Annotated in this window: 52 protein-coding genes (1 of these 52 running past the window's edge); 25 read left to right on the top strand and 27 right to left on the bottom strand. The window is 70.6% G+C overall.

All coding sequences use genetic code 11. The annotated features are described in order from the left end of the window. Positions 1 to 30 precede the first annotated feature (30 nt). Genes B9O00_RS17925 through B9O00_RS17915 form a run of 3 tightly spaced genes read right to left on the bottom strand, consistent with a single transcriptional unit; the run spans position 31 to position 4,071 of the window. The gene (locus B9O00_RS17925) at positions 31 to 1,467 is read right to left on the bottom strand and encodes a tetratricopeptide repeat protein (RefSeq protein ID WP_085124074.1); all 1,437 of its coding nucleotides are present in this window, start codon (positions 1,465 to 1,467) and stop codon (positions 31 to 33) included. Between the two features lie 7 nt (positions 1,468 to 1,474). Further along, a complete protein-coding gene (locus B9O00_RS17920) occupies positions 1,475 to 2,932 on the bottom strand; it encodes a tetratricopeptide repeat protein (protein WP_085124073.1) in 1,458 nt (485 codons plus the stop codon). Next, on the bottom strand, positions 2,929 to 4,071 hold the full coding sequence (locus B9O00_RS17915) for an acyl-CoA dehydrogenase family protein (protein WP_085124072.1): 1,143 nt from the start codon (positions 4,069 to 4,071) through the stop codon (positions 2,929 to 2,931). Before B9O00_RS17915 ends, B9O00_RS17920 begins: the two co-directional genes overlap by 4 nt. A gap of 300 nt (positions 4,072 to 4,371) precedes the next feature. Here B9O00_RS17915 and B9O00_RS17910 point away from each other — a divergent pair, with 300 nt between their 5' ends. Together B9O00_RS17910 and B9O00_RS17905 are read left to right on the top strand one after the other, a co-directional pair. Beyond that, a complete protein-coding gene (locus B9O00_RS17910; RefSeq protein ID WP_085124071.1) occupies positions 4,372 to 5,298 on the top strand; it encodes a hypothetical protein in 927 nt (308 codons plus the stop codon). A gap of 309 nt (positions 5,299 to 5,607) precedes the next feature. Continuing rightward, positions 5,608 to 6,930, top strand: a complete 1,323-nt coding sequence (locus tag B9O00_RS17905; protein WP_085124070.1) for an O-acetylhomoserine aminocarboxypropyltransferase/cysteine synthase family protein — start codon at positions 5,608 to 5,610, stop codon at positions 6,928 to 6,930. A gap of 110 nt (positions 6,931 to 7,040) precedes the next feature. On the opposite strand, the gene B9O00_RS17900 is transcribed toward B9O00_RS17905, so the two are convergent. Then, complete coding sequence (locus tag B9O00_RS17900; protein WP_085124069.1) at positions 7,041 to 8,129, bottom strand: TRAP transporter substrate-binding protein; 1,089 nt, start codon at positions 8,127 to 8,129, stop codon at positions 7,041 to 7,043. A 122-nt stretch (positions 8,130 to 8,251) separates the two neighbouring features. Next, on the bottom strand, positions 8,252 to 9,994 hold the full coding sequence (locus tag B9O00_RS17895; RefSeq protein ID WP_085124068.1) for a sensor histidine kinase: 1,743 nt from the start codon (positions 9,992 to 9,994) through the stop codon (positions 8,252 to 8,254). A 189-nt stretch (positions 9,995 to 10,183) separates the two neighbouring features. Between B9O00_RS17895 and hemB the strand changes: the two genes are divergently transcribed. Both hemB and B9O00_RS17885 read left to right on the top strand, forming a co-directional pair. Then, the gene (gene hemB / locus B9O00_RS17890; RefSeq protein WP_085124067.1) at positions 10,184 to 11,185 is read left to right on the top strand and encodes a porphobilinogen synthase; all 1,002 of its coding nucleotides are present in this window, start codon (positions 10,184 to 10,186) and stop codon (positions 11,183 to 11,185) included. An 89-nt stretch (positions 11,186 to 11,274) separates the two neighbouring features. Then, positions 11,275 to 11,910: a peroxiredoxin gene (locus B9O00_RS17885; RefSeq protein WP_085124066.1), complete on the top strand. Its 636-nt coding sequence runs from the start codon at positions 11,275 to 11,277 to the stop codon at positions 11,908 to 11,910. Here the strand turns inward: B9O00_RS17885 and B9O00_RS17880 are convergent. Then, positions 11,891 to 12,910, bottom strand: a complete 1,020-nt coding sequence (locus tag B9O00_RS17880; protein WP_085124065.1) for a YheT family hydrolase — start codon at positions 12,908 to 12,910, stop codon at positions 11,891 to 11,893. The genes B9O00_RS17885 and B9O00_RS17880 overlap by 20 nt on opposite strands. 109 nt (positions 12,911 to 13,019) lie before the next feature. On the opposite strand from B9O00_RS17880, the gene B9O00_RS17875 reads away from it, so the two are divergent. Continuing rightward, complete coding sequence (locus tag B9O00_RS17875) at positions 13,020 to 13,409, top strand: DUF302 domain-containing protein (RefSeq protein ID WP_085124064.1); 390 nt, start codon at positions 13,020 to 13,022, stop codon at positions 13,407 to 13,409. Here B9O00_RS17875 and B9O00_RS17870 read toward each other — a convergent pair. The 6 genes from B9O00_RS17870 to dctP form a co-directional block, all read right to left on the bottom strand. Continuing rightward, positions 13,393 to 14,265, bottom strand: a complete 873-nt coding sequence (locus tag B9O00_RS17870) for an alpha/beta fold hydrolase (RefSeq protein WP_218822808.1) — start codon at positions 14,263 to 14,265, stop codon at positions 13,393 to 13,395. The genes B9O00_RS17875 and B9O00_RS17870 overlap by 17 nt on opposite strands. Continuing rightward, positions 14,262 to 15,440, bottom strand: a complete 1,179-nt coding sequence (locus B9O00_RS17865; RefSeq protein ID WP_218822807.1) for a type III PLP-dependent enzyme — start codon at positions 15,438 to 15,440, stop codon at positions 14,262 to 14,264. The genes B9O00_RS17870 and B9O00_RS17865 overlap by 4 nt, the downstream gene beginning before the upstream one ends. 27 nt (positions 15,441 to 15,467) lie before the next feature. Continuing rightward, positions 15,468 to 16,931: a malonyl-CoA decarboxylase gene (locus B9O00_RS17860; protein ID WP_085124063.1), complete on the bottom strand. Its 1,464-nt coding sequence runs from the start codon at positions 16,929 to 16,931 to the stop codon at positions 15,468 to 15,470. Between the two features lie 47 nt (positions 16,932 to 16,978). Further along, the gene (locus B9O00_RS17855) at positions 16,979 to 18,310 is read right to left on the bottom strand and encodes a TRAP transporter large permease (RefSeq protein ID WP_085124062.1); all 1,332 of its coding nucleotides are present in this window, start codon (positions 18,308 to 18,310) and stop codon (positions 16,979 to 16,981) included. Between the two features lie 19 nt (positions 18,311 to 18,329). After that, complete coding sequence (locus tag B9O00_RS17850) at positions 18,330 to 18,878, bottom strand: TRAP transporter small permease (protein WP_200808553.1); 549 nt, start codon at positions 18,876 to 18,878, stop codon at positions 18,330 to 18,332. Between the two features lie 70 nt (positions 18,879 to 18,948). Continuing rightward, positions 18,949 to 19,944, bottom strand: a complete 996-nt coding sequence (gene dctP, locus B9O00_RS17845; RefSeq protein ID WP_085124060.1) for a TRAP transporter substrate-binding protein DctP — start codon at positions 19,942 to 19,944, stop codon at positions 18,949 to 18,951. 148 nt (positions 19,945 to 20,092) lie between these two features. On the opposite strand from dctP, the gene B9O00_RS17840 reads away from it, so the two are divergent. From B9O00_RS17840 to B9O00_RS34260, 4 genes are all read left to right on the top strand, one after another. Next, positions 20,093 to 20,860, top strand: coding sequence for a GntR family transcriptional regulator (locus tag B9O00_RS17840; RefSeq protein WP_085124059.1), 768 nt, complete (start codon positions 20,093 to 20,095; stop codon positions 20,858 to 20,860). A 61-nt stretch (positions 20,861 to 20,921) separates the two neighbouring features. Beyond that, positions 20,922 to 22,454 carry a malonate--CoA ligase gene (locus tag B9O00_RS17835; protein WP_085124058.1) on the top strand — a complete coding sequence of 511 codons (1,533 nt, stop codon included), beginning with the start codon at positions 20,922 to 20,924 and terminating at the stop codon, positions 22,452 to 22,454. Between the two features lie 68 nt (positions 22,455 to 22,522). Continuing rightward, complete coding sequence (locus B9O00_RS17830; protein WP_085124057.1) at positions 22,523 to 23,542, top strand: ParA family protein; 1,020 nt, start codon at positions 22,523 to 22,525, stop codon at positions 23,540 to 23,542. Positions 23,543 to 23,554: 12 nt separating this feature from the next. Beyond that, positions 23,555 to 24,406, top strand: a complete 852-nt coding sequence (locus B9O00_RS34260) for an SIR2 family protein (RefSeq protein ID WP_085124056.1) — start codon at positions 23,555 to 23,557, stop codon at positions 24,404 to 24,406. Positions 24,407 to 24,474: 68 nt separating this feature from the next. Here the strand turns inward: B9O00_RS34260 and B9O00_RS17820 are convergent, their stop codons facing one another. From B9O00_RS17820 to B9O00_RS17800, 5 genes are all read right to left on the bottom strand, one after another. Further along, positions 24,475 to 25,059, bottom strand: a complete 585-nt coding sequence (locus B9O00_RS17820) for a Tll0287-like domain-containing protein (protein WP_085124055.1) — start codon at positions 25,057 to 25,059, stop codon at positions 24,475 to 24,477. A gap of 94 nt (positions 25,060 to 25,153) precedes the next feature. Continuing rightward, positions 25,154 to 25,264, bottom strand: coding sequence for a cytochrome bd-I oxidase subunit CydX (gene cydX, locus B9O00_RS17815; RefSeq protein ID WP_085124054.1), 111 nt, complete (start codon positions 25,262 to 25,264; stop codon positions 25,154 to 25,156). Positions 25,265 to 25,297: 33 nt separating this feature from the next. Beyond that, positions 25,298 to 26,446 (bottom strand): cytochrome d ubiquinol oxidase subunit II, encoded by a 1,149-nt coding sequence (gene cydB / locus B9O00_RS17810; protein WP_085124053.1) that lies wholly within the window; start codon positions 26,444 to 26,446, stop codon positions 25,298 to 25,300. Positions 26,447 to 26,458: 12 nt separating this feature from the next. Beyond that, positions 26,459 to 28,024 (bottom strand): cytochrome ubiquinol oxidase subunit I, encoded by a 1,566-nt coding sequence (locus tag B9O00_RS17805; protein WP_085124052.1) that lies wholly within the window; start codon positions 28,022 to 28,024, stop codon positions 26,459 to 26,461. After that, positions 28,017 to 28,241, bottom strand: a complete 225-nt coding sequence (locus B9O00_RS17800; protein WP_085124051.1) for a hypothetical protein — start codon at positions 28,239 to 28,241, stop codon at positions 28,017 to 28,019. The genes B9O00_RS17805 and B9O00_RS17800 overlap by 8 nt, the downstream gene beginning before the upstream one ends. A gap of 265 nt (positions 28,242 to 28,506) precedes the next feature. On the opposite strand from B9O00_RS17800, the gene B9O00_RS17795 reads away from it, so the two are divergent. The 3 genes from B9O00_RS17795 to B9O00_RS17785 all read left to right on the top strand — a co-directional run bounded on the left by B9O00_RS17795 (position 28,507) and on the right by B9O00_RS17785 (position 32,026). Next, a complete protein-coding gene (locus B9O00_RS17795) occupies positions 28,507 to 30,009 on the top strand; it encodes an aldehyde dehydrogenase family protein (protein ID WP_085124050.1) in 1,503 nt (500 codons plus the stop codon). Between the two features lie 168 nt (positions 30,010 to 30,177). Continuing rightward, the gene (locus tag B9O00_RS17790) at positions 30,178 to 30,966 is read left to right on the top strand and encodes an SDR family NAD(P)-dependent oxidoreductase (protein WP_085124049.1); all 789 of its coding nucleotides are present in this window, start codon (positions 30,178 to 30,180) and stop codon (positions 30,964 to 30,966) included. 13 nt (positions 30,967 to 30,979) lie between these two features. Next, positions 30,980 to 32,026, top strand: a complete 1,047-nt coding sequence (locus tag B9O00_RS17785; RefSeq protein ID WP_085124048.1) for a proline racemase family protein — start codon at positions 30,980 to 30,982, stop codon at positions 32,024 to 32,026. Positions 32,027 to 32,087: 61 nt separating this feature from the next. Here the strand turns inward: B9O00_RS17785 and B9O00_RS17780 are convergent, their stop codons facing one another. Then, on the bottom strand, positions 32,088 to 32,396 hold the full coding sequence (locus B9O00_RS17780; RefSeq protein WP_322111175.1) for a GIY-YIG nuclease family protein: 309 nt from the start codon (positions 32,394 to 32,396) through the stop codon (positions 32,088 to 32,090). A 147-nt stretch (positions 32,397 to 32,543) separates the two neighbouring features. Here B9O00_RS17780 and B9O00_RS17775 point away from each other — a divergent pair, with 147 nt between their 5' ends. The 7 genes from B9O00_RS17775 to B9O00_RS17745 all read left to right on the top strand — a co-directional run bounded on the left by B9O00_RS17775 (position 32,544) and on the right by B9O00_RS17745 (position 41,406). Continuing rightward, positions 32,544 to 33,836, top strand: coding sequence for an MFS transporter (locus tag B9O00_RS17775; RefSeq protein WP_085124046.1), 1,293 nt, complete (start codon positions 32,544 to 32,546; stop codon positions 33,834 to 33,836). Between the two features lie 102 nt (positions 33,837 to 33,938). Continuing rightward, positions 33,939 to 36,299: a penicillin acylase family protein gene (locus tag B9O00_RS17770; protein ID WP_159460245.1), complete on the top strand. Its 2,361-nt coding sequence runs from the start codon at positions 33,939 to 33,941 to the stop codon at positions 36,297 to 36,299. Positions 36,300 to 36,344: 45 nt separating this feature from the next. After that, positions 36,345 to 37,580: a threonine ammonia-lyase gene (locus B9O00_RS17765; RefSeq protein ID WP_085124044.1), complete on the top strand. Its 1,236-nt coding sequence runs from the start codon at positions 36,345 to 36,347 to the stop codon at positions 37,578 to 37,580. Positions 37,581 to 37,786: 206 nt separating this feature from the next. Next, the gene (locus tag B9O00_RS17760) at positions 37,787 to 38,287 is read left to right on the top strand and encodes a CoA-binding protein (RefSeq protein WP_085124043.1); all 501 of its coding nucleotides are present in this window, start codon (positions 37,787 to 37,789) and stop codon (positions 38,285 to 38,287) included. 366 nt (positions 38,288 to 38,653) lie between these two features. Next, a complete protein-coding gene (locus B9O00_RS17755) occupies positions 38,654 to 39,172 on the top strand; it encodes a GNAT family N-acetyltransferase (protein WP_085124042.1) in 519 nt (172 codons plus the stop codon). Continuing rightward, positions 39,169 to 39,723 (top strand): GNAT family N-acetyltransferase, encoded by a 555-nt coding sequence (locus B9O00_RS17750; protein WP_200808552.1) that lies wholly within the window; start codon positions 39,169 to 39,171, stop codon positions 39,721 to 39,723. The genes B9O00_RS17755 and B9O00_RS17750 overlap by 4 nt, the downstream gene beginning before the upstream one ends. A 366-nt stretch (positions 39,724 to 40,089) precedes the next feature. Beyond that, positions 40,090 to 41,406: an O-acetylhomoserine aminocarboxypropyltransferase gene (locus B9O00_RS17745; protein WP_085124041.1), complete on the top strand. Its 1,317-nt coding sequence runs from the start codon at positions 40,090 to 40,092 to the stop codon at positions 41,404 to 41,406. A gap of 35 nt (positions 41,407 to 41,441) precedes the next feature. On the opposite strand, the gene B9O00_RS17740 is transcribed toward B9O00_RS17745, so the two are convergent. From B9O00_RS17740 to B9O00_RS17715, 6 genes are all read right to left on the bottom strand, one after another. Further along, positions 41,442 to 42,281, bottom strand: coding sequence for a dienelactone hydrolase family protein (locus B9O00_RS17740; protein WP_085124040.1), 840 nt, complete (start codon positions 42,279 to 42,281; stop codon positions 41,442 to 41,444). Beyond that, a complete protein-coding gene (locus B9O00_RS17735) occupies positions 42,278 to 43,060 on the bottom strand; it encodes an ABC transporter ATP-binding protein (protein ID WP_085124039.1) in 783 nt (260 codons plus the stop codon). Before B9O00_RS17735 ends, B9O00_RS17740 begins: the two co-directional genes overlap by 4 nt. 9 nt (positions 43,061 to 43,069) lie before the next feature. Beyond that, positions 43,070 to 43,903, bottom strand: coding sequence for an ABC transporter ATP-binding protein (locus tag B9O00_RS17730; protein WP_085124038.1), 834 nt, complete (start codon positions 43,901 to 43,903; stop codon positions 43,070 to 43,072). A gap of 10 nt (positions 43,904 to 43,913) precedes the next feature. Next, positions 43,914 to 44,831, bottom strand: a complete 918-nt coding sequence (locus tag B9O00_RS17725; protein ID WP_085124037.1) for an ABC transporter permease — start codon at positions 44,829 to 44,831, stop codon at positions 43,914 to 43,916. Positions 44,832 to 44,853: 22 nt separating this feature from the next. After that, positions 44,854 to 45,882: an ABC transporter permease gene (locus tag B9O00_RS17720; RefSeq protein ID WP_200808555.1), complete on the bottom strand. Its 1,029-nt coding sequence runs from the start codon at positions 45,880 to 45,882 to the stop codon at positions 44,854 to 44,856. Between the two features lie 157 nt (positions 45,883 to 46,039). Continuing rightward, positions 46,040 to 47,656, bottom strand: a complete 1,617-nt coding sequence (locus B9O00_RS17715) for an ABC transporter substrate-binding protein (protein ID WP_085124036.1) — start codon at positions 47,654 to 47,656, stop codon at positions 46,040 to 46,042. Between the two features lie 200 nt (positions 47,657 to 47,856). Between B9O00_RS17715 and B9O00_RS17710 the strand changes: the two genes are divergently transcribed. The 3 genes from B9O00_RS17710 to B9O00_RS17700 all read left to right on the top strand — a co-directional run bounded on the left by B9O00_RS17710 (position 47,857) and on the right by B9O00_RS17700 (position 51,986). Beyond that, positions 47,857 to 48,375: an RNA polymerase sigma factor gene (locus B9O00_RS17710; RefSeq protein ID WP_085124035.1), complete on the top strand. Its 519-nt coding sequence runs from the start codon at positions 47,857 to 47,859 to the stop codon at positions 48,373 to 48,375. A gap of 85 nt (positions 48,376 to 48,460) precedes the next feature. After that, the gene (locus tag B9O00_RS17705) at positions 48,461 to 49,426 is read left to right on the top strand and encodes a FecR family protein (RefSeq protein ID WP_085124034.1); all 966 of its coding nucleotides are present in this window, start codon (positions 48,461 to 48,463) and stop codon (positions 49,424 to 49,426) included. 136 nt (positions 49,427 to 49,562) lie between these two features. Further along, the gene (locus tag B9O00_RS17700) at positions 49,563 to 51,986 is read left to right on the top strand and encodes a TonB-dependent siderophore receptor (RefSeq protein ID WP_085124033.1); all 2,424 of its coding nucleotides are present in this window, start codon (positions 49,563 to 49,565) and stop codon (positions 51,984 to 51,986) included. 37 nt (positions 51,987 to 52,023) lie between these two features. Here B9O00_RS17700 and B9O00_RS17695 read toward each other — a convergent pair whose 3' ends face one another. Next, positions 52,024 to 52,416, bottom strand: a complete 393-nt coding sequence (locus B9O00_RS17695) for a VOC family protein (RefSeq protein WP_085124032.1) — start codon at positions 52,414 to 52,416, stop codon at positions 52,024 to 52,026. Between the two features lie 17 nt (positions 52,417 to 52,433). Continuing rightward, entirely contained in the window at positions 52,434 to 53,666 is a 1,233-nt protein-coding gene (locus B9O00_RS17690; protein WP_085124031.1) for an MFS transporter, read from the bottom strand. A 196-nt stretch (positions 53,667 to 53,862) separates the two neighbouring features. Here B9O00_RS17690 and B9O00_RS17685 point away from each other — a divergent pair, with 196 nt between their 5' ends. From B9O00_RS17685 to B9O00_RS17675, 3 genes are all read left to right on the top strand, one after another. Then, complete coding sequence (locus B9O00_RS17685; protein WP_085124030.1) at positions 53,863 to 54,054, top strand: hypothetical protein; 192 nt, start codon at positions 53,863 to 53,865, stop codon at positions 54,052 to 54,054. A 226-nt stretch (positions 54,055 to 54,280) separates the two neighbouring features. Next, entirely contained in the window at positions 54,281 to 54,529 is a 249-nt protein-coding gene (locus tag B9O00_RS17680; RefSeq protein ID WP_085124104.1) for a hypothetical protein, read from the top strand. A gap of 46 nt (positions 54,530 to 54,575) precedes the next feature. After that, entirely contained in the window at positions 54,576 to 55,496 is a 921-nt protein-coding gene (locus tag B9O00_RS17675; RefSeq protein WP_085124029.1) for a formylglycine-generating enzyme family protein, read from the top strand. Between the two features lie 11 nt (positions 55,497 to 55,507). On the opposite strand, the gene tolA is transcribed toward B9O00_RS17675, so the two are convergent. Continuing rightward, positions 55,508 to 55,680: the 3' portion of a cell envelope integrity protein TolA gene (gene tolA / locus B9O00_RS17670; protein WP_085124028.1), read on the bottom strand. It continues 646 nt past the right edge of the window; 173 of the gene's 819 nt are visible here — the last part of the coding sequence; its start codon lies off the right edge, out of view — the gene reads right to left on this strand; it ends in the stop codon at positions 55,508 to 55,510.

The raw sequence follows: 55,680 nt of genomic DNA, 5'->3' as shown, positions 1-55,680 counted from the left end.
TTTAGAAGAGCCGGCCTGCCGAATCCAGCGTCAGCCGGCCGGCGGCTCGTCGAGCGGGTCGAGGAAGACGAAGCGGCGCAGCCATTCGACCTGGAGGGCCGCCGGGCGCCCCGCCTCGACGTACGGCGGTCGCGGCAGCAGCTGCAGGCCCTGGGCCCAGCTGCGGCTGTCGGACTCCGGTCCGTTCGACACCACCAGCCCCTCGCCGAGATCGAGCTCGAACCAGAGCAGGAAGCCGTCGAGCCGGCCGCTCGCCGTCGGCGTCCAGTCGATCCGTTCGCTGCCGGTCAGCGACAGGAAGCGCGACAGCTCGAAATCGAGCAGCGGCAGCGGCGCCCCGAGCGCGCGCCAGGGCGCCTCGCGCGCGTCGGCCGCCAGGAAGCGGGCGTTGGCCAGCGCGTCGAACGGCGAGAGGTCGAAGCCTTCGACCGTGCCGACCCGGCCGTAGCCGGCGAGTTCCTCGCTCTCGATCGGCCGGCCCCGGAGCAGGATCCGCCCGGGCAGGATCGGCGCGCCGGGCTTGAGCAGCCGGGCCTTGGCGTCGGCGAGGGACAGCAGGGCGTCCTCGGCCAGCAGGTGCGAATCGTAGATCTCGGCGATCAGCAGGTCGGCCGGAGCGGCCAGCGCCTGGCCGAGCTGCAGCGCCGTCGAGGCCGCCTCGACGACGGTCACCCGGTCGGCCAGGCCGTTCGCCTCGACGATCCGGCGGGCGACCGCCGCGATCTCCGGCCGCCGCTCGCAGGTCACGACCCGCGCCGCGCCGGCACGCGCCGCCATCATCGCCAGCAGGCCCGAGCCGGTGCCGATCTCCAGCACGGTCATGCCCGGCCGCACGCTGCGCTCGATCGCCGCCCGGAAGGCGGCGTTGCGCGCGGCGTCGTTCATCATCTGGAAGTGCCAGGAATAGCGGCGCCGCTCGGCGAACTCGTCGGCGATGGCCTCGAAGCCGGGCACCAGCGGCTGCAGGCTGATCGCCCGGGCGGCGGCGCGGAAGCCCTCGTCGCCCCGGCCGAGCGCGGCGCAGGCCCTGGCCAGACCGGCATGGCCGGCGGCCAGCGAGGGATTGCGCCGCAGCCCCTCGCGCAGGCTGCCCTGCGCAGCGGCCGGATCGCCGGTGGCGAGCTGGGCCTCGCCCAGGTTGACCCAGGCCTCGGCGTAGTCCGGATTGAGCTCCAGCACCCGGCGGAACTGCGCCAGCGCCTCGGCGGCGCGGCCCTGGCCGAGCAGGATGGCACCCAGGTTGTTGCGGTAGAGCGCCTGGCCGGGCGCCGCCTCGACCGCCTTGCCGATCAGGTCGATGGCCTGGCCGACCTGGCCCTTGGCCTGGGCGACCAGGCCGAGCAGGTGCAGCGCGTCGGGCTGGCCGGGCTGCAGCGCCAGGATCGCCCGGTAGTCGGCCGCCGCCTCGTCGAGCCGGCCCGCCTGGTGCTTGGCGGCCGCCTGCTGCACGCGCTGGCTGAAGTCCATCGGCCGGTCAGCCCTCTACGGTCGTCCCGAGGAAGACGAAGCGCCGCTGCCATTCGACCTCGATGCGCAGGCGCTGCCCGGCCTCGACCCGCGGCCGGCCCTCGACCGGCTGGACCGCCTGGTGCCAGCTGGTCCAGGGCCCGCTCGGATCGGCCGAGTAGACGATGCCCTCGGCGACCTCGATCTCGATCCACAGCACCAGCGCGTCGAGCCGTCCCGGGGCCTCGACCCGCGCCTCGAGGCTCGCGCGGCCGTCGAGCGGAAGCGGCCGGGTCAGGTCGATCTCCAGGACCTCGAAGGCCGGGCCCAGCGGGCGGTTGCCGAGCCCCGTCGTGTCGAAGCGCATCAGCGGCGCCATGGCCATGCGCCCGAAGGGCGAGAGGTCGAAGCCCTCGATCTCGCCGACCGAGAGGAAGCGCTCCATCCGCTCGCTCTCGACCGGACGTCCGAGCAGCCGCGCCCGCGCCGGCAGCACGCGCGCGCCCGGCGCCAGCAGGCGCTGCTGCGCGTCGGCGACCGTGCCGAGCACGTCCTCGCCGAGCAGGTTGGCATCCAGCACCTCGGAGATCAGCACGTCGGCCGGGCGCGGCAGCTGCTCGCCCACCGTGGCGGCCCGGGAGGAGACCGGCAGCACCTCGACGCGGTCGGCCAGGCCGTTGCGCGCAATGACCTCGCGGGCCAGGGCCGCGAGCTGCGGCACCAGCTCCAGGGTGACGACGCGCTCCGCGCCGGCGCGCGCCGCCATCATCGCCAGCAGGCCCGAGCCGGTGCCGATCTCGAGCACCAGGTCGCCCGGCCGGACCGTGCGCTCGATCGCCTCCCGGAACGCCCGGTTGCGGCGCGCGTCGTTCATCATCGGGAAGTGCCAGGCCATGCGGTGCAGCCCGGCCACCTCGGCGACGGCCCGCTCGATCTGCGGATCGTCGGGGGCCGCGGCGCTGGCCCGCGCCAGGGCCCGCAGCGCCGCCGCGTAGTCGCCGCGCTGCGCCTCGACGCGGCCGAGCGCCTTCAGCAGCGGGACATGGCCCGGACGCAGGTCCAGGGCGCGGTGGAACAGCTCCCTCGCCTCCGCCAGCCGGCCCTGCATCAGGCGCACCGAGCCGAGGTTGCCGATGGCGTCGGCGAAGCCGGGCTCCGCCTCGATGGCGCGTTCGAAGCTGGCCGCGGCGGCATCGTAGCGCTGCTGGCCGAAGTCGACCGAGCCGAGGTCGTTCATGATCCGCGCGCCGCCGCCGGCCGCCGCCGCCTCGTCGAGCAGCAGCCGCGCCGAGGCCGCGTCGCCCTCATGCGCCGCGAGCAGGCCGAGCAGATGCTTGGCGCCGGCGTTGTCGGGCTCGGCGGCGAGCACCTTGAGGCCGACGAGCCGCGCCTCGCCGAGCCGGCCCTCGGCCAGCCGGGCCCAGCCGTCGCTCAGGCTCGCCGCCGCTTCGCTGGCGCCAGTCTCGCTCCCCCCGGTCTCGCTCATGCCTCGCTCAGCAGCTTCCGGGCGACGATCACGCGCATGATCTCGTTGGTGCCCTCCAGGATCTGGTGGACCCTGAGGTCGCGCAGGTAGCGCTCGATCGGATAGTCGCGCACGTAGCCGTAGCCGCCGTGCAGCTGCAGCGCCTCGTTGACGATGCGGAAGCCGGCGTCGGTCGCGAAGCGCTTGGCCATCGCGCAGTGCTGCGTCGCGTCGGGCGCCCTGGCGTCGAGCCTGGCGGCCGCCCGCTGGATCATCAGGCGCGCGGCCTCCAGCTCGGTCGCCATGTCGGCCAGCTTGAACTGGGTCGCCTGGAAGTCGGCGAGCGCCTGGCCGAACTGCTTGCGCTCCTTGACGTAGCCGAGCGCCAGCTCGAGGCAGGCGCGGGCGCCGCCGAGCGAGCAGGCGCCGATGTTCAGCCGGCCGCCGTCGAGGCCCATCATGGCGATCCTGAAGCCCTCGCCCTCGGCGCCCAGGCGGTTCCCGACCGGCACCTCGGCGTCCTCGAAGATCACCATGGCGGTCGGCTGGCTGTTCCAGCCGAGCTTGACCTCCTTCTTGCCGAACGACAGGCCGGGCGTGTCCTTCGGCACGACCAGGGTCGAGATGCCCTTCGGTCCGGCCGCCCCGGTCCGGCACATCACGACGTAGACGTCGCTGGCGCCGCCGCCCGAGATGAAGGCCTTCTGGCCGTTCAGGACATAGTGCTCGCCACGCCGCTCGGCGGTGGTCCGCAGGTTCGCCGCGTCGGAGCCGTGGCCCGGCTCGGTCAGGCAGTAGGAGGCGAAGTGCTCCATGGTCATCAGCTTCGGCAGGAAGCGCCGGCGCAGCGCATCGTCGCCGAAGCGGTCGATCATCCAGGCCGCCATGTTGTGGATCGACAGATAGGCGGCGGTCGAGGGACAGGCGGCGGCCAGCTCCTCGAAGATCAGCGTGGCGTCGAGCCGCGACAGGCCCGAGCCGCCGACGTCGTCGCCGACGTAGATGCCGGCGAAGCCGAGCGCGGCGGCCCTGCGCAGCGTCTCGACCGGGAAGACGCAGCCGGCGTCCCATTCGGCCGCGTGCGGCGCCATCTCGTCGCGCGCAAAGGCCCGCGCGACGTCACGGAACGCCTCCTGTTCCTCGGTCGGCTCGAAATCCATGCGCGCCCTCCTCCCTGTGGCCTGCCGGCCTGTTCTTGATCGGCGCAAAGATATCCGGCCGGGGTCCCGGTGATCCAGAGCATCGCGCAGGTATTGCTTGCTTCGATGAACCGTCCCGTCTCCCGGGACCGCGGTCAAGTCCGCCGGCGAAGAACCACCTATGCGCGAAACTTGTCATTCTTTGCATTTAGGATAGATAACTAGAGGGGATCCGGGTTCGCGATCTCTCCGCCGCGGCGGAAAGCGACGAACGGGGGCGTCGTGGGGCATACATCGCTTGCGCCGGGCCGGGCCTCTTGGGTGGCCCGCTGCCGGCAGGACGAACAGGTCTGGTGGGTCGACGACCTGGGCACCTTCCGGGCGGTCGACCGCAACAGCGACGATCTCTGGCGCAGCCAGCCGATCGGCGACGACGAGCGCTCGCACCGCCTCGCCTTCCGCCTGATGCGGCTGGTCAAGGTCATGGAGGGCGGCCGGCACCTGACCGTGCAGTGGGACGCCTGCTGGGTCGACGAGACCGCCCTGCAGGCCGCTGTCGCCTATGTCCACCGGCGCCACCGCGAGGTCCGCGCCGTGCACCTGCGCTACTGCGTCGGCGCCTGGATCGACGAGTGCTTCTTCAGCGGCTCGATGGCGGCGACGCGCATGGAGCAGATCCTCGGCCTGCGCGGCGCCACCCCCTTCCTCGGCACGACCGTCCTGGAGCGCCCGCTGGAGCGCCTCGCCTGCGCCAGCCGGCCGCTGCGCCACGGCTTCGACGCCTGGCGGCGGCTCTGCTGGCGCGGCCGCCTGCCGGCGGCCGAGCAGCTGATCGACGCCCTGGGTCCCGACCTGCGCTTCGCCGAGAGCCCGGAGCTGGCGCCGCTGGTCTTCTGGTACACCGACCAGGGCCTGCCGAGCTGGCAGGTCACCACCGAGGACCTGTGGGACGCCTTCCTGGCCGACCTGCCGAGCCATCTCGGCCGCACGCTCTCGGCGCCGCTGCGGCGCCAGCTGCTGCAGCAGCTGACGCCGCGCTTCGACCACCTGAGGCTGCCCTTCACCTGGCCGGAGGAGGAGGCCTACTGGTTCCGCTTCGAGCGGCTGATCCTGCCGGTGCGCCGGGCCGACGGCCGCGCCGACCTGATGACGCTCTGCGTGCCGAGCGACGAGATCGACATCCCGATGATGCAGGGCCTGCCGGCCAAGCCGCGCAGCCGGCGGCGAAATCCGCTTGACAGCTGGTAGCCTCGGCAGCAGTCTTTTGGCCCAGCGCCGATTTGAGCTACAGCTTGCGGGCGCTTAACAAATGCGGCTAAAGCGTTGGGCAGACAGACCGCCCGGCGCCCGCCGCGGCGGTCGTTTTCGTTTCCGGGGTCTGCGCTCCGGCGGCGCGGGACGGCGAGACGAGGCCTGGCCGGCCCAACCGGCTCCCGGTGATTTGAGGGGCAGCTTGCTCCGGGTCAACAAAAGCTAAAGAGCCAGGTCACCTGGGCCCCTCGCCACCGCCGCCGGCTCCGCCGGCATCGTTGATGCGATCCAAGGGAGGGCCCGATCATGGCCAACGTTTCCTCGAAGAACCCCGAGACCCAGGTGCTGCACGCCGGCTATCGCGCCGATCCGGCGACCGGCGCCGTCGCGGTGCCGATCTACCAGACCACCTCGTACCAGTTCCGCGACACCCAGCACGCCGGCGATCTCTTCGCCCTCAAGGAGCTGGGCAACATCTACACCCGCATCATGAACCCGACCTGCGACGTGCTGGAGCAGCGCCTCGCGGCGCTGGAGGGCGGCGTCGCCGGCCTCGCCGTCGCCTCGGGCCAGGCCGCCTCGGCCCTCGCGATTCAGAACATCGCCCGGGCCGGCGACAACGTGGTCAGCTCGACCGACCTCTACGGCGGCACCTGGAACCTCTTCGCCAACACCCTGTCGAACCAGGGCATCGAGGTGCGCTTCGTCGACCCGGCCGATCCGGAGAACTTCCGCCGGGCGACCGACGACAAGACCCGCGCCTACTACGGCGAGACCCTGCCGAACCCGAAGCTGACCGTCTTCCCGATCGCCGAGGTCGCGGCCATCGGCAAGGCGCTCGGCGTGCCGCTGATCCTCGACAACACCGCGGCGCCGGTGCTCTGCCGGCCGCTCGAGCACGGCGCCAACATCGTCGTCTACTCGACGACCAAGTACATCGGCGGCCACGGCACCTCGATCGGCGGCCTGATCGTCGACGGCGGCAACTTCGACTGGGAGGCCCACGCCGAGCGCTTCCCGCTGCTCAACCAGCCGGACCCGAGCTACCACGGCGCGGTCTGGACCCAGGCGGTCAAGCCGCTGGGGCCGATCGCCTACACGGTCAAGGCGCGCACCACCCTGCTGCGCGACCTCGGCGCGGCGCTCAGCCCCTTCAACGCCTTCCAGATCATCCAGGGCCTGGAGACCCTGCCGCTGCGCATCCGGGCGCACTCGGCCAATGCGCTGGCGGTCGCCGAGTACCTGCGCGACCGGCCGGAGGTCGCGACGGTCATCTACCCGAGCTTCCATGCCGGGGCCGAGCAGCGTCGGCGCGCCGAGACCTACCTGCGCGGCGGCCTGGGCGGCCTGGTCGGCTTCGAGCTGAAGGACGGCGCCGACGCCGGCCGGCGCTTCATCGACGGGCTCGAGCTGTTCTATCACGTCGCCAACATCGGCGACACGCGCAGCCTGGCGATCCACCCGGCGACCACCACGCACTCCCAGCTGCAGCCCGAGGAGCAGATCGCCTCGGGCGTCTCGCCCGGCTACGTGCGCCTGTCGGTCGGCATCGAGCACATCGACGACATCCTGGCCGACCTCGACCGCGGCCTCGCCGCGTCGGCGCGGCTGCCGCGCGCGGCGGAGTAGGAGGCGCTGGAGCGTTCGGCCCCCTCACCCCGCCCCTCTCCCCTCAGGGGAGAGGGAGGGACCCGCGCGACAGCGCGGGAGGGTGAGGGGGACGCCTGCTCCGACCTTCCCTACATCTGCCGCCAGGTCAGGATGCCCTGCTCGGCGAGCGGGGCGTAGGCGGTCGCCTGGGTCAGGAAATCGCCGTAGGATTCGGCGACCTTCAGGGTCAGGCGGTCGTGGGTCGCCAGCTCCTTCAGGACCTGGTCGCTGACCTCCTTCAGGCGCTTGACCACCGGGTCCGGGAAGGTCAGCACCTGGACGCCGTGCTCGTCGGTCAGCACCTTGAGGCTGACGACGTTGTGGTAGGTGAAGTCGCCCAGGGTCTCGATCGCCGTGGCGTCGGCGGCGACCGCGATCATCGCCTTGAGGTCGTCGGGCAGCCCGGCCAGCACCTTCTTGTTGACGATCACCTCGAGCCCCGGCCCCGGCTCGTGGAAGCCGGGCATGTAGTAGTACTTGGCGAAGCGGTAGAGGCCGAACGCCAGGTCGTTCCAGGGCCCGACCCAGTCGGCGCCGTCGACCGTGCCGGCGGCCAGCGCCTGGGTGATCTCGCCCGGCGGCATCATCACTGTCGCCGCGCCGAGCCGGCGCATGACCTCGCCGCCCAGGCCGGCGATGCGGAACTTCAGGCCCTTGAAGTCCTCGACCGTCTCGATCTTGCGGTTGAACCAGCCGCCGGCCTGGGTGCCGCTGGAGCCGGCGTAGTAGGGCTTGATGCCGAAGCCGTCGTAGACCTCGTCCCACAGCGCCTGGCCGCCGCCGAAGCGCAGCCAGGCGTAGGCCTCGACGGCGGTCATGCCGAAGGGCACGCCGGTGAACCAGTTCAGCGCCGGCGACTTGCCGACCCAGTAGTAGGGCGTCGCGTGCGCCATGTCGGCGGTGCCCGAGGCGACCGCGTCGAAGGCCTCGAAGGGCGGCACCAGCTCGCCGGCAGCGAAGACCTTGACGTCGAGGCGGCCGCCGGACAGCACGCGCAGCTTCTCGGCGAAGCGCTCGGCGTTGACGCCGACGCCCGGCGCGTTCTTCGGCCAGGCCGTCACCATCTTGAGCTCGAAGCGCTGCTGGGCGAGCGCCGGCCTGGCGAGGCCGGCGGCGGCTCCGCCGGCCAGCCCCACCCCCGCGGCCCTCAGGAATCGGCGACGGTCGGAACGCGGCATCCAAGTCTCTCCCTCACGGAAATTCACAGCCTCGCAGTGTCCTCCAGCGCGTCGCGCGACGCCAGCCTGCCGAGCCGGTCCGATCACGGCCTCAGCCATGCGCGGACGGCGGCCGGACGCCGTCAGGCGTGCAGCTCGGGATGCGCCTCGCCGGCGTCCTGCCCGCCGCCGTCGAGGTTCTCGCGCGGGATCTCGAAGCGCCACTCGATGCCGTCGCCGTGCAGCCGCCGCTCGACCTCGGCGCCGAGCGACTGCCCGACCATGCGCTCGATGACCATCGTGCCGAAGCCGCTGCGCCCGCTCTCGGCGACCGCCTGCACGGTGCGCTCGCGCCACTGCAGGCTGAGCCGCTGCCCGGTGTCGTGCCAGCTCACGTCGAGGCTGCCGGCGGTGCCGGCGAAGGCCCCGTACTTGGCCGCGTTGGTCGCCAGCTCGTGGATCGCCATGCCCAGCATCTGGGCGCTGTGGATCGACAGGCGGCAGTGCGGGCCGCGCAGCGAGACGCGGCTCTGCTCGGTCGGCCGGAACGGCTCCAGCTGGGTCTCGACCAGGGCGAGCAGCTCGACGCCCGACGCGTTCTCCTTGACCATCAGGTCGGTCGAGCGCGCCAGGCCCTGCAGCCGGCGCTGGAAGGCGACCTCGAAGTCCCGTAGCGAGTCGGCGCCCTTGGCGGTCTGCTTGGCGATCGCGGCGATCACCGCCAGCTGGTTCTTCGAGCGGTGCGCGACCTCGCGCATCAGGAAGCGGATCTCGTTCTCGGCCGCCTTGCGGCTGCGCGAGGCCTCCGACAAGGCCGCGGAGACCGTCGCGACCTCGCTGATCGGCGGGTCGAAGGGCTCGACGTCCTCGCCGCGGCCGAGCCGCTCCGCGTCGCGCGCCAGGCGCCCGACCGGGCGGCCGATCCGGCGCGACAGCCAGACCACCGCGAGCAGCGCCGCAGCGGCGATCAGCAGGCCGCCGACGACCAGCAGCTCGAAGGCGCGGCGGAACGGCTCGCGCAGCACCGCCTTCGGCGCCCAGGCGACGACGCGCCAGTCGGAGTTCAGCGACGGCTGCACGACCGCCAGGTAGTCGACGCCGCCCTCGGTCTCGCGGACCAGGCCCTGGGCGCCGTTCGCCCCGGTCTGCAGGAAGAAGCGCCGGCCGGTCTCGGTCTCGGGATCCGAGGAGGCGATCACCGCGCCCTGGGTGTCGAGCAGCACGACCTTCCAGCCCGGCGGGAACTGCTGGCTGCGCAGCGTGTCCGACAGCTTCTCGGCGTTGCGCGTCAGGATCAGCACGCGCTTCGAGCCATCGCCCTCGACGACCGGCAGGACGACGTTGAAGACCCACTTGCCCGAGGTCTTTCCCAAGAAGGCGTCGGAGACGACCGGCGCGTCGCGCTCGACGGCGAGGCGCGCGGACGCCGGATCGGAGGTCGGGCCGAGGTCCGTGCCGAAGGCGACGCGGGTGTTGAGGATCTGGCGCAGCCGATCGTCGAGCAGGATCATGAAGGTGCCGGTGCCCTCCAGCGCGGCCTGGGCCCGGCTGTGGAAGGTCTCGTAGTCGCCCTGCTGCAGCGACGGCAGGGTCGCCAGGATGCGCAGCGTCGTCAGCATCGACGAGAGCTCGCGATCGACCGACTGGGCGAGCGAGCCGGCGGTGCCGTAGACCAGGGTCTGGACGACCTCCCGCTGGGCCTCGTTGTTGCGCTGCAGGACCAGCGCCGAGTAGAGGAAGGCCGGCGCCAGGGTCACCAGGGCGAGCAGCGCGAGATAGAGCCCGATCGGCCGGGGCCGGTGCCAGAAGGAGCGCTCGCGCCGGGGCGCCGGGGCTGCCGCCGCAGCCGCGCCGATAGCGGTCGCCGATGTCCGACCTTCAACCATGACCAGCAGGCCCTGTCATCGCCACGGCGCGATGCCTAGACCATCGAGCCTAGCCGAGCCATTACATGGATCAAAGCCGCAAGGCCATGGCAGCCCCGCGTCGTCTTGAAGCTTCGCCAACTTGTCCCCTTCCCGGCCGCGCTCTAGGATCGCGGCCCATCACCCCGTCACCAGCAGCACGAGCCCGAGATGGTCGAGACCCGGGGGCCCTTCCCCCAGACCCGCATGCGGCGCAATCGCAGCGACGACTGGACCCGGCGCCTGGTCGCCGAGCACAGGTTGAGCGCCGACGACCTGATCTGGCCGGTCTTCCTGCGCGAGGATGACGACAGCGAGGCAGAGATCGCCTCGATGCCGGGCCAGCGCCGCCTGACCGTCTCGGAAGCGGTCGACGCGGTCGGCCGGGCCGCCGAGCTGGGCATCCCGGCGATCGGCCTGTTCCCCAAGGTGCGCGAGCGGCTGAAGACGCCGGCCTGCGAGGAGGCGGTCAATCCCGACAACCTGATCTGCCGCGGCCTGCGGGCGCTCAAGACGGCGGTGCCGCAGGTCGGGCTGGTCGGCGACGTCGCGCTCGATCCCTTCAATCCGCTCGGCCACGACGGCCTGCTCGACGGCGAGCGGGTGCTCAACGACGAGACGGTCGAGATCCTGTGCCGCCAGGCCCTGGTCCAGGCCCAGGCCGGCTGCGACGTCATCGCGCCCTCGGACATGATGGACGGGCGCATCGCCGCAATCCGCCGGGCGCTCGATCAGGCCGGCCTGCAGGACACGCGGATCTGCTCCTACGCCGCCAAGTACGCCAGCGCCTTCTACGGCCCGTTCCGCGACGCCATCGGCTCGTCGGGCGCGCTCAAGGGCGACAAGAAGACCTACCAGATGGACCCGGCGAACAGCGACGAGGCGCTGCACGAGGTGGCGCTCGACCTCGCCGAGGGCGCCGACATGGTGATGGTCAAGCCGGGCCTGCCCTACCTCGACATCATCCGCCGGGTGAAGGAGCGCTTCGCCGTGCCGACCTTCGCCTACCAGGTCTCCGGCGAGTACGCGATGATCAAGGCGGCGGCCCTCAACGGCTGGCTCGACGGCGAGCGCGCGATGATGGAATCGCTGGTCGCCTTCAAGCGCGCCGGCGCCGATGCGGTGCTGACCTACTTCGCGGTCGAGGCGGCGAAGCGGCTGCGCGCCGGCTGACCGCCGCCCGGAACCGGTGGTATCCTGCGCCGCCGGAAGCGGCCGGACGAGCCGACGGAGCGACAACCAGCAGGCGGAGGAACCAAGCCATGACCTTGCGACTGAGCGACACGGCCCCCGACTTCACCCAGGACTCGACCGACGGCCCGATCAGCCTGCACCAGTACCTGGGTGACAGCTGGGGCGTCCTGTTCAGCCACCCGAAGGACTTCACCCCGGTCTGCACCACCGAGCTGGGCGCCGTGGCGCGGCTGAAGCCGGAGTTCGACAAGCGCAACGTCAAGGTGCTCGGCCTCTCGGTCGACCCTCTGGCCGACCACAAGGCCTGGGTCGGCGACATCGCCGAGACCCAGGGCACGGCCCTGAACTTCCCGCTGCTCGCCGATCCCGACCGCAAGGTCTCGGGTCTCTACGACATGATCCACCCGAACGCCAACGACACCCTGACGGTGCGCTCGGTCTTCATCATCGACCCGAACAAGAAGATCCGCCTGATCATCACCTACCCGGCCTCGACCGGACGCTCCTTCGAGGAGATCCTGCGCGTCATCGACTCGCTGCAGCTGACCGACAAGCACAAGGTCGCGACACCGGTCGAATGGAAGCTGGGTGCCGACTGCATCATCGTGCCGTCGCTGTCGACCGAGGAGGCCAGGAAGCTGTTCCCCGGCGGCTGGGACGAGAAGAAGCCCTACCTGCGCATGGTCAAGCAGCCGGGCGCCTGAGCCGCCCCTCGAGGCCGGCGCGCTCCAGGAAGAAGGCCTCGATCATCCGGTCGTGCCAGGGCTCCGGGCGGTCGGCGGCGTGGAAGCCGACGTGGCCGCCCGAGGCCGGCAGCAGCGGCGTCAGGGCCGGGTTGCCGGCCCAGTCGACGGCGCGGTAGGCCTCGATCGGGATCCAGGGGTCGTCCGCGGCGTGGATCGCCAGGGTCGGCACCCGGATCTCCGGCAGCAGCGGTCCGGCACTGCAGGCCCGGTAGTAGGCCTCGGCGTCGGCGAAGCCGCTGCGCGGCGCGGTCCAGAGCTCGTCGAAGGCCCGCACCGTGCCGGCCGCCAGCGCCCGACGGCGCACGGCGGCCGGGGCCTCCTGGGCCGAGGCCTGCAGCTCGCGGCGCATGTGGTGCAGGATGTAGCGCTGGTAGGCCGCGTTGCGCGGCAGCATCAGACAGGCCTGGGCAGCGGCCAGGTCGAGTGGCGCCGAGACCGCGGCGGCGGCCAGGACGGCGACCGGAAAGTCGTTCTCGGCCAGGAACTTCAGCAGCATGTTGCCGCCCAGGGAGAAGCCGACCGGCAGCACGCCCCGGGCGACCAGCTCGGGCCGCTGCCAGCGCAGCACGGCGAAGAGCGCCCTCAGGTCCTCGCTGCGCCCGGCGTGGTAGGCGCCGAGCCGGCACAGCGGCCCGGCCGGCCCGGCGCCGCGCAGGTTGACCCGCAGCACCGGCCAGCCGCGCACCAGGAACCAGCGCGCCGTAGCCTTGACGTAGGTCGAGTCCTCGCAGCCGGTCAGGCCGTGGATCACGACCACCGTCGGCCGCCCCGCGCCCTCGCCCTGGTGCAGCAGGACCGGCAGGCGGTCGCCGTCGGGCAGACGCACGAAGATCCGCTCGGCCGGCCAGGGCGAGAGGTCCGGCCGGATACCGGCCAGCAGGTTGCGCAGGGTCTGCAGGTCGCCGCCCCACCAGGGCGCGCGCGGCACGAAGGCGGCTGCGTCGTCGGCTCCGGTCATCCCTTGCAAATAGGCCGGCGGCGCCGAAGTACCAGTCCACGGCCCCTTGCAGCCGGAGGGCCACGCCCATCATATTCGGATAATCGAATATTTATCGGGAGACCGGAGCATGAGCTACTACCTGGCCAAGACGCTGGACGACGCGAGCTTCGACGAGGTCGTCGAGCGCGTCACCGGGGCCCTCAAGGAGGAGGGCTTCGGCGTGCTCACCGACATCGACGTCCAGCGGACGCTGAAGGACAAGCTCGGCCTCGAATTCCGCAAGTACCGCATTCTCGGCGCCTGCAACCCGCCGCTCGCGCACCAGGCGCTCGAGGCCGAGGACAAGATCGGCACGATGCTGCCGTGCAACGTGGTCGTTCAGGAGATGCTGGGCGGCCACGTCGAGGTCGCGGCGGTCGACCCGGCCGCCTCGATGCAGGCCGTCAAGAACCCGGCGCTGGAGGCGCTCGCCGAGACGGTGCGCGGCAAGCTGGAGAAGGTCATGCACCGCCTCTGAGCCACTCGACGACCGGGGCGGTCTGCGAGGGCTCCAGCAGCGGCGGCGCGTGGCCGCAGCCCGGCAGCTCCAGGACCTCCGCGCGCGGGCCGCGGCGCGCCATCTCGGCGGCCGTCTCGGGCAGCAGCACGTCCGATTCGGCGCCGCGCAGCACCAGCACCGGCAGGTCCAGCAGGTCCCACTGCGCCCAGAGGTCGATGTCCTTCAGGGCCCCTGCCTCGAAGGCAGCGGCGATCCTGGGGTCGTAGTTGCGGCCCCAGCCGCCCTCCGGCCTGGCGCGGACCGAGATCTCCGTGAAGTGCCGCCACTGCGCGTCGCCGCGGATGCCGAAAGGCGCGTAGGCCTGGCGCAGGAAGGTCTCCGCGGCCTCGAGGTCGGGCCAGGTCGGGTCCTGGCCGACCGAGGCCGCGATGCGCTCGAGCGCGGCCTTCGGCACGAAGGGCCCGATGTCGTTGAGCACCAGCCGCCGGATCGGATGGCCCGGCAGGCAGGCCGTCACCATGGCGATCAGGCCGCCCATCGAGGTGCCGATCCAGTCGAGCTGCTCGACGCCGAGCCGGGCGACCAGGGCGACGAGGTCGCTGCGGTACTGCAGCGGGTTGTAGTCGAGCGGATCGCGCAGCCGGCCGCTCTCGCCGCGGCCCACGACGTCCGGGCAGACGACCCGCCAGCCGGCCTCGACCAGGGCCGCCGCCAGGTCGTCGAAGTCGCGTCCGTTGCGCGACAGGCCGTGGACGCAGAGCGCCGTGCGCGGCGCGTCCGGCGCGCCCCACTCCCAGTAGGCCATGTCGTGGAAGCCGTCCTTGGCGAGGCACGACAGGCGGCGCAGCACCGGCGTCAGCGCGGGCGCGGTCACGCCGCGCTCTCCCTGGTCGTCTCGGCGAAGGCGGGCGAAGGATCCTGGACGGTCACGAAGGTCTCCGGGAAGAAGCCGTTGAAGTGGGTGGCGAGCGCGTTCGAGTAGGCGCCGACCTGGTCGATCTCGATCCAGTCGCCCTCGCGGACGTCGGCCGGCAGCTCGAAGGTGCCGGGCACGACGTCCAGGGAATCGCAGGTCGGTCCGTTCAGCACGAAATCCTGGGTCGCCTCGGCCGGCGCCGGATCGCCCAGGCGGATCAGCCGCGCCGGCAGGCGGATGCCGGCGTCGACCGTCTCCGACAGCGAGCCGTAGATGCCGTCGTTGATATAGAGCTGGCGGTCCTTGCGCAGCTGGACCTGGACCAGCAGCGAGCAGCCGGCGGCGACCAGCGCCCGCCCCGGCTCGCACAGCACCTCGACGGTCGGGCCGACGCGGTTGGCCTTGAGGCCGTCGCGGATCGCCTGGAAGAAGTCGGCGAGCGGCGGCGAGTCCATCTCGACGTAGCGGGCCGGAAAGCCGCCGCCGACGTCGATCGCGACCGGCTCGACGCCGGCCTCGGAGAGGATCCGGCCGCAGAGGTCGAGGGCGACGCGGTAGGCCTCGGGCTTCAGGCACTGCGAGCCGACGTGGAAGGCGATGCCGGTCGGGCAGCCGGCCGCGACCGCGCGCCGCAGCAGCGCGACCGCCTGCGCCGGCGCGGCGCCGAACTTCTTGGAGAGGTGATAGAGCGTGCCCTCGGAGGGCGGCGTGTTGATCCGCACCATGATCGTGACGTCGCGGCCGCCGGTCTCCTCCAGCACCTTCTCCAGCTCGGCCTCGTGGTCGACGACGAAATGGCGCACGCCGTAGACCCGGTAGGCGTTCTTGATCACCGCCCGGCTCTTGACCGGATGCATGAAGTAGCTGAGCGCGTCGGGATAGGTCTCGGCGATCTGCGCGATCTCGGGCAGCGAGGCGGTGTCGAAATGGCGGATGCCGGCCTTGTAGAGCGCGTCGACGACCAGCGGGTGCGGGTTGCACTTGACGGCGTAGAGCACCGCGCCGGGGAACTGGGTCAGGAAGCGCTTGGCCTGGCGCGCCAGGACGTGCGGCCTGAGGCAGTAGACCGGATAGCTCGGGCGCAGCGCCGCCGCGACGGCCCGGGCGTCGGCGAACTGGCGCGGCGCCGCCACGGGGTCAGGCTTGGCCGGGCCGGCGTCTCACCGGCCGGTCCCGAGACCGAGGCGGCGCAGCGTCGAGCCGCCGTCGCGCGACTTGCGCACCAGCGAGCGCAGCTCGGCGCTCATCGCCACCGAGCCCTTCGAGATGTAGGCCTCGTGGTTGCGCTCCAGCTCGTCCGGTACGTAGCGGTAGTTCACCATCATGCCCGCCGCCTGCTTGAGGCCCTTCGGCGAGACGTCGGCCAGCCAGTTGATCCGCTCCAGCCGCGCGCCGTTGCGCAGGTGGAAGCGGGCGACCGGGTCGATCGGCTGGCCGTCGTCGCGCTTCACGGTGAAGTACTTCGCCATGATGCGCAACAGCGGTTCCTCGAGCGCCCTGGCAATCACCGGGTCGCGCATCCAGTCGGCGCGGCCGAGCAGCGCCGAGAGCGACTCGGGCGTCGAATCGCTGCCGCCGAGCGCCCGGATGCCGCCGCGCTCCTCGACGCTCAGCAGGCCGTCCAGCGCCTCGGTCGACAGGCCGGCCAGCCAGCGCCGGAAGCCCGGCACCGGCGACAGCGTCGCGAAGCTCTTGATGTGCGGCATCGCGGCCTCGAGCTGCGCCACGACCATCTTGATCAGGTACTCGCCGAAGGAGATGCCCTTCAGGCCCTTCTGGGTGTTCGAGATCGAGTAGAAGATCGCCGTGTCGGCGCTGCCCGGGTCGTCCTGCGGCGCCTCCTCGTCGAGCAGCGCCTGGATGCTGCCGGCCAACCCCCGGACCAGCGCCACCTCGACGAAGGCCAGCGGCTCGTTGGGCATGCGCGGATGGAACAGGGCGTAGCAGCGGCGGTCCGAATCGAGCCGGTTGCGCAGGTCGTCGAAGTCGCGGATCTCGTGCACCGCCTCGTAGGCGATCAGCTTCTCCAGCAGCGCCGCGCTGGAGTTCCAGTCGATCGGCTCGAGGTCCAGGAAGCCGGTGTCGAACCAGCTCGACAGCAGCTCGTAGAGGTCGTCGTCGAGCGCCTTCAGGGCCGGGTCGTCGCCCAGCGTCGCCAGCAGGTCGGCGCGCAGGTCGGCCAGGAACTTGACGCCCTCGGGCAGGCCGTTGAACTGGGTCAGCAGCTTGACCCGCGGCGGCACCAGAGCGCGGCGCAGGCCCTGCTCGGCGCGGCGGCGCGCCGGCTCGTCGCCGGCCTCGGCCAGGCCCGCGACGGCGCGGTCGATGGCCCTGCGGTCGGCCGCGAAGTCCTCGGCCAGCAGGCGCAGGAAGAGATTGCGGCCGGCCGGATCGAGCCGCAGGTAGGTCTGGCCCAGCTCGGCCGCCCGGGCGCGCGCCGAGACCTCGCCGCCGCGCGCCTCCAGGCAGTCGCGCATCATGGTGCGCAGCGCCTCGGGGTCGGCGCCGGGCTCCTCCAGGGTCAGTCCGACCGACCGCGCCGCCGAGACGGCGACGTCGCGCCACGCGCCCGACAGATTGGTCAGCGCACGATCGAAGAAGGACTGCTGGACGGCTTCGGCCATGACCTCTCCTGCTTGGGCTTCGGGCACGCTCTGCTCCTGCTTCACGGCTATTGGATGACCGGCCCCATGACCGCCTCTGGCAACCACGTGGCGATCTCGGGGAAGACGCACAAGATGATGATCGCCAGCACCATGCAGGCGACGAATGGCAGGGATCCGCGCAGGATGGTCTGCAGGCGGATGTCCGGCGCGATGCCGTTGATGACGTAGAGGTTCAGGCCGACCGGCGGGGTGATCAGGCCGATCTCCATGTTGATCGTCAGCACGGCGGCGAACCAGTAGGGATCGAAGCCGGCGGCCAGCACGATCGGCAGCAGCACCGGCGCCGCCATCAGGATCACCGCGACCGGCGGCAGGAAGAAGCCGGCGACCAGAAGGAACAGGTTGATCGCGCCCATCAGGACCCAGCGGTTGACCTGCAGCTCGCCGATCCAGGCCGCCACCGTCTGGGTGATGAACAGGCTGGACAGCATGTGGCTGAACAGGCCGGCGGCGCCGATGATCAGCAGGATCATCACCGACTCCTTGGTCGAGTCGCGCAGCACCACCCAGAGGTCGCGCACCCGCCACAGCCGGTAGATCGCCACGGCGAAGAGCAGCACCAGCAGGGCCCCGACCGCGGCGGTCTCGGACGGCGTCGCGACGCCGCCGTAGAGCGCGAAGAGCACGCCCAGGATGACCAGCAGGAAGGGGATGACCCGGATCAGCGAGGCGAACTTCTGGCCCCAGCTGTAGACCGTCGGGGTCAGCACCTCGCCGGCGCCGCGCCGCCAGGTGTCGAAGATCGCCCAGGCCATGAACAGCACGACCAGCAGCAGGCCGGGCAGCGCACCGGCCAGGAACAGCCGGCCGATCGAGGTCTCGGTGGCGATGCCGTAGACGATCATCGTGACGCTCGGCGGGATCAGGATGCCGAGCGTGCCGCCAGCGGCGATCGAGCCGGCCGCGACCTCCGGCGGGTAGCCGCGCTTGCGCATCTCCGGGATGCCCATCTTGCCGATCGCGGCACAGGTCGCCGGCGACGAGCCGGACAGCGCCGAGAAGATCGCGCAGGCGCCGAGGTTGGAGACCACCAGGCCGCCCGGCACGCGGGTCAGCCAGCGCTCCAGCGCCTCGTAGAGGTCGCTGCCGGCGCGCGTCGAGGCGACCGCGGCGCCCATCAGGATGAACATCGGGATCGACAGCAGCGCGAAGTCGTTGAGCTCGGCGAACAGCGTCTCGGGCAGCCAGGCGATGGCCTGCCAGTGGTTGAAGTCGAACAGCGCGAGGAAGCCGATCGAAACGAGGATCAGGCCGATCGCGACGGAGATGCCGGAGAACAGCACGACGATCGTCGTGACGCCGACCAGGGCACCGAGCGTGAGGGGATCGAGCTCCATGAACCGCTTTCCTGGTCGCTCACTGACCGGCCGGGCCGCCGGACGGCTCGCCGAGGGGTTTGTCGGGCAGGTCGAAGGGCCGGCTGCGCCCGGCCAGCAGGCCGAGCAGGTCGGCCAGCAGCTGCAGGCTGTAGAGCGCGAATCCGATCGGCACGGCGGCGTAGGGCAGCCAGAGCCGCACGCCCCAGACCGTGTCGGACTTCCAGTCCCCGGCCCAGGCCTCGTGCCAGAAGCCGTAGCCGTAGACCGCGAAGAGGCCGGCGACGCCCAGCGACAGCAGCAGCACGGCGGTCGCCAGGACCGCACGCGCCCGGCCGCCCAGATAGTGCGGCAGCAGGTCGACGTTCACGTGGCCGCGCAGCCGCTGGACATAGGGCATTCCGACCAGCGTCGCGCTCAGCATCATGTAGGTCACGAACTCGGTCTGCCAGATCGTCGAGCGGTCGAGCAGGTAGCGCACGACGATCATCTCGCAGACGACCAGGATGGAAACCGCAATCATGGCGGCCGCGAGCACGCCGCTGGCCAGCGACAGCCGGTCGGCGAAGCGGATGAAGCGCTCGATCATCAGGCGCATCCCTGCTTGAACGGCGGCGGCCGGCCCGCCACGGACCGGCCGCCTGCCCCGTCCGAACCGCTCAGTCGACCGCCAGCGCCAGGTCGAGCAGCCTCTGCCCGTCCGGCACGGCCTTGACGAACTCCTTGTAGGAGCTCTGCTTGGCGAGCTCGCGCCAGGCGAGGAACTGCTCCTTGGTCATGTTGGCGATCTCGACGCCGTTCTTCTTGAACACCTCGGTCGCCTCGGCGTCCTCCTTCTTGGCCTCCTCGAGATAGAAGGCCTCGGCCTTCTTGGCGCCCTCGAGCAGGGCCTTCTGCTGCGCCGCGTTGAGCCGCTCGAAGGACTTCTTCGACATCAGCAGCGGCTGGTACATGAACCAGAGCGCGTACTCGCCGGCCGGGGTGAAGCACTTCGCCTGCTCGTAGATCCGGTAGGACACGAAGCTGGAGGAGCTGGTGTTGACCGCCTGCAGCACGCCGGTCTGCATGGCGTTGTAGATCTCCGAGGACGCCATCGAGGCGATCGACGCGCCGGCCGCGGCCAGCATCTGCTCGAAGGCCTTGCCCGCGGCACGGGTCGTCAGGCCCTGGACGTCCGCCGGCGAGGTGATGCACTTGTCCTTGCCCGCGAAGCCGCCGGCCAGGTAGCCATCGACCAGCACCATGACCCCGTCGTCCTCGGCGATCTTCTTGATCTCCTTCATGAACTCGGAGTTGTCGAGGCGCGCCGCATGGTCGTGGCTCTTCACCAGGCCGGGCATCAGGGTCAGGTTGAACTCCGGATGGACGCCGCCGGCGTAGGCCAGCGGGAAGACCGTCATGTCGAGCTGGCCGCGGCTGACCGGCTGCCATTGCTCCTTGGCCTTGAACAGCGAATGGGTCGGGTAGATCTGGATCTTCAGGTCGACGTTCGCCTGCTCGACATAGTCGGCGACGATCTGCGCCACCTTGTGGCGCACGTCCGAGGTCGACCACTGGTGCGACAGGCGCAGGGTCGTCGCCTGCGCGGCCGACAGGGTGAGGCCGATCGCCGCGGCGGCGGTCAGCAGGCCGGCCGTGATCTTGGGTATCCGCATCGCTTTTCTCCTCCCGTTCGAGCTTGTTGTCTCGTCTCGCTCACCCGGCTTTGCCGGACTGCCGTTACGATAGGCCGCAGGCGAAACACGAGTCCAGTCTTGTATGGAGCATCGCCGTTCTTGTATACAAGGCGGCCTGGGAGGAAAGATGGCAGAGGACGCGGTGCAGAACGGCCGGCAGCGGCTCGCCGACCGGGTTCGCCTGGGGCTGGAGCGCGAGATCGTGACCGGCGACCTGACGCCCGGCACGCGGCTCGACGAGACGCGCCTGGCCGAGCGCTACGAGGTCTCCCGCACGCCGGTGCGCGAGGCGCTGATGCAGCTCGCCGCCAGCGGGCTGATCGAGATGCGGCCGCGCCAGGGCGCGCTGGTCGCCGCGATCGGCACCTTCCAGCTGGCCGAGATGTTCGAGGTGATGAGCGAGCTCGAGGCGCTCTGCGCGCGGCTCGCCGCGCGCCGCATGACCCCGGCCGAGCGCGACGACCTGGCCGCCCTGCACGAGGCCTGCGCGCCCTACCTCGCGAGCGGCGACGCCGACGCCTACTACGAGCTGAACCTGCGTTTCCACGAGGCGATCTACGCCGGCAGCCACAACGCCTTCCTGGAGCAGGAGACGCGCAAGATCCGCCTGCGCGTCTCGCCCTACCGGCGCATGCAGCTGCACCGGCCCGGACGCCTGGCCGACAGCCACGCCGAGCACGGCCGGGTCGTCGCCGCGATCCTGGCCGGCGACCAGGAGCTGGCCGGCCGCCTGCTGAAGGACCACGTCGCGATCCAGAGCGGCACCTTCGTCGACTTCCTGGCGACGGTCGGCGGCCTGCCGGACCGGCGCCCCGGCAGCGCCCGCCCCGGTCGCGCCCACCCCGGCAGCGCGCGACCCGACCAGCCCCCGAAGACTCGGCACCGGACGGGCTGACCGCGGCCCGCTATCCTGCCGTTCCAACCATAAGAAACCCCTTGGAAGAGCGATCCGACCGATGAACCAGAACCTCTTCGCGATCCTCCGCGACTGCTTCCCCGCCGACCGCAGCCGCCCGGCCATCGTCCAGCCCGGCGGCGCCGAGATCAGCTACGGCGAGCTCGAGGCCGCCGCCGGGCGCTACGCGGCCGTGCTGCGCCGGCTCGGCTGCAAGCCCGGCGACCGGGTCGCGGTGCAGGTCGACAAGTCGGTCGAGGCGGTCTTCCTCTACCTCGGCTGCGCCCAGGCCGGCTGCGTCTACCTGCCGCTCAACGTCGCCTACACCGCCGACGAGGTCGCCTACTTCCTGGGCGACGCCGGCCCCGCCCTCTTCGTCTGCCGGCCCGAGGCCGAGGCGAAGCTGAAGCCGGTCGCCGAGGGCGCCGGCGTCGCGCATCTGATGACCCTCGATGCCGGGGGCGACGGCACCCTGGCGGAGGCCGCGCGCGCCGCCAGCCCGGACGGCGCGGTCCACGAAGCGGCGGACGACGACCTGGCCGCGATCCTCTACACCTCGGGGACGACCGGGCGCTCCAAGGGCGCCATGCTGACCCACGGCAACCTCTCGTCGAACGCGCTGACCCTGCGCGACCTCTGGGGCTTCCGCGAGGGCGACGCCCTGCTGCACGCCCTGCCGATCTTCCACGTCCACGGCCTGTTCGTGGCGCTCAACACCAGCCTCGCCAACGGCTCGAAGATCTTCTTCCTGCCGAAGTTCGACGCCGACGAGATCCTGCGCCTGATGCCGCAGGCGACGGTGATGATGGGCGTGCCGACCTTCTACGTGCGCCTGCTGCAGCACCCGGGCTTCACGAAAGAGGCCGCGGCCGGCATGCGGCTCTTCATCTCCGGCTCGGCGCCGCTGCTGGAGGAGACCTTCCACGAGTTCGAGCAGCGCATCGGCCTGCGCATCCTCGAGCGCTACGGCATGACCGAGGTCGGCATGGCCTGCTCCAACCCCTACGAGGAGAAGCCGGGGCGCGAGCGCCGCGCCGGCACGGTCGGCTTTCCGCTGCCCGGCGTCGAGGTGCGCATCGCCGACAGCGAGGGCAGGCTGCTCGGCACCGACGAGATCGGCGTGCTGGAGATGCGCGGCCCCAACGTCTTCAAGGGCTACTGGCAGATGCCCGAGAAGACCAAGGAGGAGTTCCGCCCGGACGGCTTCTTCATCTCCGGCGACCTCTCGAAGATCGACGCCGACGGCTACGTCCACATCGTCGGCCGCGCCAAGGACCTGGTGATCTCGGGCGGCTTCAACGTCTATCCCAAGGAGATCGAGCTGGTCGTCGACGAGATCCCGGGGGTCGGCGAGTCGGCGATCATCGGCCTGCCCCACCCCGACTTCGGCGAGGCCGTGGCCGCGGTCTGCACCAGGACCGGCGGCCAGGCGGTCGAGGAAGCCGAGATCATCGCCGTCTGCAAGCAGAAGCTCGCCAACTTCAAGGTCCCGAAGCGCGTCTTCTTCGTCGAGACGCTGCCGCGCAACACCATGGGCAAGGTCCAGAAGGCCGAGCTGCGCAAGGCCTTCGCCGAGACCTTCAAGGGAGCGTGAGGCAAAAGGCGGCGCAAAACCCTCCAATCCCGCCAAAGTTGCGTTAGCGGTCATGTGCGTATAGCATAATGCCTGCACCTAAGGGGGGCCGCCAGACAATGAAATCGGTAGCTTTTTTTAACAACAAAGGCGGCGTCGGAAAGACAACACTTCTCTGCAATATCGCCTCGTATATGGCGACCGAACTTGGAAAGAGAGTGTTAGTTATTGATGCCGACCCCCAATGCAATGCCACACAGTACATGTTTGATGATAAATTTCTTGAATACCTATATGAAGAAACAAGCTCCTTTACCATATACAATGTCATTCGACCCCTTGCGCAGGGAAAGGGGTACTCCAAGGATATTAAGCTTCACCACAGCCCTCATTTTCATGTCGACGTTATTGCTGGCGACCCACGTTTGGCCTTGACTGAAGACCTTCTAGCTCGCGATTGGGGGGCTGCGACGGCGGGAGACGTTAGAGGGATCCGAACTTCGGTTTTATTCGTTGAACTTCTGAATCGTTATCATCACTATGATGTCGTTTTTTTTGATGTTGGCCCCTCGCTCGGATCGATAAATCGCGCCGTGCTACTGGGCAGCGACTATTTTATTAGCCCCATGGCAACAGATATTTTTAGCCTGAAGGCTATCGAAAACATCGCTGAATGGTTTTCCGAGTGGACCAAGAAATGGAAATCTGGCCTACAAAATAGTGACGCCGAACCAGGCGATATACCTGTGCAAATTCCAGAGACCGTAACATTCGCTGGGTACGTGACACAGCAATACCTCGCCAAAAAAGATTCGACAGGGACGAGACGTGCAGTAAACGCTTACGACAGAATTATTTCCCAAGTTGGGTCAGTAGTTCAAAAGAATTTTTCTGATAGCATTAAATTGATACCCAATGTCACTGACTATAACATCGGAACAATACCGAACCTGTTTAGCCTTATACCGATGTCACAAACGCGACGGAAACCTATATTTGGTCTCGCGAGCGCGGACGGAATTAGAGGCGCACATTTCGCCAAAGTTAGGGATGCCAAAGAGATATTTGGCCGCGTCGCGAGAAAACTCGACAAAAATATCTCGTTGTAACGGGGCCGCACCATGCGATGGTCCCAACCGTTCCTAAATGATCTTGCCCGGAGGCAGGTAGTTGTAGTTCTCGGGGCCGGTGTTTCTAAGAACTCGATATCCAGAGATGGTCGCAAACGCCCGCCCCTGTGGAAAGAATTCCTAGAGCTTGGGGTAGCTCAATGCGGCCCCAGGGGAACTCAGCATATCAAATCCGCCATCAAGGCCGGGGACTACCTTCACGCCTGCGAATGGCTTCAGAAGCGAATGGATGACGATTGGATTGATTTTCTGCGAGGGCAATTCCTGACACCCGGATACAAAGAAAGCGAACTCCACGATAAGATATTTCGCCTCGATCAACGAGTGACATTTTCACTCAACATAGATACAATATATGAAACGTTCGTAACATCCCAAACGAGTGGAAAGACAATATCAAAGCAGTTCTATGACGAAGACGTCCATGCATTTCTGAGAGATCATTCTGACTATATTATAAAAATACACGGCTCAATTGATGCACCAAACAAAATCATCTTTTCTCAAAAAGACTACGCACTTGCGCGCGTTGAGAATTCTCTATTCTACCAAATACTAGATGCTTGCATTCTGTCACATACAATTTTATTTATTGGATGCGGAGTTTCGGATCCAGATGTTAATCTACTCTTAGAAAACCAAAACTTCCGATTTCCGAACTCACTGCCTCACTACATGATAACGCCTTCGAAAATTGGGAGCGATCTTGAAGAATCCCTACGTAAGAATCGAAACCTTAAGTGCATCAAATACGATGACCAGGACAATCACGCCGAGCTATCCAAGTTGATCGAAGAACTGATACAGAAAGTAGATTCTCACCGCACTCCTACGACGTCATAGTTCGTATAGATTTAGGCCGAACGCAGCGCACATATCCAGCAGAAAATCCCCCAGAAATACTTCAACTATCAGCGCGGCTGCGTGATGGTGAAGGCGCCCCGGATGTCGCCGAGGGCGAAGCCGGTGGCCCTGTCGCCCGGATAGGCCTCGGCCAGGGCCGCCCTCACCGCAGGATCCAGCTCGGAGCCGTGGCAGGCGAGGCAGAGCTTGCCGGTCGGGATCGCCTTCATGTAGCGGAACACCTTGCGGCCGTCCTGCTCGACGAAGCCGTAGGTTTCCAGCTCCGAGGGCTTCTCGCCGGCAGCCTTGCGGGCCTCGAAGCCGCGCAGGGTCTCCTGCTCCCAGGCGTCGGGCGCATTGGCGGGGTTGCGGACGCGCAGGCTCGTGCGGCCGACCGTCCAGCCGGTGCGCTGCGAGGCGTCGGCGGCGATCGCCGGCGCCACCTGCTGGCAGACGCCGATCGCGGCGGTCGGCCCGCCTTCGCTCATCGCCCTCGTGAGCTCGCCCTTGAGGGTCTTGGCGAAGTCGGCCACGACCGCCCGGCTCTGCTCGACCCGTCGGGCCGTGTCGTCGTCGGCCGCGGCGACCGCTGCCGCCCCCAGGACCAGGGCCGCGGCCAAGCCCGCCAGCGCCGCCTTCAGGCTCGATGCCATCGCTCCGCTCCCGCGTCGGTTCATCCCGCCGCCAGGATGCCGGCACGCCGCGGCAGCGCCCATGACCTGGGTCAAGGCGCCGCCGGCGGATCGCTCACTCCTCGACCGGGCCGGGATCGGGCAGGTGCACCTCGTGCCAGAGCGCGTTCAGGATGGCGAAGGAGCAGGCCAGCCCGACGCCGAGGATCCAGGAGAAGTACCACATGGCTGAGCCCTTCTTTCGTTCGCCCGATGGCGGTCAGTAGAGGCTGGAGCTGTTCTTCTCGACATAGCCGGCGGTCACCTTGCCGCGCAGCACGCGGAACACGAAGCCGGTGTAGAGCAGCACGATCGGCAGGAAGATCACCGTCGCGATCAGCATCACGAAGAGCGTGAACTGCGAGGAGCTCGCGTCCCAGACCGTCAGGCTGGCCTTCGGCTCGAGGCTGGACGGCATCAGGAAGGGGAAGAGGCTGACGCCCGCGGTCGCGACGATGCCGAGGACCGAGGCCGCGGTCGCCAGGAAGACCGGCAGCTCGCGCCGGCCGGCGGCGAGCAGCCAGGCCAGGGCCGCGCCGCCGAGGCCGAGCAGCGGCGCCGCCAGCATCCAGGGGTGGCGGCCGTAGTTGTCGAGCCAGGCGCCGGGCACCCGGGCGACCTCCTTGGCCAGCGGGTTGGACGGCCCGGCGCCGTCGACCGCCGAGGCGATGACGTAGCCGTCGAGCCCCCAGGCGACCCAGAGCCCGGCCACGACGAAGAGCGCGATGGCGGCCGGCGCGGCGAGGCGCAGGGCACGGCGCGCGCGCGCCTGGATCTCGCCCTCGGTCTTGACCACCAGGTAGGCCGCGCCGTGCATCGCCAGCATGGCGACCGACAGCAGCCCGGCGAGCAGGCCGAAGGGATTGAGCAGGCCGAGAAGCCCGCCGTCGTAGGTCACCCGCAGGTCGGCGTCGAAGCTGAAGGGCACGCCCTGCAGCAGGTTGCCGAAGGCGACGCCGAAGACCAGGGCCGGCACGAAGCCGGCGATGAACAGCCCGGTGTCCCAGACCGCCCGCCAGCGCCGGTCCTGGAGCTTGTTGCGGAAGTCGAAGCCGACCGGCCGCAGGATCAGCGCCAGCAGGGTCAGGAACATCGCCAGGTAGAAGCCCGAGAAGGCCGTGGCGTAGATCGTCGGGAAGGCCGCGAAGACGGCGCCGCCGCCCAGGATCAGCCAGACCTGGTTGCCGTCCCAGACCGGGCCGATGGCGTTCAGCATGACCCGGCGCTCCAGGTCGCTGCGCGCCACGACGGGCAGCAGCATGCCGACCCCCAGGTCGAAGCCGTCCATGATCGCGAAGCCGATCAGCAGCACGCCGAGGAACAGCCACCAGATCAGCCGCAGGGTCTCGTAGTCGATCGGAAGGTGCATGGCGGCGACTCCTCACTCGGCCGGCTGGGGACGCTGCGGCGCGCCGGCCGCGGGCGCCGGGGCCAGGGCCTTGGCCGGCCCCATGCGCACGTACTTGACCATCAGGAAGGCGTCGACGACGGCGAGCACGCTGTAGAACAGCACGAAGCCGGCGAGCGAGAAGAGCACCTGGCCGCCGGTGACGCTGGAGGCCGACAGGAAGGTCGGCAGCACGCCCTCAATCGACCAGGGCTGGCGGCCGTGCTCCGCGACGAACCAGCCGAGCTCGGCCGCGAGCCAGGGCAGCGGCAGGCTGAACAGGGCGAGGCGCAGGAACCAGGTGCGGTCGAAGACGCGCCGGCTGGCGAACCAGAAGGCGGTCGCGAAGAGGAAGATGAAGAAGAAGCCGAGGCCGACCATGATGCGGAAGGTCCAGAACAGCGCCGGCACCGCGGGCACGGTGTCGAGCGCGGCCTTGTGGATCATCGCGTCGCTGGCCGTGCGCGGGTCGGGCGTGTAGCGCTTCAGCAGCAGGGCGTAGCCCAGGTCCTTCTGGTTGGCCATCAGCTCGGCCCGCGCCGCCTGGTCGCCGCGGTCCTGGCGCAGCCGGACCAGGCCGTCGTAGGCCTTCATGCCGTTGCGGATGCGCTGCTCGGCGCGCACCACGAGGTCGTTGATCCCGGGCAGCGGCGTGTCGAAGGAGCGCGTCGCGATCAGGCCCAGCATGTAGGGCACCTTGATCTCGAAGCGGTTGTGGCCGTCCTGGCTGGGCAGCGCGAAGAGCGCGAAGCCGGCGGGCGCCGGCTCGCTGTCCCACATGCCCTCGATGGCCGCGAGCTTCATCTTCTGGTGCTCGGTCACGGTGTAGCCGCTCTCGTCGCCGAGCACGACGACCGAGAGCGCCGAGGCGAGCCCGAAGCTGGCCGCGACGATGAAGGAGCGGCGCGCGAAGTCCAGATGGCGGCCGCGCAGCAGGTAGAAGGAGCTGATCGCCAGCACGAACATCGCGCCGACGACGTAGCCGGCGCTGACCGTGTGGACGAACTTCGCCTGGGCGACCGGGTTGAACAGGATCTCCTTGAAGGAGGTCAGCTCCATGCGCATGGTGTCGGGGTTGAAGGTCGCCCCGACCGGGTTCTGCATCCAGCCGTTGGCGACCAGGATCCACAGCGCCGAGAGGCTGGAGCCGATCGCGACCAGCCAGGTGACGACCAGGTGGCCGACCTTCGAGAGGCGCCCCCAGCCGAAGAAGAACAGGCCGACGAAGGTCGATTCCAGGAAGAAGGCCATCAGGCCCTCGATCGCCAGCGGCGCGCCGAAGATGTCGCCGACGTAGTGCGAGTAGTAGGACCAGTTCGTGCCGAACTGGAACTCCATGGTGATGCCGGTGGCCACGCCCATGGCGAAGTTGATGCCGAAGAGCTTGCCCCAGAAGCGCGTCATGTCGCGCCAGATCTCGCGCCCGGTCAGGACGTAGACGCTCTCCATCACGGCCAGCAGGAAGGCGAGCCCCAGCGTCAGCGGCACGAAGAGGAAGTGGTACATCGCCGTCATGGCGAACTGCAGCCGCGAGAGCGCCACCGGGTCGAAGTCAATCATCGAACGAAGCTCCTTTCACGATGGCACTGCCGTCGGTCAGCCGCCGGGCGGTGTCGAGCGTGCCGGCCGCATGGCCGCCGCCGAACAGGGTGACGCGCAGCAGGACGAGCACCATCAGCTTGAACAGCAGCACCGCGCCGACCCGGCGCGCCAGCGGATGGCCGGCCCGGAAGGGGCTGGCCAGGAAGTCGCCCAGGCTCTGCAGAATAGCGCCCATCGGCTCACCTGCACTCGACGTCGCCGGGATCGCGCCCGGCTCGCGGCCGGCGGACCGGCCGCCGGAAGCGAGGCCCTAGCGACCATTCTGGCACGAGCCGCGGCGTTGATCTGCGTCAAGGTTGTGCGGCTGCGTCGCAGGCCAGATCGGCGGCCGGCGCGGTCCGCTGGCCCCACGCCGATCGGTCGCCGCGCTTGCCCGGCGCGCGCCTCTGGCCTAGCTATCCGGGGCAAAACCGACCAGCCCAGATGTGGAGGACCGCCCGATGACCAGCAACGCCCCCCTGTCCCCGACCCTCGATCCCTGGGCGCTGGCCAAGGAGCTGTCCGGCAGGCAGCTGATCGGCGGCAAGCTGGTGCCGTCCGTCTCCGGCCGCACCTTCGAGGTGCGCTATCCGGCGACCCTGGAGAAGGTCGGCGACGCCGCCTACGGCGAGGCGGCCGACGTCGCCGCGGCCGTCGAGGCCGCGGTCGCCGCCCAGAAGGCCTGGGCCCGGACGCCGGCGCGCGAGCGCGGCAAGCTGATCGTCGAGTGCGGCCGCCTGCTGGAGGCGCACAAGGAGGAGCTGGCCCGCCTGATGGCGCTGGAGACCGGCAAGGCCCTGCGCACCGAGAGCCGGGTCGAGGCCGGCGTGCTGGCCGACGCCTTCGTGTTCTTCGGCGGCCTCGCCGGCGAGCTCAAGGGCGAGACCGTGCCCTTCAGCCCCGACATGATGACCATGACGGTGCGCGAGCCGATCGGCGTGGTCGGCGCGATCATTCCCTGGAACGTGCCGATGATGCTGATGGCCTACAAGATCGCGCCGGCCCTGGTCGCCGGCAACGCGGTCGTGGTCAAGTCGGCCGAGGAAGCGCCCTTCGCCGTGCTGCGCGTCTGCCAGCTGATGAACCAGGTGCTGCCGGCCGGCCTGTTCAACCTCCTTTCGGGCTACGGGCCGGAGTGCGGCCAGCCGCTGGTCACCCACCCGAAGGTCGGCAAGATCTCCTTCACCGGCTCGGTCGAGACCGGCAAGCTGATCTACAGGGCGGCCGCCGAGAAGCTGATCCCGGTGACTCTGGAGCTCGGCGGCAAGAGCCCGATGATCGTCATGGACGACGCCGACCTCGACAAGGCGGTGATGGGCGCCGTCTCGGGCATGCGCTTCACCCGCCAGGGCCAGAGCTGCACGGCGGCCAGCCGGATCTACGTCCAGGCCGGCCTGCACGACCGCTTCGTCGCGGCGCTCAAGGCCAAGGTCGACGCCCTGGTCATGGGCGATCCCCTCGACGAGAAGACCGACATCGGCACGATCGTCTCGCTGCAGCAGTTCGACCGGGTCAACAACTACGTCGACAAGGGCCGCGCCGAGGGCGGGCACGCGCACGAATGCTCCGCCCTGCCCGAGGGCAGCGACAAGCTGAAGGAAGGCTACTTCGTGCGCCCGGTGATCTTCACCGACCTGCCGCGCGACAGCCGCCTGATCCGCGAGGAGATCTTCGGCCCGGTGACCTGCGTCGTGAAGGTCGAGAGCTTCGAGGACGCCCTGGAGCAGGCCAACGACAGCGACTACGGCCTGGCCGCGACGATCTGGACGAAGGACCTCCAGACCGGCCTCCGGGGCGCCCAGCGGCTGGAGGCCGGCTTCGTCCAGGTCAATCAGAACCTGGTGGTCATGCCGAACCTCTCCTACGGCGGCATCAAGCAGTCGGGCCTGGGCAAGGAGGCGACGCTGGAGGCCATGCTCGAGCACTTCACCCACAAGAAGACGATCATCGTCAACCTGGGGTGAGGCGCCGCTCGCGCTCCGCGCCCCCCTTGCCCGTCATCCTCGCGAAAGCGAGGATCCAGACAAAGGCGCGGCCGGTGCGGACTGCCGACGGCCCGCATCGGTGGCAGCGTCTTCTGGATTCCCGCTTTCGCGGGAATGACGGTTAGGGGGGCAGGAGGGAAGGAACGCATGACCGAGCAGCAGACGGTCCTGGTGACCGGCGGCGCGTCCGGGATCGGGCTCGCCATCGTCGAGGCGGCGCTGGCCGAGGGCTGGCGGGCGGTCGTCGTCGACGCCAACGAGGCGAGCCTCGAGCGCTGCCGCGAGACGCTCGGCCAGGCGAAGGAGAGCCTGCGCTTCGAGCGGCTGGACGTCTCGGACGAGGGGGCCGTGGTGCGCTGCCTCGCCGCCTGCGACGAGGCCTTCGGCCCCTTGACCGGGGTCGTCAACTCGGCCGGGATCGGGCGCGACGTGCCGGCGCTGGAGACCAGCGCCGCGCTGTTCCGCTCGATCCTGGAGGTCAACCTGATCGGCAGCTTCCTGGTCGCCCGCGAGGCCGCGAAGCGGATGCGGGCGCGCGGCCGCGGCGCGATCGTCAACATCACCTCGGTCTCGGGCATCGCCGGCAACGAGGGGCGCGTCGCCTACGGCTCCTCGAAGGGCGGCGTCATCACCATGACCAAGGTGCTGGCGGTCGAGCTGGCGCCGCTCGGCATCCGGGTCAACGCCATCGCGCCGGGCCCGATCGACACGCCGCTGGCCCGCCAGGCGCACACGCCGGAGGCGCGCGCGGCCTGGCTGTCGGTCGTGCCGCAGCGGCGCTACGGCGCGCCGGCCGACATCGCGGCGAGCGCCCTCTTCCTGCTCGACGAGCGCAAGTCGGGCTACCTGACCGGCCAGACGATCAACGTCGACGGCGGCTTCACCGCCGCCGGGCTGATGACCGGCCGCTCGGCGGCGCAGACGCCGCCGGCCTGACGAGGACCCCGCGATGAGCCTCTTCGAGTCCAGCGGCATCGAGGTCGTCGGCTGCCATGCCGAGGGCGAGGTCGGGCGGGTCATCGTCGGCGGCGTCGCGCCGCCGCCCGGCGAGACGCTCTGGGACCAGCGGAGCTGGCTCAAGGAGCAGGGCGACGCGCTGCGCCGCCTGCTGCTGTTCGAGCCGCGCGGCGGCGCCTTCGTGCACCTCAACCTGCTGGTCCCGCCGAAGGACCCGCGCGCCGACGCCGCCTTCGTCATCATGGAGCCGGCCGACTACCCGCCGATGTCCGGCTCCAACTCGATCTGCGTCGCGACCGTGCTGCTGGAGACCGGGCGCGTTCCGATGACCGAGCCGGAGACGCGGCTGACCCTGGAGGCGCCGGGCGGCCTGGTCGAGGTCGTCGCCCAGTGCCGCGGCGGCAAGGCCGAGCGGATCACCGTCACCAACGTGCCGTCCTTCGTCTTCGCGCTCGGCGCCACCGTCGAGGTGCCAGGCTTCGGCAAGCTGGACGTCGACCTCTCCTACGGCGGCGACACCTTCGCCCTGCTCGACGCCCGCGCCCTCGGCTTCCGCCTGGAGCGGGCCGAGGCGCGGCGGCTGGTCGAGGCCGGCGAGGCGGTCAAGGCGGCGGTCAACGCGCAGCTGACGATCCGCCATCCGGAGAACCCGGCCATCGACTTCGTCTCCTTCGTGCAGTTCACCCTGCCGCCGGGGACCGACGGACAGGGCCGCATGGTCGGCAGGAACACCGTGGTGATCTCGCCCGGCAAGCTCGACCGCAGCCCGACCGGCACCGGCTGCTCGGCGCGCCTCGCCGTGCTGCAGGCGCGCGGCGAGATCGGCGTCGGCGAGCCCTTCGTCGGCCGCTCGATCCTGGACAGCGAGTTCCACTGCCGCATCGAGCGCCTGACCGAGGTCGGCGGCCGGCCGGCCGTCGTGCCCTCGATCTCCGGCCGCGCCTGGATCACCGGCCACCACCGCTACCTGCTGGACTCGGGCGACCCCTTCCCCGCCGGCTACACCCTGTCCGACACCTGGTTCCGCGCGCTGGATTGAAGCTGAAGCGGCTCCTTCCAGCCCGTCACCCTCGCGAAAGCGAGGGTCCAGAGAAAGGGCGTCAGGGCATGAGCGTCTCGTAGAGGTCGCGCCAGTCGGGATTGCCCCCCTCGATCAGCTGGATCTTCCAGGCGCGCCGCCACAGCTTGAGCTGCTTTTCGCGCTGGATCGCCCGCTCCATCGTGTCATGGAATTCGAAATAGACGAGACGGTGCAGCTGGTAGCGCCTGCTGAAGCCCTCCACCGCATCGGTCCGGTGCTCCCAGACGCGGCGGATCACGTCGCTCGTCACGCCGACGTAGAGTGTGCCGTGCCGCCGGTTCGAGAGGATGTAGACGCAGGGCTGCTTCATGACCGCCGATCGTGCCACGGCGTCTTCCTCTGGACCCTCGCTTTCGCGAGGGTGACGAAGCAACGGGGGCCGCCGTCTCCCCTTCCCCCCTTCCCGATGCTTCTTCTGGCCATCCCGCAGCCTTGCGGGCAAGGTAGCCGCGTACGCATCCGAAGGGGGGCCTTCATGTCGAGCATCGCGGCGACGTTGCCGGACAGCGCCGGGCCCGGCGCGGCACCGAGCCCGCGGGCGACGATCCTCGCCGGGCTGATCGGCAACGTCATGGAGTGGTACGACTTCGCGGTCTACGGCTACTTCGCGACGGTGATCGGCGCGCTGTTCTTCCCCAACGCCGACCCGGCGGTCTCGGTGATCGCGGCCTTCGGCGCCTTCGCCGCCGGCTTCCTGGTCAGGCCGCTCGGCGGCCTGCTCTTCGGGCGGATCGGCGACCTGGTCGGGCGGCGCCGGGCGCTGACTCTCTCGGTGGTCTGCATGGCCCTGCCGACCGTCGCCATCGCCTTCCTGCCGACCTACCAGACGATCGGCGTCGCAGCACCGGTGCTGATCGTGCTGCTGCGCATCCTCCAGGGCCTGTCGGTCGGTGGCGAGTACACCGGCTCGATCGTGTTCCTGGCCGAGAAGGCGCCGCACGGCCGGCGCGCGCTCTACGCCTCCTGGTCGATGTGGGGCGCGGTCGCCGGCATCCTGCTCGGCTCGGCCGTCGGCGCGATCATGACCAACGTCCTGGACGAGGCGGCGATTCTGGCCTGGGGCTGGCGCCTGCCCTTCGCGCTCGGCGCGCTGGTCGCGCTCTCCGGCTGGTTCCTGCGCCGCGGCATCGCCGCCGAGGCGCCGCCGCCGGAGGCCAAGGCCCCCTTGCGCGACACCTTCGGGCGCCATCGCCTGCAGGTGCTGCGCGTCGCCCTGCTGAACCTGGTCAACGGCGTCGGCTTCTACGCGACCTTCGTCTACTCCGTGACCTACATGAAGCAGATCGACAGGCTGCCGGGGCGCATCGCCTTCGACCTCAACACCGCCAACATGGCGCTGCTGCTGCTGCTGATCCCGCTCGCTGCCCTGGCCGCCGACCGCTTCGGCCGCAAGCCGCTGATCGTCGCCGGCGCCGCCGCCTTCGCCTTCGGCGCCGTGCCGCTGTTCCACCTGATCCACAGCGGCGACGACGGGCTGGTGCTGCTCGGCGAGGCCGGGCTGGCGCTCGCCATGGGCCTGTTCGGCGGCGGCATGGTCATCGCCAACGTCGAGCTGATCCCCAAGGCCGTGCGCTGCACCGGCCTGGCCTTCGCCTACAACGCCGCGATCGGCCTGTTCGGCGGCACCACGCCGATGGTCGTCGCCTGGCTGGTGACCTCGACCGGCAACCCGATCGCGCCCGGCTGGTACGTCGCCGCCGCCGGCGCGGTCTCGCTGCTCGCCGCGCTCTTCCTGCTGCCCGAGACGAAGCACCAGCCGCTCGCCTGAGCCGGCCGCAAAGCCGCCCGGACGCTCTGGCGATTTGGCTCCGCCGGCCGCCTGGCCTATGGTCGGCGCCCCCGTCCCCTGCCCTGCCGGAGCGTCGCCCTGGTGAGATCCGTCCTGCGCTGGAGCCTGCGTGTCCTCGGCGGCCTCGCGGCGCTGCTCCTGATCGTCCTGCTCGGCGGCTGGCTGTGGCTCAGGACCTCGCTGCCGAAGATCGACGGCGAGGTCACGGTCGCCGGCGCCGAAGCACCGGTCGAGCTCTGGCGCGACCGCGACGGCCTGGTGACGGTGCGCGCCGGGAGCTGGAACGACGCCGCCTTCGGCCTCGGCTACGCCCACGCCCAGGACCGGCTCGCCCAGATGATCATGCTGCGCGCCGCCGGGCGCGGCGAGCTCTCGGCCGTCGCCGGCCGCTCGACCCTGGGCGTCGACCTGCTGATGCGCACCCTCGGCTTCGCCCGCCTGGCCGAGGCCCAGGTCGCCCACCTGACGCCGGAGACGCGGGCGCTGCTCGAGGCCTACGCCGGCGGCGTCAACGCCTATCTGGCCAGCCGTTCGGGCGCGCTGCCACCGGAGCTCCTGGCTTTCGGCGACCCGAAGCCCTGGACACCCGCCGATTCCCTGCTCTGGGCCAGGCTGATGGCGCTGCGCCTGTCGGGCAACTGGCGCACGGAGCTGCGCAACGCCCGGCTCGACGCCGTGCTGAAGCCGGGCGACTGGCAGGACCTGTTCCCCGACCAGCCGGGCGCGGACTATCCGACGATCCCGGCCGACGGCCTCGCCGGCCTCGTCGGCCGCACGGTGCTGGCCGCCCTGCCCGAGGAGCTGAAGAGCTACGGCGCCAGCAACGTCTGGGCCGTCTCGGGCAGCCGCACGGCCAGCGGCAAGCCGGTCCTGGCCAACGACCCGCACCTGATGCTGCAGGTGCCCTCGACCTGGTACCTGGCGCGCCTGGAGACGCCGGAGGGCACGGTCGCCGGCGCGACCTCGCCGGGCGTGCCGGTCGTGCTGATCGGCCACAACGATCACATCGCCTGGGGCATCACCTCGACCGAGTCGGACACCCAGGACTTCGCGATCGAGACGCTCGATCCCGGGGACCCCGGCCGCTACCTGACCCCGGACGGCCCAAAGGCCTTCGAAACGCGGCAGGAGACCATCGCGATCCGCGGCGAGGACCCGGTCACCGTCACCCTGCGCCGGGCGCGCTTCGGCCCGGTGGTCAGCGACACCTTCCGGGGCGGCGAGGCGCCGCTCGCGAAGAACCAGGTCGCGACCCTGGCCTGGCCGGCGCTGAGCGCCGACGACTCGACGCCCGATGCCCTGGTCGCGCTGAACCGGGCCAGGGACTGGGCCGGCTTCCGCAAGGCGATGAGCCTCTGGGTGGCGCCCCAGCAGAACGTCTTCTACGCCGACACCGCGGGGCACATCGGCTTCTGGACGCCCGGCAAGGTGCCGCTGCGCATCGGCTACGACGGCAGCCGGCCGGTCGAGGCCCGGGACCGCGAGGCGCTCTGGTCCGGCTTCATCCCCTTCGAGTCCCTGCCCCATGCCTTCGATCCCGCCCAGGGCTGGCTGGCCAACGCCAACAACCGCATCGTCGGGCCGGGCTACCCCTACGAGATCGCGACAGAGTGGCAGAACCCGGCGCGCTACCGGCGCATCGCCCAGGTCCTGGCCGCCGATGCCGCCTTCAGCCCCGCCAAGGCGGCGGCCCTGCAGCTCGACCGGCTCTCGCCGGTCGCCCGCGAGCTGCTGCCCCTGATGCTGAAGGCGAAGCCCGCCGCGGGAGAGGCGGCCGAGGCGCAGGCCCTGCTGGCGAAGTGGGACGGCACGATGGACCGCGACCGGCCGGAGCCGCTGATCTTCTACGCCTGGCTGCGCGAGCTGAACCGCATCCTCTTCGCCGACGAGCTGGGCCCGGCCTTCGGCGAGATCGCCTTCTGGAACCCCGAGGCGATCGAGCGGGTGCTGACCGCGGCACCCCGCTGGTGCAGGGGCCAGACGGCCGACTGCGACGAGGCTCTGCGCAAGAGCCTGGTCGAGGCGATCGCGCTGCTGCGGCGGGTCGGCGCCGGCGGCCCGCTCGAGGACCTGAAGTGGGGCGACTTTCACAAGGCGACGCTCGGCCACCCGCTGTTCAAGGCGCTGCCGCTGCTCGGCGCGCTCACGACCCTGGAGATTCCGACCGGCGGCGGCAACTACACGGTCGACCGAGCGACGCCGGTCTACCTGAACGAGCAGCGGCTGTTCCGCGACGTGCACGGGCCGGGCCTGCGCGCGGTCTTCGACCTCGCCGACCTCGACGCCTCGCGCTTCGTCATCGATGCCGGCCAGTCCGGCAACCCGCTGTCGCCGCACTACGGCGACTTCCTGGAGCGCTGGCGCGACGGGGCTTCGGTCAAACTGGTCGCGCCGAAGCGAGAGTCGGCGGATATCCTGGTGCTTCGTCCAGCCCGGCAATGACGCTCCGCGGTCGCGGATCGGCCGCCGCAGCCACAGGAGGATTTGGTGACCCAGACCGTGACCATCGATGACATCCGCCGGGCGGCCGGAGAGATCGCCGGCCAGGTCGTGCGCACGCCGACCGTCGAGGCGCGGCGGCTCGGCGAGCTGATCGGCTGCGAGCTATGGCTGAAGCTGGAGAACCTGCAGTTCACCGGCTCCTTCAAGGACCGCGGCTCGCTGGTCAAGCTGCTCAGCCTGACGGCGGCCGAGCGCAAGCGCGGCGTGATCGCCATGTCCGCCGGCAACCATGCCCAGGGCGTCGCCTACCACGCCGGCCGCCTGGGCATCCCGGCGACCATCGTGATGCCGGTCTTCGCGCCCTTCACCAAGGTCTCGCGGACCCGCGCGCTCGGCGCCAAGGTCGTGCTGGCCGGCGACACGCTGGACGCCTCGGCCGAGGCCGGCCGCGAGATCGCCGCACGCGAGGGCCTGGTCTGGGTGCATCCCTACGACGACCCCCTGATCGTCGCCGGCCAGGGCACGATCGGCCTGGAGCTGATGGAGGACCGGCCGGAGCTCGACTGCGTCGTCGTGCCGATCGGCGGCGGCGGCCTGATCGGCGGCATCGCCACGGCGGTCAAGGCGATCCGGCCGGAGACCGAGATGGTCGGCGTCGAGGCCGAGCTCTTCCCCTCGATGAAGCAGGTGCTGCGCGGCGAGCAGCCGCGCGCCGGCGGCACCACGCTGGCCGACGGCATCGCGGTCAAGACGCCGGGCAGGATCACCCGGGAGATCGTCCGCGCCCTGGTCGCCGACATCCTGCTGGTCAGCGAGACCGAGCTGGAGGCCGCGGTCTCGGCGCTGGTCGAGCTGCAGAAGGTCGTCGCCGAGGGCGCGGGTGCCGCCGGCGTCGCCGCGCTGCTGGCCCAGCCGGAGCGTTTCAGGGGCCGCCGGGTCGCGACGGTGATCTGCGGCGGCAACATCGACGTCCGGCTGCTCTCCGGCGTGCTCAACCGCGCCCTGGTGCGCGACGGCCGCCTGGTGCGCCTGCGCGTCTCGATCATCGACCAGCCCGGCCAGCTCGCCAAGCTGGCCCAGGTCATCGGCGAGACCGGCGGCAACATCGTCGAGGTCGTCCACCAGCGTCTCTTCGCCGACGTGCCGGCCAAGCAGGCCGACATCGACGTCATCGTCGAGACCCGCAACCAGGAGCACGTCCAGGAGATCATCCAGGGATTGAAGCAGGGCGGCTTCGCCAGCCGCGTGCTCTCGACCAGGTCGATCGACGGCGGCGCGTAGGGAGCTGCGGCGTCGGCGCTGCTCCCACGCCCCTCGACAGGCTCGGGACGAAGCGAAGAACGGTGCAAACGGCAACCTGCCCGAATTCTCCAGCCTCTGCTTCGTCCCGAGCCTGTCGAGGGGCGTGGGAGCGATGTCGAGGGCTGCCGCGCCTGCAGCCGAGCTCCGGCTAGGAAGGCGCCGCGAGACCGGATAGGCTCGCGGCCATGAACCATGACAGCTACCCCGACGGCTACATCCTGGGCATCCTGCAGCGCACCCGGACCATCGCCATGGTCGGCGCCAGCCCGAAGTGGAACCGGCCCTCGTTCTTCGCCATGAAGTACCTGCAGGAGAAGGGCTACCGGGTAATCCCGGTGAACCCCGGCGTCGCCGGCCAGGAGATCCTGGGCGAGACGGTCTACGCCGACCTCGCCTCGATTCCCGGCCGCTACGAGATGGTCGACGTGTTCCGCAACTCGGCGGCCGCCGGCCCGGTCGCCGACGAGGCGATCCGCCTCAAGGACGAGAAGGGCATCCGGACGCTCTGGATGCAGCTCGGCGTGCGCAACGACGAAGCCGCGGCCCGCGCCGAGGCGGCCGGCCTCGAGGTCGTGATGGACCGCTGCCCGAAGATCGAGTTCGGCCGCCTGCACAGCGAGCTTTCCTGGGCCGGCTTCGACTCCAAGGTCATCACCGCGAAGCGCCGGCGCCTCAGGGTCGGGTGACATGGTCCCTCCCTCCTCTTCTCCTCTCCGCCCCGGGGGGCGGAGAGGCCGGGAGAGGTGGGGGAGACCGGCCCGCCCTCCCCTTGCCGACGGACGCCACTTCGACCCCCACACCTCTCCCCGGCCCTCTCCCCTCCCCAAGGGAGCGGAGAGGGAGAGAAGGAGAGGGCGCGTCTGTGGGATTGACGACGGCGCGCGGCTCGCGGATAGTCCCTGCCATGATCGAACGCGCTGCCACCTTCCGCTGGTATTTTACGCCTTCTCCATAGGAGCGGCACCGTTCGACCTGTCTGAAACGATGCCGCCGCCGAGGCGGCATTATCGTTTCCGGGCCTCTCGGCGGCGGCGCTGCCTGGAGATGCCGCGATGCCCCGAGACCCGCTACCCTCCCCTTCCGAGCTCCAGATCCGCCACGCGGAGCGCGAGGACGCCGCCGCCGTCGTCCGGATGATCCGCCGCCTGGCCGTGCCGCACGGCGAGCGCGCGCCCCTCGGCCGCGCCGTCGCCGAGTGGGACGTGCTGGGCGACGAGCCCTGGGCCACGGCCCTGGTCGCGGAGGCCGGGCCCGCGCTGGTCGGCTGCGCCGTCTTCGGACGGCACTACCGGACGCCTTCCGCAGGGCGCTGCCTGGACCTCGGCAGCCTCTTCGTCGAGCCAGCCTGGCGCGGCCGCGGCGTCGGCCGCGCTCTGGTCGAGGCCGTGCTGCGCCATGCCCGGGTCCTGGACTGCAGCCGGGTCGTCGTCGGCACCGTCGCCGCCGACGCGCCTGCCCAGGCCTTCTACGAGCGCCTCGGCTTCGCGCCCGCCGCGCTCGCGGGCCCGCGCCACCGGGCCCTGGTGAGCCCGGCCCTGCAGGGCGCCCAACCGGAGGACCGCAGGCCGTGACTGCCGGCATACCGACGCTGGAGACCGCCCGCCTGCTGCTCCGCCCGCTGGCCCTCGACGACGCCGCGGCGGTGCAGCGGACCTTCCCGCAGTGGGAGATCGTCCGCCATCTGGCCGCCCACGTGCCCTGGCCCTACCCCGCCGACGGCGCCGAGACCTTCATCCGGGACAAGGTGCTGCCGGCGATGGACGCGGGAACCGAATGGCACTGGTCGCTCCGGCCCGGGACGGAGCCGGAGCGGCTGATCGGCGTCATCTCGCTGATGGACCGGGAGGACGACAACCGCGGCTTCTGGCTCGACCCGGCCTGGCAGGGCCGGGGCCTGATGACCGAGGCCGCCGAGGCGGTCACCGACTTCTGGTTCGAGGTCCTCGGCAGGCCGGTGCTGCGCGTGCCGAAGGCCGTTGCCAACGGCCCGTCTCGTCGCATCTCGGAGCGGAGCGGCATGCGCGTGATCGCCCGCGACGAGCGCGACTACGTCGCCGGCCGCCTGCCCTCCGAGCTCTGGGAGATCACCCGCGAGGCGTGGCGGGCACGGCGGAGCGGATGACGGGCCCGGGCCGACTTCGCTCCGCCCTTCGACAAGCTCAGGACGAAGCGAATCGAGGGACGCATGCTGCCCCTTCGGCTTCATCCTGAGCCTGTCGAAGGATGGAGCCGATCACCGCAGGGATTCGCGTCGGCTGCAAATGTCGAATCGCAAGCTCTTGGCACAACGAACGTCTTTGCGGGATCAGATACGCTACAGCAGAGCCGTTGCCGGCCGGTGTTCTCTCCGTGCTGAAAAACTTTGATTCACATGCAATTTTATATCTAACTATATTTTTTTCCTATCCCGCCCCCTCTTCGCTTTCCGGCCGGCCCTGCGCTATAGCTCGGGGCTCGACGGGCCCCGCGGGGGCAGGAAGGACCAGCGATGACCGACCGAAAGCAGCCGCCGGCCTACGGCTTCGAGACCCGCATGCTGCACGCCGGGGCGCAGCCCGAGCCGGTCACCGGCGCGCGCCAGACGCCGATCTTCCAGAACACCTCCTACGTCTTCCACGACGCCGATCACGCGGCCAGCCTGTTCAACCTGCAGACCTTCGGCTTCATCTACTCGCGCCTGGCCAACCCGACGGTCGCCGTGCTGGAGGAGCGGATCGCCAGCCTGGAGGGCGGCCGGGGCGCCACCTGCTGCGCCTCGGGCCACGCCGCGCAGATCCTGACCTTCTTCGCCTTCATGGAGCCCGGCGACCGCTTCGTCGCCTCGACCCGGCTCTACGGCGGCTCGATCACCCAGTTCGGCAAGACCTTCAAGAAGTTCGACTGGCACTGCGACTTCGCCGACTTCGACGACCTCGAGGCGGTCAGGGCGGCGATCGGCCCGAGGACCAAGGCGCTGTTCTGCGAGAGCCTGGCCAACCCCGGCGGCGTGATCAGCGACCTGGAGGCCCTGGCCCGGATCGCCGAGCAGGCCGGCATTCCCCTCATCGTCGACAACACCATGGCGACGCCCTTCCTCTGCCGGCCGATCGAGTGGGGCGCCGACCTGGTGATCCACTCGACCACCAAGTTCCTCTCCGGCAACGGCACGGCGATGGGCGGCGCGGTCGTCGATTCAGGCCGCTTCGACTGGAACGTCTCGGAGAAGTTCAGGGGCCTCAACGCGCCCGAGCCGGCCTACCACGGCCTCTCCTTCTACGAGACCTTCGGCGACATGGCCTTCACCATGCAGGCCCATGCCGTCGGCCTGCGCGACCTCGGCCCGACCATGGCGCCGATGCACGCCTTCCTGACCCTGCTGGGCAGCGAGACCCTGGCCCTGCGCATGGAGCGCCACGTCCGCAACGCCGCCGAGGTCGCCGCCTTCCTGGAGCGCCACCCGGCGGTCGCCTGGGTCTCCTACGCCGGCCTGCCGTCGAGCCGCTACCACGCCCTGGCCGGCAAGTACCTGCCGGGCGGGGCGGGCTCGGTCTTCACCTTCGGCCTGAAGGGCGGCTACAAGGCCGGCCTCAAGCTGGTCGAGGCGGTCAACCTGTTCAGCCACCTGGCCAACATCGGCGACGCCCGCTCGCTGATCCTGCACCCCGCCTCGACGACCCACCGCCAGCTCAGCGACGAACAGCGCGCCGCGGCCGGCGCCGGCGACGAGGTGATCCGCCTGTCGATCGGCCTGGAAACCGTCGCCGACCTGATCGCCGACCTCGACCAGGCCCTGGCCATCGCCGGCCGCCACGCGGCGGCGGAATAGGAGGCAGGGCGCCTCGCCTCCGGGACGGCCGGTCGCTAGCGCCTCGAAATCCCTTCGAAGAACGCTAGGTAAGCGGTGCGACTCGCCTCGGTCGCCGCGAAATCCCCACCGACAGTATGGCCGGCATAGGACTGGACCGGCACCGCGAGATCGAAGGAGTGATGGGCGCCCTGGTAGACGATGGCACTCAGGCGATCGTCGTCGGCACGCGCCGCCTTCTCGGCGCAAGCGGACGAAGGTACCCAGTCGTCGGCGCCGCCGAGCAGCAGCAGAAGCGGGCTCGCGAAGTCGAGGTCGTTACCGATCACGCCACACCAGGGATAGTAGGCGACCACGCCGGCGAAGGGCTCGGCACCCGGATGGTCCCGCAGCGCCCGCGGCTTGGCAGCGAGCACGGCGACGCTGCCGCCGTTGCTCTGGCCGATCAGGAAGATGGCCCGGCCGTCGATCTCGGGGCGCGCAGCCAGCCAAGCCCGCGCCGCGAAGGCGTCGGCGACACGGTACCAACGCGCCTGCGCGAGGGCGTTGAGGTCGCTGCAGACGCGACCGTCACCGAGGCCCCGCGGGCCGAAGGAATCGACGATCAGGGTGGCGAAACCATGGGCTTCGAGAAAGGCCGCGTGGGCGCGCAGCCCGGCCTCCACGGTATCGCTGAGGCCAGCGCAGCCATGCAGCAGCACAACCGCCGGAAAGGGCCCCTCGCCCGCCGGCAGGTCGAACTCCGCCGTCAGCGTGGCGTCGTGCTCGGCCAGGGCCGAGCCCGAATCGAACCGAACCGTCTCGGCCCACGCCGCCCCGGCCCCGGCCGCAGCGGCCGCAAGCAAGGCGAGGGTCGCAGCGAGAAACGTCCGAAGGCGCATGTCGATCCCCTTCACTGTACCGGCGCGTGCGCCTGGCTCGCCGCCAGCAGCGCGCGCGTGTAGTCCTCCCGCACCGCCCCGCGGGCCAGGGCCTCGCGGTCGAGGACCTCGACGATGCGGCCCTGCTGCATGACCGCCAGGCGGTCGCACATGTGGTCGATCACCGCGAAGTCGTGGCTGACCATCAGGAAGGTCAGGCCGCGCTCCTCGCGCAGCCGGCTCAGCAGGTTCAGCACCTCGGCCTGCACCGAGGCGTCGAGCGCCGAGGTCGGCTCGTCGAGCAGCAGCACCGAGGGCTCCAGCATCAGGGCGCGCGCCACGGCGACGCGCTGGCGCTGGCCGCCGGAGAGCTGGTGCGGATAGCGGAAGCGGAAGGAGGCATCGAGGCCGACGTCCTGGAGCGCCGCCTCGACCCGCCGGTCGCGCTCGCGCCGCCCGCCGAGGCCATGGACGAGCAGCGGCTCCGAGAGCACGCGGTCGACCGTGTGGCGCGGGTGCAGCGAGCCGTAGGGGTCCTGGAAGACCATCTGGACCCGGCGCGCGAAGGCCCTGTCGCGGCTGCCGATACGGCCCAGGGCCGGCGGGGCCCGGCCGTCGATCAGGGCGCGCCCGGCCGAGACCGGCGCGAGACCGCAGAGCGCGCGCAGCACCGTCGACTTGCCGGAGCCCGACTCGCCGACCAGGCCGAAGGATTCCCGAGGCTCGACCGACAGGTCGATGCCGCGCACCGCCCGCACCGCCTCGCCGCGGGCGGCGAAGACGACCTCGAGGCCGGCGATCTCGATCAGGGCCATCGCCGCGCCCTACTCCGCCCAGCCCGGGTCGCGCCGCAGGGTCGGCAGCGGCCCGCGCGGCCCGCCGACCGCCGGCAGGCAGCGCAGCAGCCCCCGGGTGTAGGGATGGCGCGCCTGCTCCAGCTCCGAGGCCGCGAGCGATTCGACGACGCGGCCGGCGTACATGACCAGCACCCGGTCGCAGAAGCGCGCGACCAGCGGCAGGTCGTGGCTGATGAAGATCAGGCCGAGGCCGCGCTCGCGGACCAGGCCGTCGAGGATGCGCAGCACCTCGGCCTCGACCGTCACGTCGAGCGCCGAGGTCGGCTCGTCGGCGATCAGCAGGTCGGGCTCCGGGATCAGCATCATGGCGATCATCACCCGCTGGCCCATGCCGCCGGACAGCTCGTGGGGATAGGCGCCCATGACCCGCTCGGGATCGCGGATCTGCACGGCCTCCAGCATCGCGACGGCGCGCCGCCGGGCCGCGCCGGCCGACAGGCGGTCGCGCCGGCGCAGGCCCTCGGTGAGCTGCCGGCCGACGGTCATTACCGGGTTCAAGGAGTACTTCGGGTCCTGCATGACCATCGCCAGCCGCCGGCCGCGCAGCGCCCGCATGCCGCGCTCCGGCAGGCTCAGCAGATCCCGGCCGTCGAAGGCCAGCCGCTTCGCCGTCACCCGCCCCGGCGGCTGCACGAGGCGCAGGATCGCCCGGCCGGTCATGGTCTTGCCGGAGCCGGACTCGCCGACGATGCCGAGCCGCTCGCGGCCGAGCGTGAAGGAGACGCCGCGCACCGCCTCGACCCGGCCACCGGGCGTGTCGAAGGCGACCTTCAGGTCCTCGACCTCGAGCAGCGGCTTCATCGGGAGGCGCTCATCTCGAGGCGCTCCGGGGGTCGAGCACGTCGCGCAGGCCGTCGCCGAGCAGGTTGAAGCCCAGGCTGACGACAAAGATGGCGAGGCCCGGCACGGTCGCGACCCACCACTGGTCGAAGAGGTACTTGCGGCCCGAGGAGATCATCAGGCCCCACTCGGGCAGCGGCGGCTGGGCGCCGAGTCCGAGGAAGCCGAGCCCGGCGGCGACCAGGATGATGCCGGCCATGTCGAGGGTGATGCGCACGATCACCGAGGAGAGGCAGAGCGGCATGACGTGGCCGGTGACGATGCGCCAGGCCCCGAAGCCCTGCAGCTGCTCGGCCGCGATGTAGTCCGAGTTGCGTACGGTCAGGGTCTCGGCCCGCGCGACGCGCGCATAGGGCGGCCAGGCGGTCAGGGCGATCGCCAGCACGGCGTTGCCGATCCCGGGGCCGAGCGCGGCGACGAAGGCGAGCGCGAGGATCAGCCGCGGGAAGGCCAGGAAGATGTCGGTCAGGCGCATCAGCACGACGTCGACCAGGCCGCCGAAGTAGCCGGCCGCCGTGCCGATGGCGAGGCCGAAGACCGGCGCGGTCGCGACGACCAGCAGCACGATGTAGAGCGTGACCCGGGCGCCGTAGACCATACGGCTCCAGAGATCGCGGCCGAACTCGTCGGTGCCGAGCCAATGGCCGGCGGTGCCCGGCGGCGAGAGGCGCTTCGCGAGATCCTGGGCCAGCGGGTCGTGGGTCGCGAGCAGCGGTGCGAAGATCGCCGTCAGCACCAGCAGCAGCACGATGGCCAGGCCGAGCAGGGCCACCGGGTTGCGCAGCAGCGACAGCCAGCCGAGATAGGCTTGGCCGAGCCAGGCCTGGCGGCGCGAGCGCGGGCTGCGGCTGGTCAGCCAGGTACGCCAGGACGCGGTTGCGGAGCTCATCGCCTGACTCTCATGAGGCCTCTCAGCGGGCCCGCGGGTCGACCAGCCGGTACAGCAGGTCGGACAGCAGGTTGAGCAGGATGAAGGCGGCGCCGACCACGATGGTGCCGCCCATCACCGCGGACAGGTCGCCGGAGAAGAGCGCGTTGGTGATGTAGAGGCCGAGGCCGGGCCAGGCGAAGACCGTCTCGGTCAGCACCGAGCCCTCGAGCAGCTGGGCATAGGACAGCGCGATCACCGTGATCAGCGGCACCAGGACGTTGCCGAGCGCGTGGACCCAGACGACGCGCCACTCCGGCATGCCCTTGACCCGGGCCGTCGTGACGTACTCCTGGTGCAGCTGCTCCAGCATGAAGGAGCGGGTCATGCGGCTGACGTAGGCCAGCGAGTAGTAGCCGAGCACGCCGGCCGGCAGCACGATGTGGGTGAGCGCGTTGCGGAACACGTCCCAGGCACCGGCCAGGGCGGTGTCGATCAGGATCGCGCCGGTGATCCGCGGCACGTCGAGGTCGAAGACGAACTGGAAGGAGGTGTCGAGCCGGCCCGGCCCGCCGACCCAGCCGAGGTCGCCGTAGAACAGCAGCAGGCCCATCAGGCCGAGCCAGAAGACCGGCATCGAATAGCCGAACAGCCCGACCAGGCGGATCGCCTGGTCGGCCAGGCGACCCTGGCGCACTGCCGCCGAGACGCCCATCGGCACGCCGAGCAGCACGCCGACCAGCGTCGCGATGGTCGCGAGCTCCAGGGTCGCCGGGAACACGCGGCCGATGTCCTCGAGCACCGGATGGGCGGTCAGGGTCGAGGTGCCGAGGTCGCCGCTCAGCACGTCGCGGAGATAGAGCCCGAACTGCACCAGCAGCGAACGATCGAGGCCGAGCGCATGGCGTGCCGCCGCGTACTGCTCGGCGGTCGCCCGCTCGCCGACGATCGCCAGGACGGGATCGATCGGGATCACCCGGCCGATGACGAAGGTGACGAAGAGCAGGCCGAGGAAGGTCGCGGCCAGGGTCGCGGCGAGTCCGGCGAGGCCGCGCGCGCGGCGGCCAATCAGGCCGCCGCGCGACGGCACGCCGGCCCCCTCCCGTCCCGGATCGGCGAGGTCGGTCACGCGATCCCGGCCGACGCCGGCGACGGCAGCCGTGCCGGGGCCCGGCCGGGGGCCGGCCGGAGGGCGCGGTCGCCGGCGGTCGCGAGGCAGCGAGCGGCGGTCACTCCTTGGTCGTGGCCCAGTAGAAGGCCGAGTGGATCGAGCCGCCGGCCGAGAAGCCCTGCACGTTCTTGCGCAGGGCGACCTGCTCGATGCGCTGGAACATCACCGCGAAGGGCGAGACCTTCTGGTGGATGCGCTGGATCTCCTCGTAGAGCTTCGCGCGCTTGTCGCTGTCCTTCTCCAGCACGGCGGCGTCGGTCATGTCGTTGACCTCGCTCGCCGGCCAGGCGTTGCGCCAGGCCAGGATGCCGGTCAGCTGGGCGTCGTCCGAGTTGTCCGGGTTGCGCGCGAAGGTGTCGGCGTTGGTGTTCGGGTCGGGATAGTCGGGGCCCCAGTCGCCGAGATAGATGTCGTGCTTGCGCGCCCGGTACTCGGTCAGGATCTCCTTGCCGGTGCCGACCCTGAGCTCTGCGGTGATGCCGGCCTTGGCCCAGGTGTTCTGCAGCGCCTGGGCGACCTCCAGCCGGTCCTGGTCGTTGCGCACGAAGATCCTGACGTGCAGGTCCTTGACCCCGGCCTCGGCGAGCAGCGCCTTGGCCTTGTCGATGTCGAGCTTGTAGGGCCGGTCGTCGATGGCGCCCAGGAAGCCCTTCGGCAGGAAGGCCTGATGGACCGTGAACTGGCCCTTCAGGAAGCTGTTCACCATGCCGTCGTAGTCGATCAGGTACTTGAAGGCCTCGACGACCTTCGGGTTGTCGAGCGGCTTCACCTTCTGGTTCAGCGAGATGTAGCGGATCTGGCCGCGCACCTCGTCCTGCACCTTGAGGTCCGGGTTGCCCTCGATGCCCTGGATGTCGACCGGCGTCAGCTTGCGCGCGACGTCGATGTCGCCGTGCTCGAGCAGCAGGCGCTGGGTCGCCGGCTCCGGCACGTGGCGCACGAAGACCCGCTTCATCGCCGGGACGCCACGCCAGTAGCTCTCGTTGGCCTCCAGCACGTAGGAGTCGATCGGCTTGAAGCTGCGCAGGTGGTAGGCGCCCGAGCCGGCCGTATGGGTCTTCAGCCAGCCGTAGCCGAAGTCGCCATCGACCTCGTGGGACAGCGCCTCCTTCTTGTCGACCACCGAGGCGACCACCGCGGTCAGGCAGTTGTAGAAGAACGAGGGCGCGTAGGGCTTGTCGGTGACGATGGTCAGCTCGTAGGGGCCGGTCGCCCGGATCATCTGGTCGACGTTCTCGGCATTGAAGCCGAACTGCGTCAGGATGAACGAGGGCGTCTTGTCCAGCTTGACCGCGCGGTGCAGCGACCAGGCCGCGTCCTCCGCGGTCACCGGATTGCCGGACTCGAACGTCAGGCCCTGGCGGATCTTGAAGGTATAGGTGACGCCGTCGTCGGCGAGCTTCCAGCTCTCGGCGATGCCGGGCACCAGCGGGCCGAGCTTCCTCGGATCGAGCTCGACCAGCGTGTCGTAGGTGTTGTTGAGGAGATCGTTGCCCGAGAACTCGAAGCTCTCGGCCGGGTCGAGCGAGACGATGTCGTCGATCTTGTCGGCGATGACCAGCGTGTCGGCCGGCGTCCCGGCCCGCGCGGCGGCGCCCCAGGCGGCCAGCCCCAGGGCGGCCGCCAAGGCCAGCGCCGCCACGGCCGTGCGGCCGGCCAGTCTTTCGATCGGCATGGTGATTCTCCCTGTTCTCTTTCCTGCGCGCGTTCGTGGCAGGAAGCCTCCGGGCCCAATTGTCGCGATGCGAGCAGGCTTGTCCAGGGATCAACCGAAGCAGCCTATGAGATTGCGACTTGTTCTCAATCGCGATACCGTCCGGCGGCCGGCTGGCTCCAGCCGGCGCCTCCGTCCACCCGACCCGGATCGTCGCCGCCATGAGGGCGCTCCTGCTGCAGGCCTACCGCGCGCACGAGCGGGACCTGATCCGCTTCCTCGCGCGGCGGCTCAGCTGCATGACCACCGCTCGGGACCTCGCCCACGACCTCTATGTCAAGCTGCACGACCTCGAGCCTCCGGCCGAGCTGCGCCACGAGAAGGCCTATCTCTTCCGCATGGCCGCCAACCTGGCCGCCGACCACCAGCGCAGCACCGCGCGCCGCGGCGCGCTGCTCGCCGAGGTGCAGTCGTTTCTCGCCGACTCTCCCGAGCGGCGGACGCCCGAGCAGATCGTCGCCGCCCGCCAGGAGGTCGAGGCGATGCGCCGGGTCGTCGAGGGGCTGCCGGAGCTGAGCCGGCGGATCTTCCGTCTCAACCGCTTCGAGGGCCGCTCCCAGAGAGAGATCGCCGCGCTCCTCGGCGTCTCCCAGACGACCGTGGAGAACCACATGCGCAAGGTGCTGTCCCGGCTGACGGAAGCGCGCACCGCCGCCGACTCCGGCGGAGACGGCGCATGACCGCGATCCGGGCCTGGGGTGAGATGCCGCGCCGGACGTCTCCCAGTGGAGGCTCCGCCATCGACCGGAGGGGAAGGCCCGCGCCATGACCGACCAGCACCCCGCCCGCCGCGAAGCGCCGGGCGAGGCCGCCCACCGCTGGATCGTCCGCCTGGCTTCCGGCGACGTCGCAGCCGACGAGCTCGACGCGCTGGAGCGCTGGCTGGCGGCCGCGCCGGGCCACCGGCACGCCTTCGAGCAGGCGCGAGCGACCTGGCGCGCCGCCGGCGCCCTCGAAGAGGCCTTCGCCGCCCCCGGCCGCCCCGCGGCGCCTGCGAAGGCACCCCGCCGAGCCCACGGCCTGTCGGCCCGTCCCCTCGCCCTCGCTGCCGCGCTGCTGGCCGCGGCGGTCGTGCTCGCAGTGCTGCTGCCCGGCCAGCGGGCCGACATCAGCACGGCCGCCGGCGAGCAGCGGGTCGTCACCCTGGCCGACGGCTCGAGCGTGACGCTGAACACCGACAGCGCCCTGGCGCTGCGCTACACGCCCGAGCAGCGGCGCGTCGTGCTGCTGCACGGCGAGGCCTTCTTCCGCGTCGCCCACGACAGCGCGCGGCCCTTCGTGGTCTCGGCGCTCGGCGGCACCGCCGAGGCCGTCGGGACGGCCTTCGCCGTGCGCCAGGAGGCGGAGCGCGTCTCGGTCGCCGTCGTCGAGGGGCGGGTCCGGGTCGCCTCGCCGGAGGCCGGCGACGCGACGCTGCTGCTCGCCCCCGGGGACAGCGCCAGCTATCGTCCCGACCGCCCGCCGCGAGCCGGCCGGCACCGGCCGCCCGAGCAGGTCGCGGCCTGGCGCGACGGCCGCATCGTCCTCGACGGCCTGCCCTTCCGCGCCGCGGTCGCGGAGCTCGCCCGCTACTTCCCCGGCCGTGTCCTGGTCGCCGGAGCGCCGGCGGTCCCGCGGGCGGTCAGCGGCGTCTTCTCGCCCCGCTCGATCGGCCGGGCCATCGCGGCCGTCGGCGAGACCCAGGGCCTGAGCAGCCTGCAGCTCGGCGACTACCTGCTGGTCCTGCACTGATTTCTCGCCCGACCCCTTGGGTTTCCTCCCGGCCCAGTCGTCATGGTCTTAGATGCGAATGATTAGCAGTCGCATATTGCACCTGCCGGCGCAGCGCGCCACAGCGAGGGGACAGGACCAGATGGGGGACAGAATCATGACGCGAGCGCGCCCGGCGCGGCACGAGGGAATCCGCAAGGCGCAGCGGCGCGGCGCGCTGCTGCTCGGCAGCGCCCTGCTCGGACTGCTGGCCGGAACGCCGGCGATGGCCGCGCAGCCGGTGCCGGGCGGCCAGGCGCCGACGCTCGCGCAGAGCGGTGAGACCTACGGCTTCTCGATCGCGGCCCAGCCGCTGGCGAGCGCGCTACGCGCCTTCTCCGAGCAGTCGGGCATCCAGGTAGCCTACGGCACCGAGGATCTCGCGGGCCTGTCGGGGCCGGCGGTCTCGGGCCGCCTGGACGCGGCCGAGGCGCTGCGGCGGCTGCTCGCCGGCAGCGGCGTCACCTGGCGCTTCACCGATCCGCACACCGTCGTGCTCGCCCGCGCCGCCTCCGACGCCGCCGTGACGCTCGGGCCGGTGGTGGTCGAGGGCAGCGGCGAGACCGCCGACGGCCCCGTCGCGGGCTATGTGGCGAGGCGCAGCGCGACCGGCACCAAGACCGACACCCCGCTGATCGAGACGCCGCAGAGCGTCAGCGTGGTCGGCAGCGAGCAGATCCGCCGCCAGCAGTCGCAGACCATCGGCGAGGCGCTGCGCTTCACGCCGGGCATCCTCGCATCCCAGGGCTTCAACCGCACCGACGACGGGCTCTACATGCGCGGCTTCCAGATCAACGACAGCTCGCTCTACGTGAACGGCCTGCGCAGCCTCTCGAACATCTACGACGGCACGACGGACCCCTACCAGCTCGAGCGCATCGAGGTGCTGCACGGCCCGGCCTCGGTGCTTTACGGCCAGTCCTCGCCCGGCGGCGTCGTCAACATGGTGACCAAGCTGCCGACGATCGACCCGCTGCACGAGATCGAGGCCCAGCTCGGCAACGACGACCGCAAGCAGGTCGCCACGGACCACGGCGGCGCGCTCGACGAGGCGGGGCAGTTCTCCTACCGCCTGACCGCGCTGGTGCGGGACAGCGGCACGATGGTCGACTACATCGACGACGACAAGGCCTTCGTCGCGCCGGCCTTCACCTGGCGGCCGGACGAAGACACCGCCCTGACCCTGCTGGCGACCTACAGCCAGAGCTCGACCGACTACTACTACGGCTTCCCGGCCGAGGGCACGGTGGTCGACAACCCCAACGGCCGCATCGCGCGCAACCGCTTCCTGGGCGAGCCGGACTTCAACAAGTGGGAGCGCAGCAGCTACAGCGCCGGCTACCGCTTCGAGCACCGCTTCGACGAGCGCTTCGAGCTGCGCCAGAACCTGCGCTACGCAGAGTTCGAGAACAACTACAACGACATCTACTTCGGCAGCTGGCTCGCCGACGAGCGCAGCGTCACGCGCGGCGCCTACTCGCGCAACGACCAGTCCAGCCTCTTCGCCCTCGACACCCAGCTCCAGGCCGAGCTGACGACGGGACCGCTGGAGCACACCGCCCTGCTCGGCATCGACTACAACCGCACGACCTTCCAGCGCGTCCAGTACAACGGCACCGTCGCGCCGCTCGACCTCTACGACCCGGTCTACGGCGCCTCGGTCACGCTGGCCTCGGCGCCGGGCACCGACAGCTACCAGCAGGGCGACCAGGTCGGCCTCTACGCCCAGGACCAGATCGCGCTGGGCTCCTGGCGCCTGCTGCTGGGCGGCCGCCAGGACTGGGCGAACGACCGCACCGACAACCACGTCACCGGCAGCTCCGCGGAGACCGACCAGAGCGCCTTCACCGGCCGCGTCGGCCTGGTCTACCTCTTCGACTTCGGGCTCGCGCCCTACGTCAGCTACGCCGAGTCCTTCGAGCCGCAGAGCGGCACCGACGCCGGCGGCGGCGCCTTCGACCCGACGACCGGCCAGCAGGTCGAGGCCGGCCTGAAGTTCCAGCCGAAGGGCGCCGACTCCTCGGTCACCCTCTCCTTCTACCACCTGACCCGGCAGAACGTGCTGACCAGCGACCCGGACAACGCCGGCTTCAGCGTGCAGACCGGCGAGATCCGCTCGCGCGGCGTCGAGCTGGAGGCGAAGCTGGCGCTGGCCGAGGGGCTGAACCTGCTGGCCGGCTACGCCTACACCGACGCCGAGGTGACCGAGAGCAACAGCGGCGACCTCGGCACCCGTCCGGAGAACACGCCGGAGCACATGGCCTCGCTGTGGGCCGACTACGCCTTCCAGGACGGCCCGCTCCAGGGGCTGCGGCTCGGCGGCGGCGTACGCTACGTCGGCGACACCGTCGACCTCTCCGCCACCACGACGGTACCGGCTTACACCGTGGCCGACGCCATGGTCAGCTACGAGACCGGGCCGTGGAGGCTGGGCATCAACGCCACCAACCTCTTCGACAAGGAGTACATCGCCGCCTGCACCTACGGCTGCTTCTACGGCGAGGGCCGGACGGTGATCGGCAGCGTGGCGCTGCGCTGGTAGGCGGCTCGGCGGCGGTCCCCGCCCCCGGGGGCCGCCGTCAGCTCTCGTAGACCGCGAGCTCGACGAGGTTGCGGTCGGGGTCGCGGAGATAGAGCGAGGTGATCGGGCCGAGGGCGCCGCTGCGCGCCACCGGCCCGAGCTCGATCTCGACGCCGAGCGCCGCCAGCTCGGCGGCCACCGCCTCGATCGGCCCCGCGACGACGAAGCAGAGGTCCAGGCTGCCGGGGATCGCGATGTCGGCGACCAGCGGCCAGACCGGGCTGGGGTAGGGATGGACGTTGATCTTCTGGCGGCCGTAGGTCAGCGCCACCCGGCCGTCGCCGAAGCTCTCCCGGGTCATGCCCAGGACCCGCCGGTACCAGGCGCAGGTCGCCTCCAGGTCGCGGGCGGTCAGGACCAGGTGGTCGAGACGCTCGACGCGGATCGCCATGACCGGGGCCGGCGCCGCTATTCGGCCGGCTGCGGCGCCGGCGCGGCCTCGCCGCCCTGTTCCTGCCGGGCGACGGCGGCGCTGCCGTCGCCCGGCAGGAACAGGGCGGCGACGAAGGCCGTCGCGGTCAGCACGCCCATCGCGACGAACAGCCAGAGGAACTCGCCGGTCCGCTCCTGGATCTCGGCGGCCAGCCAGATCGCCAGCGGCGCCGAGCCGAAGGCGAGCACGAACTTGATGCCGTAGGCGAGGCTGCGGTGCCGCTCCGGCGTGAAGCGGGCGAGCAGCATGTTCTCGGCCGGCAGCGCGCCGGTGGAGAGCAGCACGGTCAGGGTCGCGACGGCGATCAGCGGCAGGCCGGCGAAGGCGGCGACGCCGACCAGCACCGGCACCTGCAGCAGGAAGCAGCCGAGGTAGACGCGCTTCAGCGGATAGCGGTCGGCCAGGTGGCCGCCGAGGATCTGGACCAGCGAGCCGACGCCGTAGACCACCGAGACGATGGCGCCGATGCCGAAGGCGCCGTCGCCGGCGAGGTCGCGCAGGCGCAGGTCGAAGACCTTGGGCAGGGCCGCCTGGGTCGCCTGGAACACCAGGCCGACGACCAGCATGGTCCAGAGCAGGATCAGGAAGCCGCGCAGCATCGATCCGGGCGACGAGGGCGTGCCGGCCTCCGCCGCCGCGTCGCCCTCGGTGACCTCGCCGCGCAGCACGAACCAGAGCAGCAGCAGGCCGGTCGCGACGCAGAGCACGCCGGGCAGGATGAAGGCGGCGCGCCAGGACCAGAGATCGATCAGCGAGCCGGCGACCAGGCCGGCGCTGGCGACGCCGGCGCCGCCGAACACGCCGTTGAAGCCGAGCGCCTTGCCGCGCCGCCTGGCGTTGCGCACCAGCCAGGCGATGCCGACCGGATGGTAGATCGAGGCGAACAGGCCGATCGCCCCGAGCCCGACCAGCAGGGCCGTCGGCCCGTCGACCAGGCCGCAGACGATCGACGAGGCGCCGAGGCCGAGGAAGTAGACGACCATCATGCCGGTCTTGGACCAGCGGTCGCCGAGCCAGCCGGCCGGCAGGGCGGCGAGCCCGACCAGCAGAGCGCCGAGCGTCCAGAGCTTGAGCAGCTCGTGGTAGGGGATCGACCAGGACTTCTCGAGCGAGAGGAAGATGACCGCGTAGATCGCGGTGAAGAGGTGGACGTAGAGATGGCCGACGGCCGAGAAGGCGGTCGCCAGTCCGGCCGAGCGCTTGGACATCCCTTCCTCCAGCCTGTCGTTGCTGCGCGGAATCCTAGTTTCGCGCCCCGGGAGCGACAAGCCGGGGGAACGCAGCCCTGCCCCGCGGGTTTACGGAAAGAAGTTACGGAAAGCCGCCGTTCGTGGGGCGGAAAACACCCGATGCACGCCTCAGTCGTGTCACGATCTCGCCCAGATTCCCGTCGAGCATCGCAGCATGAGCATGATCGAACCCTACGCCCTGTTCACACGCGATGCGACGATCCAGGTCTTTCCGGCCTCCTTCGTCGACGCGCCCGGGAGTTCCTCGGTCGGCGAGGACGACATCGACCTCGAGCGGGTCGTCTGGGACGCGGAGTATCGCAGCGAGGTCAAGCGCCGGCTCGGCAACCCGCCGCGCCTGCCCTGACCGCGTCGGCACGGCTGCCGCCGCCGCGACGTCCTCCGTCGCGCGCCGGATGCCGCGGCCGGATGCCATGACGACGGCCCCCTTCCGGGGCCGTTCTTTTTTGACCGACGCCCCCTCTCCGCCGGCTCCACCCTTCCCCCCGGTCTCCGCGGCGCTTCCAGGCCAGAAAGTCCGGATCGCCGCCCCGGCTTGTCTCGGCGCGGTCCCGGGGTATCGTAGAGCGATCCTGGACCGCAATGGGGGCGGGGCGGTGGCGGATCGGCCGAGTGGGGCGCAGAAGGCGTGGCTGGCGCGCGGGCTCGGACAGCCCGGCGGCAAGCTGCCGCTGTTCGACGAGCAGGGCCAGCGGGTCAGCGAGCGGACCATCCGCGCCTGCCTCGACAAGGGCTGGGCCGAACCCTGGTTCGACAACCCCCTGAAGCCCGACTGGCTGGTCTGCCGCCTGACCGACCGCGGCCGCGGCCTGTTCGACTGAGCGGGGCCGCGCCCCGTCGGACCTGCGCGAGAAAGGCGGCGACGACATGAGGTGGTTCGGGCTCGCTCTCCTGGCGGCGCTGCTGGCCGGCGCCGCTTCGGTTCCGGCGCTGCCGCGAAGCCTGCAGGCCGCCGACCAGGGCGACCGCGAGTTCCGCGAGTGCGCCGACTGCCCGCTGATGGTCGGGATCCCGGCCGGCCGCTTCGTCATGGGCAGCCCGAAGCACGAGCCCGGCCGTTTCGACTCGGAGGGCCCGCAGCACGAGGTCACGATCCGGGCCTTTGCGCTCGGCAAGAACGAGGTGACCAACGCCGAGTTCCTGACCTTCCTGCGCCAGACCGGCTACCGACCGGCCCCCTGCGACCCGCAGCAGGGCCTCGCCTGGCGCTCGCCGGGCCACGGCCGGGCCTACCCGCCCGGCCAGGCCGACTCGCCGCGGCAGCCGGCGGTCTGCCTCAGCTGGCACGATGCCCGGGCCTACATCGCCTGGCTCAATGCGAAGGTGCGCAAGCTCGCTCCGGCCCGCGGCGCGCGCGACGGCCCCTACCGGCTGCCGAGCGAGGCGGAATGGGAGTATGCGGCCCGGGCCGGAACGACGACGGCCCGCTGGTGGGGCAACGCGGTCGGCGTCGGCAGGGCCAACTGCAACGGCTGCGGCAGCCGCTGGGACGATCGCCTGATCGCGCCGGCCGGCAGCTTCGCCGCCAACCCCTTCGGCCTCGAGGACATGCTCGGCAACGTCTGGCAGTGGGTCGAGGACTGCTGGCACGACAGCTATGTCGGCGCGCCGACAGACGGCAGCGCCTGGACGAGCGGCGACTGCCGGCGCCGCGTCCTGCGCGGCGGCTCCTGGAGCAACGCGCCGGCCTTCGTGCGCTCGGCGGCGCGCAGCCGCGCCGACGCCACCGGCGCCGAGTTCGACTACTCCAGCTATGCCGGTTTCCGGGTCGCGCGCAACCTGCCGTAGAGTGCGATCCGTCACCTCAGCACCTGCCGGGCGTCGAACTCCACGACCAGGTCGCGCGCAACGTCATAGGCGCCGTCCGGCAGGGCCAGCGGCGAGGACAGCAGCACGGCGTTGCGCGCGCTGAGCGCGAAGTCGCGATAGGCGGGGTCGGAGCGGTAGCGCAGGGTCTCGACCACGGAGGCCT

Source organism: Tistlia consotensis USBA 355 (genome assembly GCF_900177295.1).
Taxonomy (GTDB): domain Bacteria; phylum Pseudomonadota; class Alphaproteobacteria; order Kiloniellales; family DSM-21159; genus Tistlia; species Tistlia consotensis.
The sequence above is the reverse complement of the archived record's forward strand: the minus strand, read 5'-3'. Positions and strand labels throughout refer to the sequence as shown.

Bases quoted from the DNA above. Each gene is read 5' to 3' on its own strand.
- B9O00_RS17925 (WP_085124074.1), bottom strand. From the start codon at position 1,467: ATGGACTTCAGCCAGCGCGTGCAGCAGGCGGCCGCCAAGCACCAGGCG.
- B9O00_RS17920 (WP_085124073.1), bottom strand. From the start codon at position 2,932: ATGAGCGAGACCGGGGGGAGCGAGACTGGCGCCAGCGAAGCGGCGGCG.
- B9O00_RS17915 (WP_085124072.1), bottom strand. From the start codon at position 4,071: ATGGATTTCGAGCCGACCGAGGAACAGGAGGCGTTCCGTGACGTCGCG.
- B9O00_RS17905 (WP_085124070.1), top strand. From the start codon at position 5,608: ATGGCCAACGTTTCCTCGAAGAACCCCGAGACCCAGGTGCTGCACGCC.
- B9O00_RS17900 (WP_085124069.1), bottom strand. From the start codon at position 8,129: ATGCCGCGTTCCGACCGTCGCCGATTCCTGAGGGCCGCGGGGGTGGGG.
- B9O00_RS17895 (WP_085124068.1), bottom strand. From the start codon at position 9,994: ATGGTTGAAGGTCGGACATCGGCGACCGCTATCGGCGCGGCTGCGGCG.
- hemB (WP_085124067.1), top strand. From the start codon at position 10,184: ATGGTCGAGACCCGGGGGCCCTTCCCCCAGACCCGCATGCGGCGCAAT.
- B9O00_RS17885 (WP_085124066.1), top strand. From the start codon at position 11,275: ATGACCTTGCGACTGAGCGACACGGCCCCCGACTTCACCCAGGACTCG.
- B9O00_RS17880 (WP_085124065.1), bottom strand. From the start codon at position 12,910: ATGACCGGAGCCGACGACGCAGCCGCCTTCGTGCCGCGCGCGCCCTGG.
- B9O00_RS17875 (WP_085124064.1), top strand. From the start codon at position 13,020: ATGAGCTACTACCTGGCCAAGACGCTGGACGACGCGAGCTTCGACGAG.
- B9O00_RS17860 (WP_085124063.1), bottom strand. From the start codon at position 16,931: ATGGCCGAAGCCGTCCAGCAGTCCTTCTTCGATCGTGCGCTGACCAAT.
- B9O00_RS17855 (WP_085124062.1), bottom strand. From the start codon at position 18,310: ATGGAGCTCGATCCCCTCACGCTCGGTGCCCTGGTCGGCGTCACGACG.
- B9O00_RS17850 (WP_200808553.1), bottom strand. From the start codon at position 18,878: ATGATCGAGCGCTTCATCCGCTTCGCCGACCGGCTGTCGCTGGCCAGC.
- dctP (WP_085124060.1), bottom strand. From the start codon at position 19,944: ATGCGGATACCCAAGATCACGGCCGGCCTGCTGACCGCCGCCGCGGCG.
- B9O00_RS17840 (WP_085124059.1), top strand. From the start codon at position 20,093: ATGGCAGAGGACGCGGTGCAGAACGGCCGGCAGCGGCTCGCCGACCGG.
- B9O00_RS17835 (WP_085124058.1), top strand. From the start codon at position 20,922: ATGAACCAGAACCTCTTCGCGATCCTCCGCGACTGCTTCCCCGCCGAC.
- B9O00_RS17830 (WP_085124057.1), top strand. From the start codon at position 22,523: ATGCCTGCACCTAAGGGGGGCCGCCAGACAATGAAATCGGTAGCTTTT.
- B9O00_RS34260 (WP_085124056.1), top strand. From the start codon at position 23,555: ATGCGATGGTCCCAACCGTTCCTAAATGATCTTGCCCGGAGGCAGGTA.
- B9O00_RS17820 (WP_085124055.1), bottom strand. From the start codon at position 25,059: ATGGCATCGAGCCTGAAGGCGGCGCTGGCGGGCTTGGCCGCGGCCCTG.
- cydX (WP_085124054.1), bottom strand. From the start codon at position 25,264: ATGTGGTACTTCTCCTGGATCCTCGGCGTCGGGCTGGCCTGCTCCTTC.
- cydB (WP_085124053.1), bottom strand. From the start codon at position 26,446: ATGCACCTTCCGATCGACTACGAGACCCTGCGGCTGATCTGGTGGCTG.
- B9O00_RS17805 (WP_085124052.1), bottom strand. From the start codon at position 28,024: ATGATTGACTTCGACCCGGTGGCGCTCTCGCGGCTGCAGTTCGCCATG.
- B9O00_RS17800 (WP_085124051.1), bottom strand. From the start codon at position 28,241: ATGGGCGCTATTCTGCAGAGCCTGGGCGACTTCCTGGCCAGCCCCTTC.
- B9O00_RS17795 (WP_085124050.1), top strand. From the start codon at position 28,507: ATGACCAGCAACGCCCCCCTGTCCCCGACCCTCGATCCCTGGGCGCTG.
- B9O00_RS17790 (WP_085124049.1), top strand. From the start codon at position 30,178: ATGACCGAGCAGCAGACGGTCCTGGTGACCGGCGGCGCGTCCGGGATC.
- B9O00_RS17785 (WP_085124048.1), top strand. From the start codon at position 30,980: ATGAGCCTCTTCGAGTCCAGCGGCATCGAGGTCGTCGGCTGCCATGCC.
- B9O00_RS17775 (WP_085124046.1), top strand. From the start codon at position 32,544: ATGTCGAGCATCGCGGCGACGTTGCCGGACAGCGCCGGGCCCGGCGCG.
- B9O00_RS17760 (WP_085124043.1), top strand. From the start codon at position 37,787: ATGAACCATGACAGCTACCCCGACGGCTACATCCTGGGCATCCTGCAG.
- B9O00_RS17755 (WP_085124042.1), top strand. From the start codon at position 38,654: ATGCCCCGAGACCCGCTACCCTCCCCTTCCGAGCTCCAGATCCGCCAC.
- B9O00_RS17745 (WP_085124041.1), top strand. From the start codon at position 40,090: ATGACCGACCGAAAGCAGCCGCCGGCCTACGGCTTCGAGACCCGCATG.
- B9O00_RS17735 (WP_085124039.1), bottom strand. From the start codon at position 43,060: ATGGCCCTGATCGAGATCGCCGGCCTCGAGGTCGTCTTCGCCGCCCGC.
- B9O00_RS17730 (WP_085124038.1), bottom strand. From the start codon at position 43,903: ATGAAGCCGCTGCTCGAGGTCGAGGACCTGAAGGTCGCCTTCGACACG.
- B9O00_RS17725 (WP_085124037.1), bottom strand. From the start codon at position 44,831: ATGAGCTCCGCAACCGCGTCCTGGCGTACCTGGCTGACCAGCCGCAGC.
- B9O00_RS17715 (WP_085124036.1), bottom strand. From the start codon at position 47,656: ATGCCGATCGAAAGACTGGCCGGCCGCACGGCCGTGGCGGCGCTGGCC.
- B9O00_RS17710 (WP_085124035.1), top strand. From the start codon at position 47,857: ATGAGGGCGCTCCTGCTGCAGGCCTACCGCGCGCACGAGCGGGACCTG.
- B9O00_RS17705 (WP_085124034.1), top strand. From the start codon at position 48,461: ATGACCGACCAGCACCCCGCCCGCCGCGAAGCGCCGGGCGAGGCCGCC.
- B9O00_RS17700 (WP_085124033.1), top strand. From the start codon at position 49,563: ATGACGCGAGCGCGCCCGGCGCGGCACGAGGGAATCCGCAAGGCGCAG.
- B9O00_RS17695 (WP_085124032.1), bottom strand. From the start codon at position 52,416: ATGGCGATCCGCGTCGAGCGTCTCGACCACCTGGTCCTGACCGCCCGC.
- B9O00_RS17690 (WP_085124031.1), bottom strand. From the start codon at position 53,666: ATGTCCAAGCGCTCGGCCGGACTGGCGACCGCCTTCTCGGCCGTCGGC.
- B9O00_RS17685 (WP_085124030.1), top strand. From the start codon at position 53,863: ATGAGCATGATCGAACCCTACGCCCTGTTCACACGCGATGCGACGATC.
- B9O00_RS17675 (WP_085124029.1), top strand. From the start codon at position 54,576: ATGAGGTGGTTCGGGCTCGCTCTCCTGGCGGCGCTGCTGGCCGGCGCC.